Below are 57,671 nucleotides of genomic sequence, written 5' to 3'. Positions count from 1 at the left end.
TTTAAAAACTATTTTTCAATAGTACAATTACAAACCTTCGCTTACCATACAAAAGAATCTTCCGTCAATCGAAATTTTGGTAGGTGAAAGAATTTTAATTTGTGCTCCGTCAACACTTTCAACAGCTTCAAATTCGAGTATTTTATAATCATCCAACACCCATGAGTCATTATGAGAACTTGTATGGTCTCTAAAATAACTTCTTCCCACTCTTTCCTTGCTTTTAAGAATTTTAAATTCAATAATTCCATTTTCAATTTTATAAGTACCAGACAAAGAAACAATTTTGCTCAAAGTTGTATTAATCTATAATGTATGAAAATGTATTGTTTGGCCCAAATCGGTCACTAGAGAATCATGCTCCAGTACTTTAAAAATCTTAATATTTTTATTTCTATATTTTTATTCTTTCAATCACTTAAGGAATAAAACTTAGAAAAAGAATTTTAATAAAAATTTAGGCTTTTTCTTTAACAAAATCATTAACTTGTTGTTACAAACAGATTTCGTTCTAAGCAAAAAAACTCTTCATCAGGTTTTATATCCCTGATACTTTTGCATCTAGATTTACAAGGAAATCTGCTGTTGAATTCTAAAACTAAATAAAAATCTATGCGAGTATCCGTCACCCGAAAAAACATAAAATTCACACCCGATTCCAGCAGAGTTGTTGCTCGTTATTTCATGAACGGTTACGAAAGAACCCAGCAGATGGTAACCCGTATCATGATGCTCGACGACAAGCAGGTTTTGCAAACTTTGGAGCAGACTTTAAGAGAATTTGCACGCCGTCACCGAAACATTTCTGCAGTTTTTTTCAGACACTGCGAAAAAATCAGGCCTGTAATTGAAGCCATGCAGATAGATTACGACGCATTATCTCTTGATCGCAAAATGCTGATTGGATCGTATTGCACGATGGAATATGCAATCGAATCTGCTGCAATTTTTAATCCTTCAATAGTTGAAGATTTTGACCAGACTGGATTGGAAGCCGGCGAAAAGCGAGTTATTATTTCGTTTCGTGCTACGGGAGAAGGACATATTTCTTCTATCGTTTTTAGACGAGGCATTCTAGACCGCGACAACAATCTTCATATCATGAAAATCGGAAATCATGTTGACAAGGCAGAAATTGAACACAAAACCTTATTCAACAAAGAACGGTTTTTAATCAAATTATCGGAAATGCATACTACAGACAAGTATATTGTCCAAATCATGCAGAATCTGCCAAATGACTTCGAATTTGCCGTTTTAAAAAATATCTTAAAAGAAAACCTCAGCGATCCACTCATCCGCGAAGAAAAACGAGTTGCACTTCAGGAAATACTATGGCTGGCAAATTCCTTTTATGATTTGCAGTTTAAACACGATTCAGACATTACAGAACGCGTAATTTTTCCGATTTCGGATTCTGAAAGTCGTGGTATAGAAGACGCCCGTTTTGTGCGTTTTGTCGACGACGACGATTCTGCACGCGTCATGGCAACCTATACAGCTTACAATGGGCATACAATACTTCCTAAACTTATTTCGACCGAAGATTTCTATAATTTCAGAGTTATGCCCTTGCATGGAGCTGGAGCGCAAAATAAGAATCTGGCTTTGTTTCCTCGAAAGATAAAAGGCAAATATGCGATGTTGGCCCGTATAGACGGCGTAAACAACTACATTATGTATTCTGATCGCGTTACGCAATGGAACACACCAATCTTACTTCAAGAACCACGATATACTTGGGAATTTACACAAATAGGGAACTGCGGATCGCCGCTTTGGACCACAGAAGGATGGCTCGTAATTACACATGGCGTTGGAACCATGCGACGTTATTGCATTGGCGCATCGTTATTTGATCTTGACGACCCATCTAAAGAAATCGGAAGATTGACAGAACCGCTGCTTTCGCCTTTAGAAGATGAACGCGAAGGATATGTTCCAAATGTTGTGTATTCTTGTGGTGCCATTATTCACAACAACAGCCTTATTTTGCCTTATGCTGTATCTGACTATTGCTCCACTTATGGCGTTGTAGATCTTGTAGAATTATTGGATGCATTAAAGAAAAGCAAATAAACAACTATAAGAAATCTAAAAGCGGATTGGTTTTGTACCAATCCGCTTTCTTTTTTAAGTTTTCAATCGTTGAATATCTTCAAATTAAAAACAAGTTAAAATCGGCATTCTATACTAAAATTTCTTTCAGAAAAAATACTTTTGTAAAACTGAAAACCAGACTTTAGCAAAAACAGAATCAGGATTTATGGATAACGAAAAGTTTATTTTTTGCCTTGAAGGTGTCGCCGACGTAGAAAACCATACAACTACCAATGTTGTAAAATGCCTCGAAGAACTTGCAATTGATCAAGGAATTTCGAGCATTCATAAAACTTGCGATACTATCGAAGGCCTAGAAGAAAGCCTGAACATCTTACTTTACGAAGATCATAATTTTAAAGATTATGAAATCATTTATTTGGCCATGCCGGGACAGGAAAACAACATTTGTCTTCACGATTATTATTACAGCATCGAGGAAATCGCAGAACTTTTTGAAGGAAAGATGAAAGGCAAAATCATTCATTTTGCCAATCTTAAAGTTTTGGATCTAAATGAAGAAGAAGCCCAATATTTCTTAGACATAACGGGAGCAAGAGCTATTTCTGGCTACGGATCTACATATAATAAAATTGCCAGCTGCAGTACGATTGACAAAGCTTTTTTTAGCTTGTATCAGGAAAACGACAATCTTATTGAAGTGGTCGAAGACCTTTACACAAAACATTATAATCTATGTAAACTACTTGACTTTAGATTGTATTACTAATGAAAACAAGAAAGCCTGAAAAAGTAGAAACCTATAGTCCGCTAAGATTTCGAGAGAAGTTTCTGGGAGAAGACAATCCCATTCACTTGCTTTTCAAATCCAATTCTGATCATTTCTTCTGTCTTGAAATTGAAGAAATCATGCAGATGCAGCATCCAGTTCCGCCTTCTAAACATTCTTGCCATACCTTAATTTTTATTTCTTCCGGACATCATATTATGAAGTTGGGCCATCAGGAATACATTACTACTAACAACGAAATGATCATGGTGCCGGCTGAGCAGATTTTTTCGCTCGAAAATGTCAACAATATACACAAAGGATACATCTGCCAGTTTCATCCCGATATTTTAATTAGAAAATACGGAAGTCGTGAACTTTTGAATGAATTCGATTTTTTGAAAATTTCTGGAAATCCGAAAATAAGCCTCCCGCCTGAAGATGTTGGTTCTATTCTAAACATTTTGGAAAGATTGAAAAAAGAATATTCTGAAACTACATTTACAGATCTTAATATTGTACAATCTTATCTGATTACTCTTTTTTATGAAATGAATAAAAATGCAGTAAAAACAAAAAAAGGCATTTCGGCCGCTGAAGTTATTACAGCAAAATTCAAAGAGCTTATTCACGATCATGTAAAAACCCAACATCAGGTTAATTATTACTCTTCTTTACTAAACGTTACTCCCAATCATTTGAATAAATGTGTCAAAACGGTAACAGGCAAATCGGCCGTAAAATGGATTGATGAAAACATATTATTAGAAGCTAAATATTTACTGTTTCAAACTACACTTTCTGTAGGCGAAATCGCAATTCAGGTAGGTTTTGAAGACCAATCTTACTTTAGCCGATTTTTCAAAAAAGCCGAGGGAATCACGCCTATTCGATACCGAAAAATGATTGATAAGTCCTAATTATTGATTATAGAATCCTAACAAATGAGTAGACGTTTTTCAGAAATTTGCTAGCTCAAAAATGCAAATTATGATTTATGTTTTTAAAACTTCCGTTGACAGCCAGACCAAATTCGAGTCGGCTTCTGCACTTCTAAACCAATTATTACCCGAATCACAGTGGAATTTTGATCTGGAAGACTGCGATAATATTTTACGAGTAGACAGCGAACTTAACGTTACAGAACTGCTCCAAAACAATACTCTTTTCGATTGTATCGAATTAGAATAATACTTTATACATGCCTTTTTAATTATGGAAGCCAAATTATACCAAAACAGGACTTTTGAAACGATTGACTATTCAGATCAAAGTTTAGCCAATATCGAATTTGTGAACTGCGAATTCATTAATTGCAATTTCTCTAAAAGCGATTTAAGTCATAATGATTTTCTGGATTGCACATTCAAAAACTGCAATCTTTCTTTGGCGACTTTACGAAACACCGGATTGAAAAACATCAAATTTATTGGCTGTAAACTAATGGGGCTTGACTTTAGTGCCTGCAATAGTTTTTTATTCTCCATGAATTTTGAAGATTGCATCTTAGACTATTCGACTTTTATTTATAAAAAGCTCAAAAAAACCAACTTTGCAGATTGTTCTTTAAGAGAAACAGATTTTTCGAACACTGATTTATCCTTAGCGATTTTCAAAAATTGCAATCTTTCTAGTGCCACTTTCGTGGAAAGCATTTTAGAGAAAACCGATTTCAGGACTTCTAGAAATTATGCTTTTGACCCATCTGAAAACAAAATCAAAGGAACCAAAGTTTCTCATACGGCACTTGCGGGTTTATTGCAAAAATTCGATTTTAACATAGAATAGTTTTTTAGTGCTGATTGAACCTAAAAAAAAGAGGGATGCAAAATAATTTGCATCCCTCTTTCGTATTAACTAACCATGATTTTTTATTTTATCCAACGTGGATCTCCAACTTTATTATCAATTAAAGTTTGGTTTGCGATTGTAAAATCTCCAGTTGCAGCATTTGTAAACTGTGGATTTAACGCTATACCCGCAGCATCTGATTTAAGAGGAGCCGTAGGACTTGCCGCATTCAAAGTAGTCGCATTAAAATAATTATTATTTGAAAATGTAGGAGCTACGGTTGCAGCTTGATTAGCATATCTCGCTACTGTTTCTGCAAATATTGAATTACGAACAATAGTAGCGTTCGAAACAAAACGAATATATAGCAATTGATAACCACTTTGTGCAACTGTATTTGTTATTCCGTATAATGTACAGCTTTCAATTAATGTATTGCTTGTCAATCCTGTTCCAGTCAATCCTGTTGCTGCATCCAATCTGATAAAAGCTCTTCCTGCTGCACACTTATTAAATGTACTTTTTGTTAAAACAATATTATTAACATAGCTCGTTCTAAAATCGATAAACTCTCCTGTTGAAGCTGTATCAATATTTGTGAAAATAGAATTTTCTACTGTAATCGATTCTATTCTAGCAACAACACCTGTCAAAGTATTAGTAAATGAACCTAAGTAATCATGCACTTGACATCCGCTCACTAGTAATCTTCCATAATTACCATTTTGATTGTATTTTACGATATCAGTCTGCGTGTTATCACCGTTTAAATCTAAATCAATTAAAGTTAGAGATGACGCACCTGCATTTAATGTAAATCTCACACTCACTTTTGGTTTATCTCCAGCTCGTAAACCTCTTATTGTAATTGGTTTATTTAAAATGATTTCTCCAGTAAAAACGTCATACTCTCCTGGCATCAACACTAAAGTAGCATCAGCTGGAGCGGCTTGAATTTTAGCATTCAAATCGTCTTCAGGTTTAACTAAAATTCCATTCCCTATATCAATTCCAGTTTTAAAAGATCTTTCACCTCGTTTCTTTGTTCCGTTATACAAAGAAGCTGTATAATCTGTTTCTGAGGTAAGTCCTGTTACTAGTGCAACTCCTGCTGTTTTTTCTGCAGGTGTAATTGCATGTATTATATTCCCAGGATTCAAAACTAATTGCGTTACATTACTGTTTGGAGTCCATCTCAAAGTAACCTGCTTTGCCTCAATATCAGCGTCTTGAACAGGATACATAATCTGTTCAGATAAAGTAGTAGCAGTAATAACCGACCATTTAGAATCTTCAAGACCAGCTGCACTTACAGCTTTTACTCTAATAGAATAAGTTGTTTCTCCTTCTAAGGCAACCTGTATTGGTAATTCTGATGGAGCAACATTTATTGATTTGTAAATAGTCTTAAACTCTGTATCGTCTGCACTAAACTCTACAAGATAATGATCTGCATTTTCGTCTGATTTAACAGTCCAGGTTAATTCAACTGTAGTTTGATTTCTAATTGTAGCTTTAAGGCCAATTGGAGAAAATTCTCTTGTATTTCCTATACCGTCTAATAAGCCTTCGTTATAACTTTCACAGCTTGAAACTCCAATTGCAAGAAGTAATACGGCTATTAATCCTCTAAATATATATTTTGTTTTCATCCTAATAATTTCTAATTTATTATTAATTTTTTGAAAGATTTTTAATAACCGTAATCATTTTTTAATTGGCCATTACTTCCATCAAGAAACACTTGCCATATTGGCCAGAATTGTCTGTTATCAGGGTTAACTCCTGGTTTGTATAATGAGTTTATCTTGGCATCTGCAGCAGTACCTGTCCATGTCCAAGTTGTTGAGGTGTATCCTACTCCTGGATTTGTAGTTTCTCCACGATTTAATCCGTAGATATCGATAGACACATTATCTGCTTTAAATTTAGAATACAAAGTTGTAGGGACATCAGCATATTCACCAGTACGCGCTGATAAAGCTGCCATTTTTAATTTAGCCTCATCTAATTTTACTTTTAGCAAATTCCAACGAATTAGATTCTGTTTACGCTCCATTTCACCTGTAAACTCATATTTGTTTTCCTTAACAAGAGCTTCAAACATGGCTTCTTTGCCAGTCAATGCATCTACATACGCATCCACTTTGACAGCTTGTGATGTGGCAGGAAATGATCTTCTACGAACTTGTTTTAAATAAGGCGCCGCAGCCCCTGGACCTTCTAACTCGTTTGCAGTTTCAGCTGCGATAAGCAGAACCTCCGCATAACGCATGTACATTTTATTAACCCCATCATCGTTAGTAGAAGTCACATAACGTTTCATCCATTCGTAACGGTATTTACCAAAGTACCATGTATCTAAAGTACCCAACTCTTGTTTCGCAATATTATTAGTCGCCGCGCCATATTTATAAGGCACACAAGTAACATCTCTACGAGTATCAGCTTGATCATAATCATAGAAAACAAATGGCAACGGACCTGCTACTCCTCCACGGTTAGCTCCATTCGCTTGAAATTGATCTGATGCAGCAGTATGTTTAACAGCGAAAGTAAACAACATTCTACCGCGTCCATCAGCAAAAGGTAGTTCCCAAAGTGATTCTCCTCCAGCAGTAGTGTTTTCCTCATTGTATTTTCTCCATAATCCTTCAAAAGTAGATTCTAAATGAGCAGAACCACTTGCAATAACAGAACGAGATTCTGCTAATGCCAATGCATACATACTAGCTACTGAAAGTTCAGGGTCATTACTTCTTCTTACTCCATCAGGATATTGTTGGTAACCACTTGCAACCAAAGCTAAACGAGCTCTAAATGCTTTTACAAAAGCCTTATTTACATGTTCAACAGTACTTGTGTAAGCTGTTTCGTTTGGCCATGCAACCAAAGTAGATGCTTCACCTAAATCTGCAATTAATTGTTTATAAATAACATCTCTGCTTGATTTAGGCAAGTATAAGGTTTCTGTAGTAATTGGTTCAAAACGAGCTGGAACATCACCCCATGCTTTAAGCAAATCTGCATAGTAAATCGCTCTCAATGTCAAAGCTTCTCCTAACAGCTGCCCCATTTCTGATCCTGGTAACGGATTTCCATACTGACGTATACCTTTAATACAAATATTGGCACGTTCAATTCCTGAGAACATCATTGAATAAGCATTATTGGTCGTATTCATCTCTGTATTGTTTGTCTTTGCATCGTAAACACACAAATCTGCTTTATCCCCTGCCGTTTGTGAGGTATTGTACCATTCTATATCTGTATTTAATCCATAATATGGTAAAAATCTTCCTCTATATGAGTTAGTTTCAGCAAATGGTACTTTTATTCCATCAACCGCTCCTTTTGCAAGACCAGGTGTAGAAAAAATCAAAGCAACATCTAATGTTGATTCTGCAGATGTATCTAAATAGTCGTCCTCAAATTGCTGACAAGAACTAAACAAACCCGAAATAATCAATCCCGCTATTATTATTTTATGTTTCATTTTGTAATAATTTAAAATTAGAAATTAAGATTCATTCCAAAAATCATCTGTCTGCTTCTTGGATAAGGACTTGAATCAACCCCTGGTGTTAGTGGGTTTTTTCTTCTCGTTGAAACTTCCGGATCTGAACCCGAATAGTTAGTCCAAACAAAAACATTGCTTGCCGTCAAATAGAATCTTAATTTAGAAATTCCTAGTTTAGATGTAAACATTTCAGGAGTTGTATATCCTAATGTTAACGTATTTAATCTTAAAAACGATGCATCTTCTACAGCCCAATCTGTAAATATAGCATTTCTCATATATGGAGACCACATGGTTGTATTAGCATTCAAAGCCGCTAATGCATCTGGGTCTGTCACTAATTGACCTGAAGCAGGATCTAGATTCGTCCATCTTTTTCCATCAGCCATTGTAGAGTTTAAATTTTTATATCTTGCCGAAGCGTTAGCTGTAGAGAATTCAACTTTATCAGCATTGTACACATCGTTACCGATACTCCAGTTAAAAGCTGCCATTAAATCAAATCCGTAAGCATTTCCATTGATGACAAAACCACCTGAACTTTTAGGATTGTAATTACCAATAATCGTTTTATCTTTTAAATCTACCACACCATCTCCATTAACATCTTTCAATTTCATATCACCAGGTTTAAGAGCGCTTCCGTCACCCACTAAAGAAGTAGAAGTAGGAGTCACACCGCTTTTTAGAACATATTTCCCTCCAACATAATCAAAATCGGAAACTTCATATCTTCCATCATTTTTATAACCATACATAGTACCTAAAGAAGAACCAACTGCTATTAAATAATCATCTCCAATTTGAGATGAAGCCCAACCTGTAGCCTGTCCAAAATCACTCATAACACCTAATGAATTAATACGATTTTTGTTTACTGACATATTGAACGAAAAATTCAATCCGTATTTTTCTTTTTCGATAGCCACGACATTTAATGTAGCCTCGAAACCTGTATTTTGCGTTTCTCCCATGTTACGGTATTGAAAATCATATCCAGATCCAGCTACTGGGAAATTAATCAATAAATCACTTGTAATATTTTTGTAAACATCAAAATTACCACTTAAACGATTTTTGAAGAATCCGAAATCCAAACCAACATTCTGAGTTACTGTTGTTTCCCATTTCAAATCTGGGTTAGGCATTGTTTTGGAAGGTGCCCATACACTTGTAACACCATTAATCCAAGTTGTTCCTGTAGATTGAAAAATTTGAACCTGTTGCCCAACAGGTATATTGTTGTTTCCTGCTTCACCATAACTAGCTCTTACTTTTAAAAGATCTAACCAAGATTTACCTTTTAAGAAGCTTTCTTCAGAAATTTTCCATCCTGCTGCAAAAGCTGGGAAATAGCCCCAACGATTCTGTTCCAAGAATTTACTTGATCCATCAGCACGAAATGTAGCTGAAAAGATGTAACGATTTTTGTAATCATAATTGGCACGTCCAAAAAATGACAATAATCTATCATCTGGACTATAGTAATTATCTACTAATTGTGGTGTTCCTTGCGTTGTTAGCGATTTAGCTTTTTGAAAATCAAAAAACGTAGGATATCCGTGGATAGTAGTAGTCACAGTATTAGAATTGTATTCAATACTTTCTTGCCCAACAAGTGCTGTCAAATGATGATTTTCACCCATTAATTTTTTGAAATCATAATTTAATGTATTGGCATTTCTAAAACGTCTTTCTTTAGTATCCCCCATAATCATTGCTGGCATCCCTTGTAGTGGACCAACTGGAGCATTAGCTATATAATAAGTTGTAAGTCCATAGAAACGATAGTCTTGAGTGTTAAAATTATCCACACCTAAATCTACTTTCAATTTCAAATTATCTACAATCTCCCAACCAAAACTTCCCAACATATTAAAGTTTTTACGAAACTGTTGACGGTTATTGTCATATACAGATGCAAAAGGATTTATCAATTGATCTGAACCATCTCCTGCTATATCTTCTGAAGTCAAACCTGACACAGGAAGCGGTGCATACCCTACAATTGTACGCATACGTGAATCTGCAGAAGATTTCTCATTTTGCTCATTTACACCACCACCATCAATCTCTGTATCTGAATAACGCATAGTAAAACCAACATCAACCTTGTCGCTTAATTTACTTTTTAAAGACAAAGCAAGGTTGTTTCTTCTATAATTTGAACCAATCATAATTGCTTTTTCATCAAAACGCGCATAATTAAAATTATAATTAAGCTTATCCGTTCCGCCTCTAATTCCTAAATCACGGCTTTGTACTTCTCCTGTACGTCCAAAAATCTGTTTTTGCCAGTTATCCCCTTTCACTCCGTTATACATATCATGATCTTCCCAATTTCCAAAATATCTAGTATAAGAAGTTGGGTTCGTAGCTACTTTTGTTCCTGTTTGAGAAAGCAAAGCATACTCGTATTGCCATTTCGTATAATCTTCTGGTGATAAAACATCAATTTCTTTAGCCATGGTCTTCATTCCATAGAACATATTGAAATTTACTGCAATCTTACCGTCTTTTCCGCTTTTAGTTGTAATCAAAATTACCCCATTTGCACCACGTGATCCATAAATTGCAGTTGAAGCTGCATCTTTCAACACGGTCATTGTCTCAATATCAGATGAAGAAATGTCGTTCATATTATTGATTGGAAATCCATCCACAATAATTAATGGCGAAGCATCCTGAGTTAGTGATCCTCCCCCACGAACTCTAATTCTGATATCTGCATCTGGAGATCCTTCTGACGCAGTTACCTGCACACCAGCAATACGACCAGTTAAAGCTTCAGCGACATTTGCCACTGGTACTTTCTTTAAATCGTTACCAGAAATAGTTGAAACCGCTCCAGTTAAATCAGATTTCTTAGATGTTCCATATCCAATTACAACAACTTCATTTAAGCTGTTAGAATCCTCTGTCATCGTTGCGTTAACTTTTGCTTTTCCATCTGCAGGAACCTCAACGGTTTTAAATCCTATGAAAGAAAAGCTTATAACAGCTTTTGGATTGGTTAATTTCAGTTTGTAATGCCCATCAAAATCTGTAGAAGTACCGTTTTTAGTTCCTTTCTCCAGGACATTTACCCCCGGAAGAGAAAGTCCGGCAGCATCTTTAACGGTTCCCTCTATTGTAGTGCTCTGTGCATAAATCTGATTGCTCAGCAGACACAGTAAGAAAACAAGTACAGAGCAGAAATTTGCTCTTTTGTTTAATAAATCTTTAAAGTTCATGGTTGATTGTTTAAGTTACTAAATTTTTAAGTTTTTTGTGGTTAAGTGGTTTTTTGTGGTAGTTTTTTAATCATGTATAATCGTTTTTGAAAATTAATTTTAACAGTAATAAAATTACTCCGACGCAGTAATCACTTAATATGAGCGATTTTTCATTACTTACTACTTAATCGATTTCGAACATACAATTCAAAGTTGTAATCGATTACACAAACATAGATATTTTTTTTAAACGAAAAATAAAAAATCATAAAAAAATCCAAAAAAAAATTACATATCAAAAAAATAATTGCTTTTTTATATCACATATATAATTTTTAACGATATAAAATATTAAATATATTTTTATTAATTGTTAATTTGATTTGATTTTTGCAAAAAAAACAATCGATTACATGAACATTAATTACGAAATTATTAGGTGTATTTTTCACACTTAAATCCGGCAAATATTCTTCTTTATTCTTTTTTTATTTTATGAAAAGAGCGATAATTTAAAAGGTATTTTCTGACTTCGCCCACAAACAAATAGAAAAATTAAAATTTTTAATTTGTTGGCTATTCAGAGACAAAACAAAAAAGCCCTTAAACAAAAGTTAAGGGCTTCCAAAGAAAGTGTTTTATTTTTTAGGCATTTTTCAACTGCAGATTCCTGCCATGTAGTTTCATCAAAACTAAGGTAATCATCATTCCGATTACAGACATTGCAACACCAACTAAATTTGGAGAAGCATAATTAAATCCAGCCGTTAGTGGAAGTCCGCCTAAAAAAGCGCCAAGAGCATTTCCTATATTAAAACTTCCTTGAAGCGAGGCCGAAGCAATCATCTCTGCTCCTTTCGCCGTACGAATCATCAGCATTTGAATTGGGGCAATTACTGAAAACGCAATGGCACCTGTTAAGAAAGTAAGGAACAATGAAACATATTGGTTAAAGGAAAAGAAATAAACCAAAACCAAATCTACTGACATTACCAACAATAAAGCCAATGTTGTAGGTGCAGGCGAAAAACGGTCAGCCAGCTTCCCTCCTGCAAAATTCCCAACTACCATTCCGAATCCGGCTAAAATCAGAATAGTCGAAACATCTTCTGGTGCAAACCTTGAAACATTTATTAATAAAGGAGCAATATAACTGATCCAAGCAAACAATCCTCCAAAACCAATTGCCGTAATGCCAATAATCAACCAAGCTTCGGTTTTCTTAAAAAACAACAACTGTGTTTTCATGTTTACGCTTTCGCCTTTATCAAGATTAGGCATCCAAAAATAAATTGCAACTAATGTAAGAGCGCCAACAAGAGCAATAATTACAAAAGTATATCGCCAGATAAAATGATGACCAATATAAGTGCCAATCGGCACACCAATCAAATTGGCAATTGTCAATCCGGCAAACATTATTGAGATGGCCTGTGCCTCTTTTCCTTTATCGGCCAAACGGCTCGCTACTACTGCACCAACACCAAAGAAGGCTCCGTGCGGCAGTCCTGAAAGAAATCTCGAAGCAAACAGAAAATTATAATCAGGAGCAATGATAGACAGTGCATTAAAAACTGCCAGCATTAAAGCCAAGATTAGAAGCATTTTTTTTGGTGCATAATTTCTGCCGATGATTACCAGCAGTGGTGCTCCAATAACAACTCCAAGTGCATAAGCAGAAATTAAATATCCGGCAACCGGAATCGAAACTTTCATATCTGAAGCAATGTCAGGCAAAAGGCCCATCATTACAAATTCTGTAATTCCAATAGTTAACCCTCCTAAAGAGAGTGCAATAAGACTTTTTTTCATTTGATTAAATTAGAAAGGAATAAATTTTCTACGATGCAAATTTAAAACCGACACCGCTGAAATAAATTGTATATTTGCGATATAAATTTGTAAAAATAGGTTATGCCGAAGCTGAATCAATTCAAAACATTAATGCTAGATGAATTTGAAGAGGAAAAATTTCATTTGCCTCCGCATTCTCATACCTATTATGAAATCATATACATCAAAAAGGGAAGCGGCATTCATCACATCAATAACAATTTACTTCATTATAAAGCGGGCGATTTGTTTGTTATTTCACCAGATGATGAGCACTATTTTGATATAAAGAAAAGTACCCGTTTTATTTTCATAAAATTCACCGACAATTATTTCAATTCAAAACAAAATCTTACCTGCGACGAATTTCTGATTCATACCCCGGAAAATTTTATGCGCGATAAAATTTTAAAAGAAACTGTTTTAAAGTTTGATGAACCCTGCAAAACGATTCTTAGAAATACTGTTGAGAACATTACAAAATATCATCAATATATTGATGTTGCCAATTCACCGATTGTCTTTTACCAAATTCTTTCCATTTTTGGTTTGATCAAAGAAACCATTAGATGCATGAATTTGCAGATGACCTCAACACATATTGACAATGAGCAAATTGCAAATTACATTCACCAGAATATTTATCAGCCCAAATTGGTTCAGGTAAAAGTAATTGCAGCTCATTTTAATATTGCTCAAACGTATTTCAGTGCCTATTTCAAAAGGACTTTTGCCATAAGTTATCGTGATTATATTCATAATTTGAGAACAGCTTTGATTGAGAAAAGGTTTCAGAACAATCAATTGCCAATTAAACAAATTGCATATGAATTTGGTTTTACAGACGAAAGCCATCTAACGAATTATTTCAAAAAGAAAAGAAACATGAAACCAACCGATTTTAAAAGGCTTTAGTTATTGAAATCCTAAAAGAGATTTCCGCCTGAATATTTTTATCTAAATTTGCACAACAAAAAGAATTTCCTTTTGACAAAAAAAATCTACATAGCATTTTTATTACTACTAATTGGTTTCGTTTTGACTCCGGTTTCTGGTTATGCATGTGGAATTCATTCTGTAAAAAAATCTCACACAAAAGAAATTGCTACGGAAAAAAAAGAGAAAGACTGTTGCACAAAAAGTTGTTGTCAAGAAACATCAAAATCAAAAAAGAAGAAACACGACTGCGACGGAAAATGCAACCACACCAATTGTACGACTCCGTCTTTACAATTAAACATTCCGTCTTTAAACGATTTTAGTTTTCAAAACAATTTTAACTTCTCTTTAGAAAAACCTATTACCTATTACCACAAAACCAACCTTTCTGATGGTTTTACGAATATCTGGTTGCCTCCTAAAATAAAATAATTGTATTCTTGACAGCCATAAGTGGGTTTAGTTAAGAAATTTATTATACTTCTAGATTCAATAAAAACAACCTGAAAGGAAAACTTCTTCCTTTTATAAAATATATTAAAATGAAAAATTTAATAACAACTGTTTTAGCAGTTATCGCAATAGTATTTTCTGTAAACAACATTGCAGCAAACGAAATTAAATTACAAATCAATACAGAAGATGTTATCGCTTCTAGTGAATTACAATCTGTTTTCGATAATTATTTTGCTGTAAAAGATGCGTTTATTAAAAGTGATGCCAAATCTGCTTCGGCAAAAGCGGCAGATTTACTTACAGCTATTACTGCTGTAAAAATGGACAAACTTAAAAGCAACGAACATACGGTTTGGATGAAAGTTGTAAAAAAATTAACTTCTGATGCAAAGGCAATTTCATCAAATACAGACATTAAGAAACAGCGTGAATCTTTTAAGTCATTATCTAAAAACACTTACGATTTAATAAAAGTTTCAAATCCAGAACAGCCTGTTTACAAACAATACTGCCCAATGGCCGATGCTGATTGGTTAAGCAAAGAAAAAGCAGTTAAAAATCCGTATTATGGTTCTTCCATGCTGACTTGCGGAAATGTAGTTGAAACTATAAAATAAATATGAAGCTCTACATCAAAAACATGGTGTGTGCTCGATGTAAAATCGTGGTGAAGTCTGAGTTTGAAAAACTCGGACTTCCTACTATTTCTGTTGAGCTTGGCGAAGTGGAATTGGAAAACGAAATAACTGAAAATGAGAAAGAAACTTTACTTATAAATCTGCAAAATTTAGGTTTTGATTTATTAGATGATAAAAAAAGCAAAACAATCGAGAAAATCAAAAATCTGATTGTCGACTTGGTTCATCATAAAAACAACGAGTTAAAAACCAATTTATCTGATTATTTGGTAGAAAACCTAAATCAAGATTATAATTCCTTGAGCAATTTATTTTCGGAAATCGAAAACACGACAATTGAAAAATATTTCATTAGCCAAAAAATAGAAAAGGTAAAAGAATTATTGATTTACAACGAACTTTCCTTAAGCGAAATTGCTGATATGCTCAATTATAGTAATGTTGCACATTTAAGTAATCAATTCAAGAAAATTACTGGCTACACTCCTACTTCGTTTAAACAATCAAAAGATAAAAAACGCATTCAGATCGAAAATATATAATCTCTCGCAAAGGCGCTGAGACGCAAAGTTTATTTTATTCTCCCGCAGATTCTGCAGATTTAGCAGATAAATTAATTGTAAATATTAAAATTTAAATCTGCTAAATCTGCAGAATCTGCGGGAGACTATTTTTTAGTTATATTAATAAACATAAACTTTGCGCCTCTGCGACTTTGCGAGATTAATGCCAACCTTAGAAAAAATCTGCCATCCCGATAGCTATCGGGAGCGTGAAACAAAAGACTTAGTAAATCTTACAAATCATTCTCAAAATTCTACAAACCGAACTCGCCAATAGTTCAGAAATTTGCATTGTAATACTTAAAAAACACTACAATGACTCATCAATATATAATTTCAGGAATGTCTTGCAACGGATGTCGAACAAAGGTCGAAAAGACTTTGAATGAAATCGAAGGCATTCAGGCCGAAGTAAATCTAAATCCGGGAGAAGCGACTATTACAATGAACAAACATGTCGCAACCGAAAAACTTCAGGAAACCTTATCTGCTGTTGGAAACTATACTATTGAAATGAAAACCGCAGAAAATTCAGGAGAAAATGCTGTAAAATCATGCTGTTCATCTAAAAAAGAACATTCTGGTCACAATCATGCAAAAAAAGTCATACCACATAATGCAACTGGTGTTTTTTATTGTCCGATGCATTGCGAAGGCGACAAAACCTACGACAAATTTGGTGACTGCCCCGTTTGCGGAATGGATTTAGTGCCACAGGTTTCTATCAGTCAGACGCAATTTACTTGCCCGATGCATCCAGAAGTTATTTCAAATGAACCAGGAGATTGTCCGATTTGTGGCATGAATCTCGTTCCGATGCAGGCTTCCGAAGAAGAAAACAAAAGCTATACTGATTTATTGAAAAAAATGAAAATTGCGATTTTGTTTACACTTCCTATTTTCATTATCTCAATGTCAGAAATGATTCCGAACAATCCACTTTACCATATAATGTCAATTGAAAAATGGAATTGGGTTCAATTCTTATTCTCAATTCCGGTATTATTTTTTGCCGGATGGATGTTTTTTGTTCGTGCTTATAAATCAATTGTTACTTGGAATCTGAATATGTTCACCTTAATCGGAATTGGAACTTCCGTTGCCTTTTTATTCAGCATCGCTGGAATGTTTTTTCCAAATATTTTCCCATCCGAATTCAAATCACATCACGGAACCATTCATTTGTATTTTGAAGCCGCAACGGTGATCATTACTTTAGTAATATTAGGACAATTATTGGAAGCCAAAGCACACGGGCAAACTAATGGCGCCATAAAAGAACTTTTGAAACTCGCTCCTACCGAAGCAACTTTAGTAGAAAAAGGAATTGACAAAGCAATTTCAATTCACAATATCAAAAAAGACGATTTATTACGCGTAAAACCTGGAGAGAAAATTCCCGTTGATGGAAAAATATATTTTGGCGAAAGCAATATCGACGAATCTATGCTTACAGGAGAACCCATTCCTGTAGATAAAAAAGTTGGAGATTCTGTTATTTCAGGAACTATAAATGGTACAAAATCGTTTGTAATGGTTGCTGAAAAAGTGGGCTCAGAAACTATTTTTTCGCAGATTATTCAAATGGTAAATGATGCCAGCCGTTCGAGAGCACCGATTCAAAAACTAGCCGATAAAGCTGCTAAGTATTTTGTGCCGACAGTTGTCCTGATTTCAATTCTGACTTTTATTCTCTGGGCAAAATTCGGTCCCGAACCTTCTTATGTCTATGCGTTGATCAATGCTATTGCTGTTCTAATTATTGCCTGTCCTTGTGCTTTAGGACTTGCAACACCGATGTCTGTAATGGTAGGAGTTGGAAAAGGCGCCCAAAACGGAATTTTGATAAAAAACGCCGAAGCGCTTGAAAACATGAATAAAATTGATGTTCTTATTACCGATAAAACCGGAACAATTACAGAAGGAAAACCATCAGTTGAAAAAATAGTTGCTCTAAATAATGATGAAGATTTTCTGCTTCAAAATATTGCTTCGCTAAATCAGCACAGCGAACACCCTTTGGCAAAAGCCGTCGTCACTTTCGCGAAAGCAAAAAATACACAACTAAAAGAAGTTCTAGATTTTGAAACCATAACAGGAAAAGGTGTTACCGGAACCATTGAAAACAAAAAAATAGCGTTAGGAAACAAAAAACTGATGCTTCAGATAAATGCTTCAATCTCATCAACCATCGAAGACAAAGTTACTGTTGAACAAAATTTAGGCAAAACGGTTTCCTATATTGCAATCAATCAAACTGTTTTGGGGTATGTAACCATTACTGATGCCATAAAAGAAAACAGCGCACAAGCGATTAAAGAATTAATCGATCAAGGTGTAGAAGTTATCATGCTTACGGGAGACAATGCCAATACCGCAAAAGCAGTGGCCGAACAACTTCAATTAAGTTCTTTTAAAGCCGATTGCCTTCCGGAAGATAAATTAAAAGAAATCGAACGTTTGCAAGCCGAAGGCAAAATCGTTGCAATGGCGGGCGACGGAATAAACGACGCTCCTGCCTTAGCTCAGTCCAATATCGGAATTGCAATGGGAACCGGAACTGATGTTGCCATCGAAAGCGCAAAAATTACGCTGGTAAAAGGAGACTTAAACGGAATCGTAAAAGCAAAAAACCTCAGCCATGCCGTAATGTCAAATATCAAACAAAATTTATTTTTTGCCTTTATTTACAATACCTTAGGAGTGCCAATTGCTGCGGGAATTTTATATCCTGTTTTCGGAATTTTGCTTTCGCCGATGTTAGCTGCTTTGGCAATGAGTTTAAGTTCTGTATCTGTAATCGTAAATGCTTTGCGATTGAGAAGTCTAAAATTATAAATTGGAGCGTAATTATTTTAACACATAGAAACATAGTTAATAGAAGATTAAAAAAAGGCGTTTCACTAATTTAAATAAACATAGTTACTATGTGTGAAAACTTGTTTCTTCTCTTCTCTTTTTTAGGCAAAAAAATCTATGTCTCTATGTGTTTAAAATTAAATTATGTTCAATTTATTTAAAATTATAATCGATGATAAAAATCAAATATATACTTGTTCTTTTTTTAATCGCTTTTCAGCTAAAGGCGCAGAAAGTCGTGCGTTACGATTTACATGTTCGCGATACAATTGTCAATTTTTCTGGAAAAGAAAAAAGAGCGATAGCGGTTAACGGACAAATTCCGATGCCTACTTTAACTTTTACAGAAGGTGATATTGCCGAAATTTATGTTCATAATGAATTAAAAAATGAAGATACAGCCATGCACTGGCACGGATTATTTCTTCCGAACAAAGAAGATGGTGTTCCGTATCTAACCCAGATGCCTATAAAACCTGGAACTACGCATAAATATACTTTTCCAATTATTCAAAACGGAACGTACTGGTATCATAGCCATTCTGGCTTGCAGGAACAAATTGGCTTATACGGCCTTTTTATCATCAACAAAAAGAAAGACGACTCGACAATTCGAAAAGGAATTGATGATTTGCCTACAATTCCAGTTATTCTCAGCGAATGGTCGGACCTTAAACCTGAAAACATTCAGCGAATGCTGCACAATGCGAATGATTGGTTTGCCATCAAAAAAGGAACAACGCAAAGTTATGTTGAAGCCATCAAGCAAGGACATTTTTCGACCAAAGTAACCAACGAATGGAAACGAATGAATGCCATGGATGTAAGCGATGTTTATTATGAAAAGTTTCTCCTTAACGGTAAAAATGAACAACAGTTTTCAGACCTTAAATCTGGCTCAAAAGTTAGGTTGCGAATTGCCAACGGAGGTGCTTCAAGTTATTTCTGGCTGACGTATGGCGGCGGAAAAATTACCGTTGTGGCAAGCGACGGAAACGATGTCGAACCTGTAGAAGTCGACCGTTTGATTATTGCGGTTTCTGAAACTTATGATGTTGTGGTAACCATTCCTGAAGACAATAAATCTTTTGCTTTTCTGGCTACAGCCGAAGACAGAACAGGATTTACGTCATTATTTTTAGGTGAAGGCGAAAAACAGCCGATTCATCATCTTTCGAAATTAAAATATTTTGAAGGTATGAAAATGATGAACGATATGATGAAAATGAATGGAGAAATGAATGATATGGGTATGAATATGTCTTGGAACAAAATGGACATGAACGCCGTAATGTATCCTGAAATTTCTGGTGAAGATGAAAATGCAAAACCCGCAATGGACCATTCGAACCATAATATGGGTGACATGAAAATGGAACATGACAGCACAGAAACTCCAGAAATTATCACTTTAAATTACGGAATGCTGAAGTCTCCTTATAAAACCAATCTCCCGAAAGACGCCCCCATAAAAGAACTGCGTTTTGAATTATCTGGAAATATGAACCGTTATGTTTGGAGTTTAGACAATAAAGTGGTTTCTGAAACGGATAAAATCTTAATTAAAAAAGGAGAAATTGTTCGTATTACATTGTATAATGGCTCGATGATGCGCCACCCAATGCATTTGCACGGACACGATTTCAGGCTTTTGAATGACCAAGGCGATTATGCGCCGATGAAAAACGTAATTGATATTATGCCGATGGAAACCGATACCATCGAATTTGAAGCAAATGCCGATGGCGACTGGTTTTTTCATTGTCACATTTTATACCATATGATGGCTGGAATGGGACGTATTTTTAGTTATGAAAATTCAGCACCAAATCCGTTGATCCATCATCCTGAAATGGCGTATAAAATGCTTAAAATGGACGATCGTATGTTTCATTTTATGGCAGAAAATGATTTTGCAACCAACGGAAATGATGGTGAAGCAATGTACAGCAATACCAGATGGAGCATCGGAACCGAATGGAGATTGGGTTATAATGACAAACATGGTTATGAAACCGAAACACATATTGGTCGATATATTGGAAAAAATCAATGGTTGATGCCGTTTATTGGTTTCGACTGGAGATACCGAAAAATGGGAATGGACGAGCAGGAACAAAATCTGTTTGGACAAACAAACACCAAAGACAATCGTTCGGTTTTTAGTGCTGGACTTGAGTATACTTTGCCAATGCTCATAAAAGCACAAGTCGAGATGTATACAGATGGGAATGTAAGAGTGCAATTTGAGCGAAAAGATATTCCGCTTTCAAGACGCTTACGAATGAATCTCATGTGGAATACCGACAAAGAATATATGGCTGGCCTGAAATACATTGTGGCCCGAAACTTTGGCATCACCACGCATTACGACAGTGACATGGGAATTGGTTTTGGGTTGAACTTAAATTATTGATTTTTTTGAATCTTATAAGCAATGTAAATTCATATTAAAAAACATTATATAAAAAGCCCACTTAAGACGAAATAAATTATCTTAGTTTTTAGAAACTATTATAAAATATGAAGAAAATCTACATTGTTCTACTTATTGTTTGGGCATTTTTTACAAGCTGCGAAGATAAAACTGCTTCACTGCAATTTGAAAAAGACGTGATGTATGAAGTTTATCCTGCACTTATTGACACTGTTTGGGTTAATGCCTCTCGGCGTTATGTTCCGCCTCCGCCACCAGGAATTGATCCTTCGGAATATAAATTGAATAGAATAAAGGAATCTAATGAGCGATTCAATAAAGAATTGGCAGAATTTAAAGAAAAGAAGTTTCCTGTTGATCTAGTTTTCCTCGATAAAGCGGTTAGAAAAGATAATTCTAAGGAACTTCAAAAACATTTTAAAGATGCTGCGATTTTAGAAAATAGTGCAGATACGTTAGAATATAGATTCGACCGGAAGAAACTTGATTCGTACAAAGCCTTTCATCTTAGGTACGTTGCCAGAATACCAAAAGGAAATGATAGGCTTTATTACAATGAATGTTGTTATTCTATAAGAGGAATTCTAAGTTTCAGTCGAATTCAATTTGATTCAGATAAAAAATATGGAGTACTCACAACGGGAGTTTATTGTGGTGCGATGTGCGATTTCGGCTATCGAATCTTCATCAAAAAAGTAAACAATAAGTGGGTTGTTGATAAAATAGAGGAAGCATGGAGTGCATAAATGGCATTGATTTTGAAAAGAAGAAAATTCAACATTTTAATACACTTTCAAAACTTAATCTATGACCCCAAATCCTTTGTTCTTACTTGTTTCGCCTTTAATTTCTCAATTGTTTTTTGGACAAAAGTCAATTGCCGAAAGAATACGGTTGAAATTTTACCAAATAAGCCTAATCAATTTTACCCTTCAATTGCTGTGTTCTTTTTGGACTTTGAATATCGTTTCAGATCGGTTAAAAAATGCAGAAGGAATCATCAAATGCGGAATGCCATTGGTTGGAATAATCCTTTTTGAAATACTTTTAATGATTCTTTTATTGATCATAATTTCAATTCAATATTCAATAAAGAGATATTACATTCGTAAAGCAATCATTCACAAATAATTTTACCTAACCGCTAACTTCCAAAAATGAAAAAACTAAATTTTCTAATGCTATTCCTCCTAGCATTTCTATTTACAAGCTGTGATCCTGCTCAAAGCCTCTTTTTTGTAAACAAAGAAAAAGGAAATGCTAAAGTAAAATTAATTTTAAATTCGAAAGTCATAAATGAGGAATTGGATAAAATAAAAACGGGTGATTCAATTGTTTTTCATTTGAAACCTGCAGGCACAGAAGAAAGTGACGTACAAATTTATTTTGGAATGGGGACTTGGAGAGATTCTGAAATTATTGAGGTCGCAAAATCAATAAAAAGTATTGAAATTGAGAACGATGACAATTTAATTGTTTATAAATCTGAAAAAACAATAACTAAACTGCTTTTACAAAATCAAGAAGGTCTTATTTGGAAAACTACTATAAACATAAATATCGATGACAATTTATTACATTAAAACAAAAACAATACTTTTCTTTTCGGTTGCAGTGCTTTTCTGTTGCAACTTATCTGCACAGTTTGCTGTAATATCAGACCCTGATGGTTATGCAAACATTAGAAGCGAGGCAAAGAAAGGCAATAATATTTCGGATCGATTAAACAATGGGTCTCCAGTATATTGTTATGACAGTTATGACTCCGCAAATAATTGGATTGGTATTGATTACACAAAGAACAATAAAGATTTAGGTGGTTATGTCTATAAAGACAGGGTTAAATATGTATCAGAATTCAGTAAGATTCCTTCAATTAAAGAAACTACTGAAAAAGTTATTTTTCAAAAAGATAATTTGAACATTACTATAGAAAGTAAAAATTTTGATCCCAAAACAGCCAAATTAGGTTATTTAAAAAATGACAAATCTATTCTTGAAAAAATTAACGGAAAGCAAGTTTGGGGAAGAGATGGAACTATTCCGCGAAAAACCTATAAATTGATAGCAGTCACAATAGGCAGTAAAACAATAGAAATTCCTAAAAATGCTTTTGACGATTTGTTTGAACCCAGCTTTTTTAATACTGAAATAAATTATGACAAAAAGGAGGATATTCTCTATATATCCGCAATGAATGGAGACGGTGCAGGAGGTTATGTAATTCTTTGGATTATTGAAAAAGGAAAATATAAAGAAAGACAAATTACACGTGGCTTTTAATTTCAGATTCCCTTTTTGAACATCCCACTTTTACAAAAACATTAACAACGAACCTATTCTAACAAGAGTAAAATCATATTATATTTGACTCATTAATAACAACAATCTCAACCCTTAAAAAACAAAAAAATGACTAAAGTAATTACTTTCCTTACATTGGCTTTATTTACAATTGGAGTTAGCGCACAGGATATTAAAACTGCTAAAAAAGACAAAGCTCAAAAGGAAGCTGCTTGCAAAAAATCAAACAAGAAAGACAAAAAATCTTGTTGTTCTAAAAAGTAAGAATAAATCATAAACTAAAAGGCTTCGAACAATTCGAAGCCTTTTTTTATGTTTTTTCGCCACAAATTTCACTAATTTAAACTAATTACTTAGCATTTAAAATTTGTGCTAATTCGTAGAATTCGTGGCATCCAAAAGTCTATTTCACTCGAATACTCCATTCAAAATCCATTTCAGAAACCTGAATACCTTCTTCATTTGTTCCTATTGATTTCATCCAGAAAGTTTGCCCCTCGCCTGTTTCTATTGTTTTTTTGATGGCATCTGCAATTAGATGCCCATCGTTGCAGACAAAAGTAATTCGGCCCGTTGCTTTTTTAGTGAAGTTTCCTTTATTATTCGCCACCAACATTGATATTTTTCGTCCGCTCTGTTGAATTTGAGAAATCACTAAAGCACCAGTCGTCAATTCTGCCGCCATTGCCTGAACCGCAAAATACATCGAATTAAAGGGATTTTGATTAATCCATCTATGTTTTACTGTAACCTTACAACTGGTTTCGTCTATTGCCTTTACACGTACCCCGCAGATGAAGGCTGAAGGCAGTTTGAAAAAGACGAATTTATTGAATTTTGATACCGAAAGTGCCATATGATTTTATTTTTTAGTAAAAATACAAAAAAACTATGCATGCACAATAAATATTTTTTTAAGACATAAAACTCCAATAAACACTGACACTTTTAATGATTTTCAATAGTTTAAGTAGTTTTTCAACAAATGCTATTTGTTAATTTTTTGTTAATATTTGGTACTATGCAAAACAAGATACTGTCTTTTGAACATATATTTGCATAAGAAAATACTATATACTTTTAATCATGGAAAAATCAACACCACTCATCATGGAAAAAACATCAGAAAAGAACACTGCGGCGTTCACACATTTAAGTACATTAAGCCAATATTTTATTCCGTTCGGAAATTATATTTTCCCAATCATCATTTGGTCAAGCTATAAAGACAAATCTGAATTTGCTAGCCACCACGGAAAACAGGCTTTAAATTTTCAATTAAGCTTATTGCTTTACACTTTGATTCTCGCATTAATTGCAATTCCGATTTTTATTGGAATACTTTTTCAAAATATTCCTTTAGAAGCGATTATTAATGACGAAGATTTCATCATCAGGAATTTAAATTTAGAAGGCAACATTGGTCTTTTAAGTGTCGGAATTACAGCTGTCGTACTTTTCGGATTATTAAAAATTGTTGAATTCTTTTTAGTGATATATGCTTCGATAAAAGCATCAAACGGAGAATATTACAAGTACCCGCTTACGATTCCTTTTATAAAGTAATCCTTAAAAAGGTTAAAAGTTATATGTTATACGAGTTAATTCTCAAAGAATAAATTCGGAACAATCATCAATCATCAATCAAATCATCATCAATCAAAAAACGAATTGTTCAATCAAAAAAAATGAAATGAAATTATGAACATTGAAAACACAAAAGCACAGATGCGCAAAGGTGTTCTTGAGTTTTGCATCTTATCTGTATTAAAAGAAAAAGATGCCTACACATCAGAAATATTAGACACTTTAAAAAACGCGAAATTACTAGTTGTTGAGGGAACTGTATATCCGTTATTAACTAGGCTGAAAAACGACGGCTTATTAAATTATCGCTGGGAAGAATCTACTTCCGGCCCGCCGCGAAAATATTATGGATTAACCGAAATAGGACAAACATTTTTAAACGAACTTAGCGGTACTTGGACAGAATTATCTGATGCCGTAAAACTAATCACCAATCAAAATCAATAAGTCATGAACAAAACAGTAAATATTAACTTAGGCGGTATGTCTTTTCACATTGATGAAGATGCTTACTTAAAACTTACGCGATATTTTGACGCTATAAAACGCTCTCTTAACAACTCATCTGGTCAGGATGAAATTTTGAAAGATATCGAAATGCGCTTTTCTGAATTATTAACAGAAAAACAAAAAAGCGAAAAACATGTTGTGGGACTGAAAGACATTGACGAAGTGATTGCGGTTATGGGACAGCCGGAAGATTATAGAATTGATGACGAAGAAAACACTAATCAATCTTATGATTATGGAACTAGAAAGCATAAAAAATTATACCGTGACAAAGAAAAAGGTTTAATTGGTGGTGTTGCATCTGGTTTGGGACATTATTTTGGAATTGATGCTGTATGGATTAAAATCTTATTCTTAATCTTTGTTTTTGCAGGTTTCGGAACTGGAATTTTAGTTTATTTCGTTCTTTGGATTGTAACTCCTGAGGCAGTTACCACTTCTGAGAAACTAGAAATGACGGGGGAACCCGTTACCATTTCGAACATCGAAAAAAAAGTTCGCGAGGAAATAGACTCATTGTCTGAGAAATTCAAAAATGCAGATTATGACAAAATGGGAAATCAGGTAAAGTCTGGAGCTGAGAGAATCAGCAGTTCTTTTGGAGATTTTGTAATGACTATTTTTAAAATATTTGCAAAATTCCTTGGAATCATTTTAATCATGTCTGGCCTTTCAACTTTAATTCTGTTAATAATTGGCGTTTTTACCTTGGGTACTAATGTATTTATTGATTTTCCTTGGCAGAATTTTATCGAATTAGGTTATTTTACAGAATATCCAATCTGGTCATTTGGCTTGTTGATGCTTTTTGCAATCGGGATTCCTTTTTTCTTCTTAACTCTTTTAGGATTTAAATTGTTGTCTCCAAACTTAAAATCAATCGGAAATATTACAAAATACACGCTTTTGGCAGTTTGGATCATCGCCATTGCAATCATGATCAGTATCTTTATCAAACAAGCAACAGAAATTTCACACGAAAATAAAGCGGTAGAGAGAAAATCAATTGCCATTACGCCAAAAGATACGTTGTTTGTAAAATTCAGATACAGCGATTATTATGCAAAAAGCTTGAATCATCGTACAACATTTAAATTTGTTCAGGATTCGGCAGGAAACAATGTAATTTATTCAACAGATGTAAGCCTGCACGTACTTCGTACAGACGAACCAGCACCATATCTGCAGATAGAAAAAAGTGCCAACGGTAATTCGTTTACCAACGCTAAAAAAAGAGCAGAAAAAATTGATTTTAAGTATCAGATTACAGGAAATCGTTTAATTTTGGATAATTATTTTCTGACAGATGTTAAAAATAAATTCAGAGGACAAGAAGTAGACATATATCTATATTTACCAGAAGGACAACTATTTAAACCAGACGCTTCGATAAAAAAATACGATGATTCTGAAAATGATTTCTTTAACTTACACCATAGTGGTGATTATAATTATAAGCTACAAGGTTCGAAAATCAAATGTTTAAACTGCCCTTCAGATGAAAATGAGTATAACGACATTGAATACAATGAAGAATACGAGAACGAGATAAACACCACTGAGAATGATACCGTAAAAGAGCTTTCTATTAAAATAAACGGGAAAGAAGTTATAAACGGTAAAAAAACAAAAGGAAGATTAACCACAGATAAAAACGGAGTTATAATCAAAATCAACTAACAACCAAAAGCCATGATAAAAATAATCATTCAGATTACACAGTATATTATTGTTACGATTACTGCTTTATTATTTGCTTCTTGCAATTACAACTTTAATGCCATAGAAGGAAGCGGTAATGTTACGAAAGAGAAAAGAATTGTTCAAGGCGATTTCAAAAATGTCAAAGTGAGCAATGCAATTGATGTAGTTATTGAACAATCAGATTCTACAGAAATAACAGTTGAAGCAGACGATAATCTTCAAAATGAAATTATCACTAAAGTAGAAAACGGAACACTTAAAATTGAATGCAAATTCAGTTCTTTCAGAAATATTACAATGAAAAAGGTAACCGTTAAAATGCCTGTTATTGAAAAATTGGATGCTTCAAGCGCTTCGACTATTACAACTAAAAATGTGATTCAGGGAGAAAACATCAGTCTTGAAACTTCGAGTGCAGCTACAATGGACGTAAATATTGAGTCTGATAATATTTCTTTGGATTCGTCAAGCGGAAGTTCTATAAATATTGAAGGAAAAGCTTTAAGAACAAAATCATCTGCATCGAGCGGCGCCAATATTAATGCCGAAAAACTTCTTGCTAATGATGTAGATGCCGAAGTTTCTAGCGGCGGAAGTGTTAATGTGCATGCTATTGTAAGCTTAAAAGCAGAAGCTTCTAGCGGCGGAAGCGTTAACTATAGCGGTTCTCCTAAAACAATAGAAAAATCTGCAAAATCTGGCGGAAGCGTCAGCAAAGATTAAAGCAATTTATCTGTTAAATATAAACGAAATCATTCATCAAAAGTGGATGATTTTTTTATATTTGTCCAAATCAAATCTAGAATTAATGAAAAAAAGTACAGCGCTGCTCCTATTATTATTTGTTACGACATTGACATTCGCTCAAAAAAGGGAAAAAATTAAAGGTTCTAAAATTGTAACTACTTCTATTAAAGAAGTCGGAAATTTTGATGCCATTGAAGTGGATGACAACTTAGAAGTTTATTTAGAACGCGGAGAGAAAAACGAAATTAAGATTGAAGCCGATGATAATCTACACGATATTATCGGAATGGATTTGAGAGAAAAAACCCTTCGACTTTATACTAATAAGGAATCTAACATTTATAAAAAACTGGCGGTACGTGTTACTTACACTAGTTCTCTAAACAAAGTTATTACCAAAAACGAGGCTATCGTTTATGCGATTCAGGAATTGCAATTAGACAATATTACTTTTAATTGTGTTGATTATTCTAAATTGTTTCTGAACGCAAATGCAAAAAAATTCAGCTTAATAGCAGATGACAAAAGCAAAACCGAATTGAATTTAAAAACAGAAGACGGAAGTCTGCAATTGAGCAAAAATTCTTCTGTAAAAACATTGGTTTCGGCTATTAAGTTCAAATGTGATTTGTATCAAAAAGCAAATGCTGCCATTGAAGGAATTGCCGAGAAAGCTACTATTCGTTTAGATAACAATTCTACTTTTACTGGAACAAAATTTACTTTGAAAGATGCTATCGTAACTGCTGAAAATTCTTCGACAGGAACCATTTTTGCAGAACTTACGCTTTCTATTGCTGTTGGTGACAAATCGGAAATTTCAATTTTAGGAAATCCAAAAATCGAACTAACTCGTTTTTCTGAAGAGGCGAAGTTGTTTAAGAAACTTAAATAAGCTTTTTTGTTTCAGGTTTCAGGTTTCAGGTTGACAAATCAGAACTTATATAAAAGAGAAATCCCAGTTCATGCTTGAAACTGGGATTTTTTATTTGGTTTTTTAGGTTTTCCAATAACTTGAAACAAAAGAAAACCTGAAACTTGAAACTAATTATTCTTTAGATGCTAAATATCTTTCAGCATCCAAAGCTGCCATACATCCAGTACCAGCAGCTGTAATTGCCTGACGGTACACGTGGTCTGCTGCGTCTCCGGCTACAAAAACACCCGGTACATTTGTAAAAGATGTTCCTGGAGTATTAACGATATATCCCGTTTCGTCAAGAGTGATATAATCTTTGAAGATATCTGTATTTGGTTTGTGACCGATAGCCACGAAGAAACCTGTCGCTGGAATTTCGATTGTTTCTCCAGTTGTTTTATTTAATGCTTTAATGGCATGAACCACTTGATTGTCTCCTACAACTTCAACTGTATCGTGATTCATTAAAATCTCGATATTTTCAGTTTTGCGAACGCGTTCTTCCATAATTTTAGAAGCTCTAAATTTTTCGCTTCTAACCAACATCGTTACTTTTTTACACAGTTTAGATAAGTAATGTGCTTCTTCGCAAGCAGAATCACCAGCTCCAACGATTACGACATCTTGGTTTCTGTAAAAGAATCCGTCGCATACAGCGCAGGCAGAAACCCCACCACCCATATTTAAATAATGCTGTTCTGATGGCAAACCTAAATATTTTGCCGATGCTCCTGTAGAAATAATAACCGTTTCACAGTGCAATTCGATAGAATCGTTTATCCAAACTTTATGGATATCTCCCGAAAAATCAACTTTTGTAGCCCAGCCATCACGAATATCTGCTCCAAAACGTTTTGCTTGTTCTTGCAACTGAATCATCATTTCTGGCCCAGTAACTCCATCAACATAACCTGGAAAGTTTTCTACTTCATTAGTTGTAGTCAATTGCCCGCCCGGTTGCATTCCTTGATATAATACTGGATTCATATTTGCTCTGGCAGCATAAATCGCTGCAGTATAACCCGCAGGACCAGAGCCTATAATAAGACATTTAATTTTTTCAATTGTATCTGACATAATAATAGTATTTTTGAGTTGCAAATGTAAACTTTATTATAAAAAACTAGGTCTAAAATAAATCCTAAATAACTATGTCCAAATAAGTTTTATTTATTTTCATTTTTTCCTTTTACGAATCAAATTTATTTATATCTTTGCATCCGCTTTCGGGCAGTATTACAAATACATCTTCGGGGTGTAGCGTAGCCCGGTTATCGCGCCTGCTTTGGGAGCAGGAGGCCGCAGGTTCGAATCCTGCCACCCCGACTAAAGTCTTTTCATTTTTTTTGGAAAGACTTTTTTTTTGCACTAAACTCAAAATTGATTGAACGGTTATTACTACTTACAATTAAGTTTCTTTTGCAATCAAAATCAAAATGCATCTCTAATTAAGCAGGTTTTTTTATTACATTTGTTTTTGTACAAAATATCTGCTTAAATGATTTCTATATACACCATCAAACCTCAGTTTCAAAAACTTCTTTCGCCAATTCTCGCTTTTTTACATAAAAAAAATATCAGCCCTAATCAGATTACTATCGGTTCTTGTGTTTTATCTCTATTAATCGGAGTCTTGTTTTGGCATTCAGATTTCAATACTTTATTTTTTTTATTCCTTCCGATTGGTTTGTTGCTGCGTATGGCGTTGAATGCCTTAGACGGGATGATGGCTAAAAAATACAATCTCACCAGCAATACAGGAGAAATGTTAAACGAAATGGGAGATATTGTTTCTGATTTATTTATATTTTTTCCGTTGCTAAAATTTGAGCCGCAAGCTTTGTATCTAGTCGTATTGTTTATTGCATTAAGCGTTATTAATGAATTCGCTGGTGTTATGGGCAAAGCCATTAAAGGAGAAAGAAGATACGACGGTCCGATGGGAAAAAGCGATAGAGCTTTGCTGCTTGGAGTTTATGGCATTTTAAAATTTTGTTCCGTTGATTTTTCTGATTATTCAATTTGGATTTTTACTGTTGTTATTTTGTTGTTGCTTATCAGTACTTATGTTCGAATCAAAAAAACACTAAAAGCCTAAAAAAACAATGAATCAAGAAAATCTCAACACAAGCAAATACGCAGATGTTCCTATTAGAATCAGGAGCTGGGCAGTAATTATCGTAATATTCTTTGCAGCAGTACTACATCCAGTTTTGATGGCTTTATTTGTTTGCTTTTTATCCTTTTGTGGTATAAAGGAGTTTTTGTCTATGTTTAATGTTTACAGCAAAAAAACTGCTTTTCTTCTTTTTTTGTTTTTGATTCCAGAATACTTCATTCTGTTCAAAAAAAACTATTTTGATTTTATACTTTTCAATAGTCTTTTTCCAATTTTATTTGGCGCTTATCATGTTTTTATAAAAAACAAAATATCAAAAAAGAAAGGATTGCTTGTTATTGCAGGTTTGTTTTTATGCACTTTTTCAATAGGGCATTTGATATTTATCTATAATTTCAATTTTCCTTTTTCCAACCTAATCGGAATACATCTTTTACTACTTCTTGTTGTTCCAACCGAATTAAATGATGTTTTTCAATATCTGACAGGAAAAGCATTCGGAAAAAGAAAAATCTCTCCTGTCATAAGTCCAAACAAAACCTTAGAAGGCTTTTTAGGAGGCTTAATTTTAACCACACTTTTAGTCAATCTTTTGGGTTTGTTTTTATTGCCTGACGAAAACTTCGTTTTATACACTATACTCGGAATACTAATCGCTATTTTAGGATTTTTGGGAGATTTATTTATGTCTTTCGTTAAAAGAACTGCTGTCGTAAAAGATACTGGAAACCTCATTCCCGGACATGGTGGACTATTAGACAGAATAGACAGCCTCATGTTTATTACGCCAATATATTTTTGGCTAATTCTTTATTGTTTTTTGTAGTATGCCAAATAGCAATACGAAACACAAAAGAGTAATTGTTTTTTCTGGCGGAGGAACTCGTTTTGCAATGTATTGTGGCATGTTTGCCGCATTTGAAGATAAAGGTCTTGCCCCCGATTTGATTATCGGTGTTTGTGGAGGCTCTATCGCAACCACGATTATAAATGCATTTCAGACCAATATTGAAAGAAAAAACTACCTGCAATCGAGAGAGTTATTTCAATTTATTCAGAATACAAAATTAACAAAAGAGAAGAAGCTAAATCGTATTGGATGGTATTCTTTAAAGAAGATTTATTCTAAAAAACGAGCTCCTTTTATCGAAAATGTTTTTGATAAATACTTGGTCGATATGCCTCAGGATTTGAGTCTTGAGCTTCCTTCTCTTTCCTCAAAATTCGGAAAAAACATACCTTGTATCATCATTGGATCAGAAATATTATTTGAACTTTCTGAATGCGGAAAAAAGAGAAAGGATAAAAAACTTTACAAAAAAATCTTGTTTACGGATCCAGCGACGGCTCAAAAAATCGACTTAAATAAAATTGAAATTCAGTCAGATAATTACAAATCAAGTGCTATTGATTCTTCAATCGGCATTTTTACCGATGTTCCCATGCAGCAAGCTATGAGGATTTCAATTTCAGATATGTTTTATGTGCAGCCTGTTGCTTATCAAAATCATTATTATGCAGGAGGTGCTCTCGATTTAACTCCGATAGAATTGGCGGCAGAGATTGCAGATACTGTTATTTTCGAAAAGAAAAACAAATACACTAAAGTAGAAGCATCTCTTGTACGAGCCGTTTTGGGTTTTAGCGGCAATGAACGTCTTGATGAGATTGAAAAAACACATACTATCCACTATTTAATTAATACAACAGACGCAACCCAAAGTCTGAAAGGACATTATTGTCAGAAAAAAATTGACTGGAAAAAATTTGAAATAAAGATAGAATCGCCCGATTCCTACAAACAATTTGTAAAAGATATGCAAATACAATGGCAGTACGGATATGATAAAGCATTAACACAATTACAAAAATGAAAATATTTATAACGGGAGGCACAACAGGAATCGGACTGGCTATCGCTGTTCAATATTTAGAGGCGGGACATGAAGTCGGAATCTGTGGACGTAATATCCAGAAAGTTGATTTAGACAAAAACTATCCTTTGCTAAAAAAATACCAACTCGATGTTTATGACAAAAATGCTCTTAAAGAAGCTGTTTCTGATTTTGCCAATCAAAATCTAGACATTATGATTGCTTCTGCTGGTAATTATTCTGATAGCGCACTGAACCAACTTTCTTATGCCGAAAGCACAGAAATGCTGAAATGTAATATCGTTGGTGCAGTCAACACTTTAGAAGTAAGCAGAGAAATAATGCATCTTAATAACAAAGGACATATTGCTGTTATTGCATCTGTTTCGGGATTGCTGGATTATCCGAAGGCAACCATCTATAGTAAAACCAAAAGAGCCTTAATTCAGATATCCGATGCTTACAGACGAGCTTTAGAAGATTTTGGAATACACGTTACAGTTATAGCGCCCGGTTATGTTAATTCTCCAAGATTAAGAGAACTCAACAATGACGATTTATCAAAAAAACCTTTTGTTGTCGATTGCCAGTATGCCGCATCTATAATTATAAAAGGAATTGAAGAAAAGAAAAATCTCGTTGTTTTTCCTCCTAAAATGAAATACCTAATTGGATTTCTTTCTATTCTACCTGCCCGATTGTTAACTTTTATAATGCTGAAAAGAGTAAAGCATCAAAAAAATGGATAAGAAAGTTTCTATGACCAAAAGGTTTTCGCTTCTTCTGCTTAGTTATACATTATTTTTGATAATATATAACAGTAGCGCTTGGTATGCTTTGCATTTTGAAAAATCAGATTCGTTTGTATTTAGTTTTGAAAAATACATTCCGTTTATTTCCTTGATGATTATTCCATACATGACTAGCGGACTGTTTTTTACTCTGGTATTTTTCTTTTGCTCTTCTGAAAAAGATTTAATGCTTCTAACAAAGCGATTAAACTTTACCACTATAGTATCGGGATTGTTCTTTTTTCTTTTTCCGCTCAAATATTCCTTTTTCAAACCAGATTCCGATTTCGGTATTTTAAATCATTTTTATCAATTCCTTGTCACTTGGGATAGCAATTACAATCAAGCACCATCTTTACATATTGGATATGCTTGTATTTTTTGGTCCGTCATAAATAAAGAATTCAAATCTGGATGGAAAACGATAGTCAAAGTCTGGATTTTATTATTAGGCATTTCGACTCTTACGGTTTATCAGCATCATTTTATTGATATTATTACCGCACTTCTCCTTTCGTGCGTGACGTTTTTTGTTTTCCCAGAAAATAAAGAAAGAAATTACCGTATCGGAATAGTGTACTTTTTTACGAGTCTTTTATTTTTGCTTGGAGCAGCATTATCAGTAGAGTCCGAAATAATCTACGGTATTTTATCTTTATGGATTTCTATTGTTCTTTTTTTAATTGGCAATGCTTATAGCAATTCGAATTCACAATTTTTAAAAAAGAAAGACGGAAGCATAAACATTCTAAACAAAATTGTTTTTTTCCCTTATCTCATTACCTACAAAATAATATGGCTTTATTTTAGAAAAAAATCAGAACATTTTGCTTCCGAAATCCTGCCACAAGTTTATTTGGGAGCCAGATTAAAGTCTAACCAAGCAACTAATTTTATAGATGCAAAAACCTATGTGATTGATTTATGCGCAGAAACGGAAGAAAATAAATACGTTCGAGAAAACGCCAATTATTTTTCATTTCCTTTTTTAGACATTGGATCTATAAAAAGAGAAGAACAGCAAATCGTTTTAAATATATTATCATCTCTTTACGAAACCATAAAACCCGATGAAAAAATATTTATTCATTGTTTGATGGGCTATTCGCGAAGTGTATTTTTCACCACTTTGTTCGTAAAAAACCAATTGAATATCGAAATCGACGAAGCTATAACTATTGTTACCCAAAAACATTCACAATCTATATTTCCTAAATATTTATTAGACTAATTTAAACACAAACCCATGAAGACACAAACCTTTACCTCTTTTGACCAGTCTCAAATATATTACAAAGAATGGGACTTTAAGACTTCTCAAAAAACATTAATAGTTCTTCATCGCGGACATGAGCATTCTGACCGTATGACAGAATTTGCAACCGATAACAGATTTGCTACTTATAACATTTTCAGTTTTGATTTACGAGGGCATGGCTATACAAAAGAACCGGTTTCTCCTATTTTTATGGATTATGTTCGAGACATGAATGCTTTCGTCACTTTCTTGAACCAGCAATACGAAATTAAAACAGAAGATATTTTTGTAGTTGCAAACAGCATCACAGGCGTTATCGTTTCGGCTTGGGTACATGATTTTGCTCCTAAAATTGCAGGAATGGCACTTCTTGCTCCAGCTTTTGATATAAAATTATATGTGCCTTTTGCAAAAGAATTTATTGCTTTGGGAACTAAATTAAACAAAAATCTTTCTGTAAAAAGTTATGTAAAAGCAAAAGTTTTAACACATGACAAAACACAGCAAGACTTGTACAATTCTGACCCTTTGATTACAAAATCTATTCACGGAGGCATGCTGGTAAATTATCTAAATTCCTGCAAACGAATCGTAGAAGATGCTGCGGCTATAAATATCCCTGTTATTTTGTTTTCTGCAGGCACAGATTATGTTGCTCGAAATAGCAAACAAAAAGAATTCTTTATAAAATTGGAATCGACCCATAAAGAATTTATAGAACTAAAAGATTTTTATCACGGAATCTTATTTGAAAAAGACCGCACTATTGTTTACGATCACATAAAACTATTTGTAGAAGAGAGCTTCAGTTTGCCATCGCCTCAACCTTCTTTAAGTAGTGATAAATTTACCAAAGATGAATTTTATAATATTTCTCTAAAAATGATTTCATTTCCTGAACGCTTAAACTTTGCTTTTCAGAAATGGTCGATGAGTAAAATCGGATTTTTGAGCAACGGAATGAAAATTGGACAAGTTTATGGTTTTGATTCTGGCTTATCTCTTGATTACGTCTACAAAAACACTCCTGGAGGAAAATTTGGTTTTGGCAAACTAATGGATCAATCCTATTTAAATGCAATTGGATGGAGAGGAATCAGAATACGCAAGCAACATTTATTAGCACAAATCGAAGCTCAGATTGAAAAATTACAAAAAGAAAACAGACCAATCAAAATCCTTGATGTTGCAGGCGGAACTGGCAATTATCTTTTTGACATTAAAAACAAATATCCAGAGGTAGAAATCGTAATAAATGATTTTAAAAAGTCGAATATAGAAGCTGGAGAAAAAGTTATTGCTGAAAAACAGTTGGAAAAAATACGTTTTACCAATTACAACTGCTTTGACAGCGAAACATACAAACAACTCGATTTTTCGCCAAATATTACCATAATATCAGGAATTTTTGAATTATTTGAAGACAATAAGCTTGTTAGCAATGCCATCACCGGAGTCACCTCTATTTCTGAACCAAAAAGCGCTATAATTTACACTGGACAACCATGGCATCCGCAACTTAAAATGATTGCATATGTTCTGAATAGCCATCAGGAAAAAGACTGGGTTATGAGACGAAGATCACAAAAAGAGCTAGACAAGATATTTGAGTTCAATAATGTGAAGAAAGAAAACATGTTGATTGACGATTTTGGAATCTTTACAGTATCAACTGGTTCTATTATTAAATAATAATTGACTTACATAATATGAATCAGAATTTAAAAACCAAAAAAATGAGCCCTTTTCTGCCTTACATTCAACAAATCACTTTTAATTTAAAAAAACATTTTGGCCTTTTTAGCTTTGGCTTATTTTTCATTTTTAGTTGCACTAACAAAACATCGTCGATAAGTAAAACAAAAGCTGATCACGAAACACTTTTAGTAGCGACCGAAGGAACCATATTAAATTATAATATAGAAAAGAATAAGATTGCCTGGCAATATAAAAGCGTAAGAGATACCATACAAAATAGAAATTATTTCGTACTAGACAAGCAACAGATTTATATGCCATTTGAAAGTGGTAACCTTATAAATTTTGATGTAAATACGGGAAAGATAATTTGGAATGATCAAACTTATGGCAGTGATGGTGAAATCCAATTTGGAGGTGAAGAGACTCTTCTGCCTTCTCTAATGCCTTTGTATATAACCAAACCATTTGTAGACGAAGAAAATGTAGTTATTCCAACTATGGGACATCCTGAAAAATTGAATGCTTTTCTATATTGCTTTAATAAAAAAACAGGCAAGAAAAATTGGTATCACCAATTACCTACCAATTTTAACCATTTTGCCCCAGTAAAATGCCGTAACTACTATTTCGTTAATTCTGCTGTATATTTATCCATGCATAGTACAGACGTTGGAGTAGATACTTCTTATGGCATGTATGATCATAATGACGATAAAAATCGTTTTGAACGACCTATCTATAACCAAATGCAATCAGATGACAAAAATCTTTATATAGGAGATGAAAAAGGCAAATTTTATTGTCTTGAACTTGATGAAAACGCATCGGTACCGAATTCAGACATTAAGAATCCAAATAATACATTTATTAAAAACCCAAAAGTTTTTAAGTGGACATTTAGCGATCCTGCTTTTAGTTTTCAAAAAAGTCATATTACATTTCTAGAGGACCATATTTTATACACAGAAATGAGTAGTGATAGTGAAGAAACATCGTGCTTTTTTGCATTAAATACAACTGATGGAAAAGTAAAATGGAAAAAAATTATAAAAAACACCGTTCTAAATTGGACACTATGCAACGATAGAATTGTTGGATATACAGAAAAAACAATTTTTTATATGGACAAATCAGGAGAGAATTATATAGAAATACCCGTTGAAGACAAACCTATATCTAACATAGAAATAATGAGCCCTAATCAATTTATATATGCTACCAAAAAAGGAATTGAAGTCTTTGATTTGAAAACAAAAAAAGAGAAAATCATTTTTTCTAAATCTCTTATAAAAGACCCATATAGTAATGTTCAGATAAAATACATTCCAAAAAATTAGAAAATTTCTGAAAGAAGAAATTCGGAATCTTGAAAGTTGACTGAAAATAGAAAAAAGCTGTCTCAACGTAAAAAAACATTTTGTGTTGAGACAGTTCAAATAATCCTAAAATTTTATTTTTCTGCTATTTTATAATAAAAAAGATTTTTTTTGGAGCAAAATCTAGTTGGTAAACTTTCATTTAGCTAAATTTAAAATCCTTGCAACACGCACCAAACAACGAATAACCGACATTTAGTAAATGTTAACAAAATAGATTTTCAAAAACCATAAATAATTGTATTTTTACGGTTCAAAATTCAGAAAATAAATGGGCAAAATCATTGCTATTGCTAATCAAAAAGGAGGCGTTGGAAAGACTACTACATCAGTAAATCTTGCAGCCGCATTAGGTGTTTTAGAAAAAAAAGTATTATTGATCGATGCTGATCCTCAAGCCAATGCCACATCTGGTCTTGGAATTGATGTAGAAACAGTTGAAACTGGGACTTATCAAATTCTTGAGCATACTGTAACGCCAAAAGAAGCCATTTTAAAATGTACAGCTCCAAATGTAGATGTGATACCTGCTCACATTGACCTTGTTGCTATCGAAATTGAATTGGTTGACAAGGAAAACCGCGAGTATATGCTTAAAGCAGCATTAGAAGAAGCAAAAAAAGAATATGATTACATCATTATTGACTGTGCTCCATCTCTAGGTTTGTTAACCTTGAACGCTCTTACAGCTTCAGATTCAGTAGTTATTCCTATTCAATGTGAATATTTCGCACTTGAGGGATTAGGAAAATTATTGAACACGATTAAGAGTATTCAAAAAATACACAACCCAGATCTTGATATCGAAGGTTTATTATTAACTATGTACGATTCAAGATTACGTTTATCTAATCAAGTAGTTGAAGAGGTTCAAAAACACTTTAACGACATGGTTTTTGATACTGTTATTCAGCGAAATGTAAAATTAAGCGAGGCACCTAGTTTTGGCGAAAGTATCATTAATTACGATGCTACAAGCAAAGGCGCAGTTAATTACATTCATTTAGCACAGGAAATTATAAAGAAAAACAGCTAGTTTTTATGACAAAAGCAATTAAAAAACAAGCCTTAGGTAGAGGATTATCAGCATTATTAAAAGATCCAGAAAATGATATTACATCAGTAGAAGATAAAAATGCTGACAAGGTCGTTGGAAATATTATTGAGCTTGAAATAAGTGCTATCGAAATAAATCCGTTTCAGCCAAGGAGCAATTTTAATGAAGAATCATTACGCGAATTAGCCACTTCTATCAAAGAACTTGGTGTAATTCAACCTATTACTGTTCGTAAATTAGATTTCAATAAATATCAGTTAATCTCTGGAGAGCGTCGTCTTCGTGCTTCGACCTTAGTCGGATTGACAACTGTTCCTGCCTACATCCGTATTGCAAATGACAATGAGTCATTAGTAATGGCTTTGGTAGAGAACATTCAGCGTCATGACTTAGACCCTATTGAAATCGCTCTTTCATACCAGCGTTTAATTGATGAAATTCAGTTGACACAAGAACAGATGAGTGAGCGCGTTGGTAAAAAACGTTCTACTATTGCCAACTATTTACGTCTTTTAAAACTAGATCCGATTATCCAGACTGGTATCCGAGACGGTTTTATCAGTATGGGACATGGTCGTGCAATTATCAATATTGAAGATTTAGACGTTCAAACAGATATTTATCAAAAAATTGTCAGCCAAAATCTTTCTGTTCGTGAAACTGAGGCTTTGGTGAAAAATTATCATGAAGGCGTGCCAGCAAAAGCAGAAGGAAAACCAAAAGCAGATGCAGCATTTGTGGTAAGAGAAACACAAAAACACACTTTTAATGATTATTTCGGCTCGAAAGTAGATATAAAAGTCGCAGGCAACGGAAAAGGAAAAATCACAATTCCTTTCAATTCAGAAGCCGACTTTAACCGAATTATAAAATTAATAAACGGATAGTGAATAAAATTGTCCCCATCGGTCTATTGTTCTTTTTAGCAGGAACCGTTTCTCTTTTTGCCCAGGTAAAAAAAGACACGGTTTTGGTCGTAAAAGACACTAGTGCATTAGAAGAAATAGACCCGCTTACACCTGCAAAAGCAGCTTTTTATTCGGCTATTTTACCAGGTTTAGGTCAGGCGTACAATAAAAAGTATTGGAAAATACCTTTAGTGTACGGGGCAATTGGAACCAGTTTGTATTTTTATATCGACAACAACAAAAAATATCACGAATATCGAGATGCATACAAACGCAGATTAGAAGGCTATAACAACGACGACTACCAGTTTCTGGACGACAGTCGCCTTATTGCTGGACAAAAATTCTACCAGAGAAACAGAGATTTATCGGCTTTATTTGTAGTCGGATTCTATGTTTTAAACATCATCGACGCCAATGTAGACGCAGCCTTGATTCAGTTTAATGTAAACGAAAGGTTGTCTATGCGTCCCGAAATTTATCCCAACGATGTAACATTTAGACCAAACGTTGGACTAACCTTTAATTATAAGTTTTAATAGAAATTTATTCTATTTAAAAAAATCAAATAAAAATCATAATGAAAATTGCGCTTTTAGGATACGGAAAAATGGGTAAAGTAATTGAAAGAATTGCTTTAGAAAGAGGTCACGAAATTGTTTTGAAAAAAGACGAATTTAACACCTACGACGGTTTATCAACTGCCGATGTCGCTATTGACTTTAGCGTTCCTACCGCAGCTGTATCCAATATTTCTGCTTGTTTTAACTCTGGTGTTCCTGTGGTTTCTGGAACAACAGGCTGGCTGGAACATTACGACGAAATGCTGGCTTTATGCAGTGAAAAGAAAGGCGGTTTTATTTCTAGCTCAAATTTCAGCTTAGGGGTAAATATCTTTTTTGGTTTAAACGAATATCTAGCTAAAATCATGAACCAGTTTGATTCGTACAAAGTTTCTATGGAAGAAATTCACCACATCCATAAACTTGATGCACCAAGCGGAACTGCAATTTCATTAGCTCAAGGAGTTATACAAAACAGCAATTACACAAATTGGACTTTAGACGAAGCACAGACAAATCAAATTCATATTGAAGCGAAAAGAATCGGAGAAGTTCCAGGCACACATACCGTTAATTACGACTCCCCTATTGACAGCATCGAAATAAAACATACTGCTCATAATCGCGAAGGCTTCGCTCTTGGCGCAGTTGTTGCTGCTGAGTGGCTTGCAGGAAAACAGGGCGTTTTCACTATGAAAGATGTTTTAAACTTACAATAAAAGATTAAATTTTAAGATTGTCAAAAGTCTTAATTCAATTAAAAAAACACAATTATGACACTTTACTCTTGGTTCGTATTTTTCTTAGCAATACAAATTATTCACTTTCTGGGAACTTGGAAAATGTATCAGGCTACAGGAAGAAAAAGCTGGGAAGCCGCAATTCCGGTTTATAACTCTATTATTTTGATGAAAATCATCAAAAGACCAACTTGGTGGACATTATTGCTTTTCATTCCAATTATCAACCTTATTATGTTTCCGGTTGTATGGGTCGAGACATTAAGATCTTTTGGCAAAAAATCAACATTAGACACCATTCTAGTTCTTTTTACTCTTGGTTTTTATATTTATTATGTTAATTACACTCAAAAATTACAACATAATCCTGATCGTAAATTAACCGCAGAAAACAAAACCGGAGATACTATAAGCTCACTTTTATTTGCAGTTATCGTAGCAACTCTGGTACACACTTATGTAATCCAGCCTTATACGATTCCGACTTCATCATTAGAGAAATCATTATTAATTGGTGACTTTCTGTTTGTAAGCAAAATAAACTATGGTCCGAGAGTGCCAATGACAACCGTTGCGTTGCCAATGGTACACGATTCGATTCCGCTTACAAAAAGCAAATCTTATTTAAGCTGGCCGCAACTGCCTTATTTCAGACTTCCAGCAATTCAAAAAATCAACCGTTGTGACATTGTCGTTTTCAACTGGCCTGTCGATACCGTTCATTACTTCTTTGAACCAAAAGGAAGACCAGGCGTTATAAAACCTATAGACAAAAAGTCGAATTACGTAAAAAGATGTGTTGGTATTCCTGGAGATAGCTTATCTATAAAAGACGGCTTTGTATTCATTAACGGCAAAAAATTGATTCTACCAGAAAGAGCAAAACCTCAATTTTCATATTCAGTAGCTTTAGACGGAAAAACTTCAATTGACTTTGAGACAATCTTTAAAGAATTAGATATTACAGATGGTTTTTTAACCAACGAAAAGAGAGATACAATCTATTTTAGAGCCTTAACAGAAGCAGGTGCAGACCGTTTAAAAAACACTCCCGGCGTAACTGGCATTAAAAGAATAATCGACAAAGGAAATGACAATGCTATTTTTCCGCATATCAACAAATGGAGCCAAGATAACATGGGGCCAATCTATATTCCTGAAGCAGGAAAAACTGTAGCACTAAACAACGAATCGCTTCCTTTCTACAAAGAAATTATCACGAATTACGAAGGAAACGAGTTAAAATTAGAAGGTTCTAAGTTCTTAATCAACGGAAAACCTGCTACAACTTATACCTTCAAACAGAATTACTACTGGATGATGGGAGACAATCGCCACAATTCTGAAGACAGCCGTTATTGGGGATATGTTCCAGAAGACCACATAGTTGGAAAACCTGTTTTTATCTGGCTTAGCTGGGATACAAACGGAAAAGGCATTAATAAAATCCGTTGGGACAGAGTATTTACAACTGTTGACGGAGAAGGTCAGCCACAATCATACTTCAAGTATTTCCTAATGATTCTTGCAGCCTATTTTATAGGAGAGTTTTTCTGGAAAAAAAGAAAAGCAAATAAAGAATAATTAAAAAAAAGTTATTTTTGTGTCAGGTTTCAAATTTCAAGTTCGCAAAAAACTTGAAATTTGAAACCTGAAACATTTAAGCAAGAACTAAATCATGAATTCCCTACTACTTCCAACATATTTCCCTTCTATTAGTCATTTTGCCGTAATGGCTCAATCTGAAACTATTACTTTCGAAATGGAAGATAATTTTCAGAAGCAGACCAATAGAAATCGTACTTACATCTATAGTCCGAACGGAATTCAGTTGCTAAATATCCCTGTTAAACATTCAAAAAACGCTCATCAAAAAACAAAAGACATTTTGATTGAAAACGAATTTGATTGGCAGAAACAGCATTTTAAATCATTGGAAGCTGCCTATAGAAGCTCTCCTTTCTTTGAGTACTTTGAGGATGACATTGTTCCTGTTTTCGAGAAAAAACATGCTTTTTTAATGGATTTAAATTTCGAGGTTTTCGATATCGTAATCAAATGCCTTCGAATGAAGATCGAATTCGGAAAAACAGTAGAATATTTCCATGAAACTCCCGATTTTGCCGATTTCAGATATTTAGCAAATGGAAAAAAAGACGCAAATTCATTCGAAAAATACACTCAGGTTTTTGATGACAAACACGGCTTCATCAACAACTTAAGCGTTTTGGATTTACTTTTTAACGAAGGGAAATTTGCAATGGATTACTTGAAGACTCAGAAAATAGTATGAGTTAATAGTTATTGGTTAGGCGTTGTGAGTTTTATTTGCACTTTCAACACACCTAACTTTTAACTTTTTTACCAAATCACATCAATCAATTGAAAGTCTTGTCATGATTGGATAATGGTCCGAATTTTCGAAATCCGGGAAACTTTCAAACTGTTTTACTTTCATTTTGCTATCAGTGAAAATGTAGTCAATTCGGGCAGGATAATATTTAAACTTATAAGTTGCCCCAAAACCTTCACCTGCCTCTTCAAAAGCATCTTTCAGTTTTCCTTTAATATTTCTATATATATAAGAAAACGGACTGTTATTCATGTCTCCACAAATAATAATTGGGTATTTGCTTTTTTTTATGTGCTCTTTAAAGATTTCTGCCTGCTCTTGTTGCTGCTTGAAACTTTTACTGATTCGAGCATAAATACGTTGTGATTTTTTCTGGTTTACATTATCAATATCATCTGAAATTTCACTTACATCAGGAGATATCTTAATCGACTGCAAATGCATGTTGTAAACACGAATAATATCTTTTCCACGCTTAATATCAGCATAAACCACATTATTATCTGATTTCGGAAACACAATATTTCCTTCATTAATAATTGGAAATTTAGAAAAAATAGCCTGACCGGTCTTAACCTTATTTCCATCAATAAAAATATATCGATGCGGATAGACCTTTAAATCTAAATGAGCAGAATTGGAATATTCCTGAATACACAAAATATCAGGATCTTTTTCGTCTATAAAAGCTTTGATGTTAGACGGGATATCGTCGCGGTCCAGCCATTTAAAAACATTAAAAAGGCGAACATTATAACTCATTACAGAGAAATCTTTTTCGTCTCGAATATATTCTTTAGCAGAAAATTTATAGAATTTATTGATAAAGGTAATTCCGATAAGCAATACCAAACCAGATAAAATAAGGCGTTTTTTGAACTGAATTGCCCAGTAGATAAAGAAAAGCCCGTTTGCTACAAAAAAAGCTGGCATAAACAGCGTAAGCACCGATAAAAGCGGAAAGCTTTTGGGTGCTAAAAACGGCAGAACATAAATACTGAATGTAACAACTGTCAATACTATATTCAAAAAGAACATGATTTTATTAAACCAAGAAAGGTTTTTCATAATTTTCCCTACAAGATTATTTTCCAGCTTTAATCAAAAACTCTTTTTCTTCTTTTGTCAGGCAATCGTAACCCGACTGGCTGATTTTATCCAAAATTTCATCAATCTGTTGCTGCGTTTTGTCTTTCGTAACAATTCTTGATGTTGTTCTTTCTGTAGGTTTGTTGTAATTTCTATAAACTTTTTTAAATGGGGTCTTAGGGGATTTTCTAAAAAGATTTGAAAAGAAATCTAATATGCGAGTAATTATAAGACTTAAATCGGTTCCGTTTTGGAGCAGTTTGATATAAACAAATCCAAAAAAAGCTCCAGCCAGATGCGAAATATGTCCTCCCATATTTCCTGAACGAAACTGCACTAAATCTAAAACTAAAATTACTGCTGTTATGTGCCAGAGTTTTACATTTCCGAATAGAAACAAACGAACATTCATTAATGGAGAATAAGTTGTTGTCGCTACCAAAATAGCCATTATTGCCGCAGAAGCTCCTACAATTGAACCATAAATATTCGAAAAATAAAAGCTTAATGCAAATATGATTCCCGCAAAAAGAGCGCTTAAAATGTATAATCCTAAATATTGTTTTTGAGTAAAATACGTCATAAACAAGTTACTCGCAAAATTTAAGACCATCATATTAAACAGCAAATGCCAAAAATCAAAATGAAAAAAAGCATAAGTCAAAAACGTCCAAGGCTTAAACATAAAAACCTGAGGATCGGAAGACAAAGCTAACCAACTCGGATAATCAAATGCTCCTGTAAATTTCGGCCAGAAAAAAATTAAAGCGATAATAAAAAAGGCTATATTCCAATAAATAATGCGCATTGCTATACCGCCAAATTTATATTGCAGTTTTAAATCGTCAAGAATATTCATAAAGCCTCAGTTGGTTTTTACAATTAATTATTAAAGTTAAAAATTAATTCCATCGATTGTTATTGAATTGATTTTTTTTCCAGTACCACATCATAAAATACCCTACTACAGCTCCACCGACATGGGCAAAATGCGCGATTCCGGTTCCGCCATCACCAAACAGCGAGTTGCCTTTAAATCCTAAAAACAAGTCAATCGCTAAAAGTCCAGGCACAAAGTATTTTGCTTTAATAGGAATCGGAATAAACATCAAGGCCAACTCTGCATTTGGAAACATAAAAGCAAATGCCACCAAAAGCCCATAAATCGCACCAGAAGCACCAACCATAGGCACTTGTGCAATTACAGAGGCATTAAAAAGCCCTTTAAATCCTGCTTCATCAAGATTTGTTTTTCCTGCTTTTTCTAATATTGGCTTTATCTGATCAAAAAATAAATCTGACCTAAAGCTCACTCCATCACTAAAATTCACATTTACAATCTGATGAAGCGTAGCATCTGAAAGTCCTAAATGTTTGATTGGTTCTAATGCTTCTTGAAACTGAAGATAATTTACGCCGATTTGCAGTAAAGCCGCTCCTATTCCACAAGAAATATAAAAGAAAATAAACTTCTTTCCTCCCCAGAAATGTTCAAGCGCAGATCCAAAAGAAACCATGGCAAACATATTGAAAGCAATATGCAGAATACTCCCATGCATAAACATATGGGTCAATGGTTGCCATAATTTAAAGAAATCACTTTCTGGAAAATAAAGAGCAAAAAACTGCTCTGAAACAGGCACGAACTGTGCACAAATAAAAAATATAATATTAATTATTAGCAGTTGTTTTACAACCGGAGTCATATTCATCATAAGGCAAACTTTTTATCTATATCTTCAACACGCATGGTAATGAAGGTAGGTTTGTGAAAAGGTGAAATATTTGGATCTTTACAGGCAAATAATCCATTTACGAGATTATCCTGTTCTTTTTCGGTTAAATAAGATCCTGTTTTAACCGCTAAACTTTTTGCCATTGATTTCGCAATGGTATCATTTTGGCTGTAACTGTTGGCCGGAATTCCATCTTGCAAATCACTCAATAACTGTTCGATTACTAAAGAAACTTCGCTTTCTGTAATATTTACCGGAATTCCTGATATTACTAAATGATCTGTTTTAGAATCATCAAAAACAAATCCGGTCGTTTCCAGAGATGGTTTTAATTCCTCGATCTGCTTCATCTCTAAAGCAGAATAAAACAAATCTAACGGAAAAAGCAATTGCTGGCTTGCGGCTTGATTTACAGTCATATTCAGCAAAAACTGTTCGTACAAAATACGCTGGTGCGCACGTTGTTGATCAACAATTATCATTCCTGATTTAATTGGCGAAACAATATATTTTTTATGAATTTGATACGTTTTCTGGGTTGTCTGTTCTACATCATCATCATTAAACAAAGAAGACGTTACTTCTTCATTTTCGAATGTAAACGGTGAACTTTCTATGCTTTCTGGATTTTCTGTATCCAAACCGACATACAAACTTTCCCAGCTTGCGGTTGGTTCTACTCGTTTAGAATAACCTGAATAAGAAGAACCTGAACCCGAACCAGAATAGGAAGACGACGAAGCTCCTGAACCACTGTAACCCGAAGATCCAGAAGTGGCTTTGCTATAATGCTGATTAGTCTTATCATCTGTAAATGGATTGAACGTGCCGTCAACCTGAATTGTTGGTACTTCTGCCTCTACATCTTTATAATGATACGGCGTATCTAAATTAGAATCACGATCAAAATCTAAAACCGGAGCAACATTAAACTGTCCTAAACTATGTTTGATTGAAGCTCTCAAAATTGCATACAAAGCCGATTCATCATCAAACTTAATTTCTGTTTTAGTTGGATGAATATTGATATCAATCGTATTTGGTGGCACTTGCAGATACAAGAAATAACTTGGTTGCGAACCATCTTTCAACAAGCCTTCGTAAGCAGCCATAACAGCATGATGCAAATAACCGCTTTTAATAAAACGATCATTTACAAAAAAGAACTGCTCGCCTCTGTTTTTTTTAGCAAACTCCGGCTTACAGACAAATCCTTGAATATTGATAATTTCGGTATCTTCGTTTACCGGAACCAGCTTTTCGTTGGTTTTCCCCGACATTATTCCCACAATCCTCTGGCGATAACCAGCAGCGGGAAGATTATACATTTCGCTTCCGTTATGATAAAAAGTAAAATGAATATTCGGATGAGCCAGGGCAACACGCTGAAATTCATCCATAACATGACGAAATTCTACAGTATCTGATTTTAAGAAATTTCGACGTGCCGGAATATTATAGAATAAATTTTTAACTGCAAACGAAGTTCCTTTGGGAAGAACAGCAGCTTCCTGCGAAACAAATTTACTTCCTTCGATTATAATATGCGTACCTAATTCCTCTTGGTCCTGCTTGGTTTTCATTTCCATATGAGCAATCGCTGCAATTGAAGCCAAAGCTTCTCCACGAAAACCTTTTGTATTAAGCGAAAACAAATCTTCTGCCTGACGAATTTTAGAAGTTGCATGACGTGCAAAACACAAACGCGCATCGGTTACATTCATACCGACTCCATTATCAATTACCTGAACCAGCGATTTACCTGCATCCTTTATGATCAATTTAATATCAGTCGATTTGGCATCAACAGCATTTTCCAACAACTCTTTAACGACCGATGCGGGTCTCTGCACCACCTCGCCGGCGGCAATCTGATTAGCAACGTGATCGGGAAGTAATTGAATAACACTTGACATTAAGTAAAAATATTTTTTAAGATTAGGTTAAGTTTTTTGCACCAAGAAGCACAAATTTAGTAAATTTTGCTTTGGTTTTAGAACAACAGCAGTCATAAAAAAAACAAAAAACCTATACCATTTTTACACAGTATAGGTTTTATTATTCTTAAAACGATTGTGTTTATTCTTTCTCTATTTTGATTGGAGTTTCTTCAATCTGAATTGCACCTGATGTCAACAATGGCTGATTGAAAACATGTGAGATTGAAGCCTGCTGACGAATATAAGCCATCTTGATTGCTGCAATTGCTGCTTCAGTTCCTTTGTTTCCGTGAGCGCCACCACTTCTGTCAATAGATTGTTGCATATTGTTATCGGTCAAAACACAGAAAATAACAGGAATATCCGTTTGAACATTCAAGTCTTTGATTCCCTGCGTAACGCCTTCGCAAACAAAATCAAAGTGTTTTGTTTCTCCTTGAATTACACATCCGATTACAATAACGGCATCTACATTTTGAGTCTGCAGCATTTTTTTTGCTCCGTAAATAAGCTCAAAACTTCCCGGAACATTCCATCGAATAATTTGCTGTGCAGGAACATCACAATCAGTTAAGGCTTCAAATGCGCCATTGTAAAGTCCTTCTGTTATTGTATCATTCCATTCAGAAACAACAATCCCAAACCGAAAATCTTTCGCATTTGGGATTGTGTTTTTATCGTATTCTGATAAATTTTTATTTTCAGTAGCCATCTGTTATATTTTAGATTTTGATTTTAGACTATAAACTTATAACTACAAATCTACAATCTTAAATCTAAAGTCTAAAATTTTTATTGCGCTAATCCGATTAATACGTCTACAGATGCCGCTTCAGGAGTTGTATCGTAATTATCTTTAATATCGTTAAGGTACTTTAATGCATCTTCTTTCTGTCCTAAAGCCAAAGCTGTTTTAGCCGCTTTTAAAAGAAAACGAGGTGTAGTAAAATCGTTTTTATTAGACTCAGCAGCTTTTATGTAATGATCTAATGCTTCTTTTTGTTGGTTTTTCTGAGAATAAGCATCTCCGATAGCTCCTTTTGCAAGAGCACTTAGAATTACATCATCAGATTTAAATTCACCTAAATATTTAATAGCCTCATCAAATTTACCTATATTCAAGTAAGCAGTTCCTGCATAGTAATTAGCTTGATTTCCTGCATCTGTACCAGAATATTCTTCAGCGATTTTAACAAAACCGAATTTCCCTTCAGAACCATTCAATGATAATTTATATAATGAATCGCTTGAAACACCATTAAGCGCTTTTTCGAAGTTTTGCTGTGCAACAAACATTTCACTTGCAGCTTCTTCTTGTTTTGGGTTTTCAATAAATTTCTGGTAAGCTAGATAACCGATAGTTGCAACAGCAATACCAGCAACCAAACCAATAATGATTTTTTGATTTTTAGCCACCCAATCCTCAGTTTTTGAAGCAGTCTCGTCTAATTTTGAGAAAACACCAGCTGTAGTGCTGTCTTTTTCGTCAATAACTACCTGTTGTTCTTCATTTACTTCTTTAACTTCCTTCTCCTTTGGTGTCTTATATCCTCTTTTATTGTAAGTTGCCATTTAAAATTAATTTAGTGAACGGCAAAAATAAAATTTTTCTTGAAACTGAGGTAAAAAATTTCAATTTTATCACTATTTTAAAAAGAAAAATTTTCATTCTTCATTTGTTCTTTCGCGAAAGCGTTAAAATAAATTAGCCGAGTATTGCCCTAAAGCCAATTATATCGATAATTTTCGGTAATTTGCACCCACTAATTCAAATCAATTTTCTGAAAGCTAAAGAATTTATTTTTTAGCCACAGATTTCACAGATTAACACAGATTATTTTTTCAAAAAAAAATCCTTTTTAATCCTTTTAATCTGTGGCTTAGCAAAAAATAATTGACACAAAATTTCAAACTTTATCTATATAGAGTCTTTTAAAAAATGCATTTAAACAAAATCTCCTTATTCAATTATAAAAATTTTTCTGAAGCCAGTTTTGATTTTGACAGCAAGATTAATTGTTTTGTCGGGCGAAACGGAATCGGGAAAACCAATGTTCTGGATGCCATCTATCACTTGGCTTACGGAAAAAGCTATTTTAACCCAATGGCACTGCAGAATATTAAACACGGAGAAGAGTTTTTTGTGATTGATGCCGAAATTGAAAAAAACGAAAGAATCGAACAGATTGTCTGTAGTTTAAAAAAAGGGCAAAAAAAGGTTTTGAAACGAAACGGAAAAACCTACGACAAATTTTCAGATCATATCGGATTTATTCCGTTGGTAATTATTTCGCCTGCTGATCGGGATTTAATTGTTGAAGGAAGCGAAACCCGCCGTAAATTTATGGACAGTGTGATTTCGCAGTTAGATTCGGCTTATCTTCATCAACTTATTCAATATCAAAAAGTCATTACACAGCGAAATGCATTACTGAAATATTTTGCACTCAATCATACTTTTGACAACGACACCTTATCTATATATAATGAACAGCTCAACGAATATGGAAAATCTATTTTTGAAAAAAGAAAAGATTTCATCGAGCAGTTTATACCTATATTTAATGTACACCATCAGGCAATAACGGGATCGGCAGAAAGTGTGCGGTTGATTTACGAAAGTCATTTGTTTGAAAAAGATTTACTGAAACTTTTACAGGAAAACATCAACAAAGATCGTGCGCTTCATTATACCAGTGTCGGAATACATAAAGATGATTTATCATTTGAAATCGATTCGCATCCTATTAAAAAATTTGGGTCGCAAGGTCAGCAAAAATCCTTTTTGATTGCATTGAAACTGGCTCAATTTGAATTTCTGAAAAAACAAAGCGGCGTAAAACCGATTCTTTTGTTTGATGATATTTTTGATAAATTAGACGAAACCCGTGTCGCTAAAATTGTAGAAATGGTAAACAGCGAAACCTTTGGTCAGCTTTTTATTTCTGATACTCACCCAGAACGAACAGAAGCGATTGTAAAATCGACACATCAGAGTTATAAAATATTCAATCTGTGATTTCATTTAACCACAAATTACACAAATTTTCACAAATTTTCAAATTATTTGTCTGCCAGTTTTGACAAATTTTTAAACTTTGCCAAAGTAATAGACACATTTAAATTTGCGAAAATTTGCGTAATTTGTGGTAAATTCCTTTTTAAGAAATCAGTAAACTAGCACAAACATCAACTGCAATAAAAAACACAAAATAAATATGCTAACGAAAGAATCATTGCAATTTTTAGACGATATAAAAAAGAACAATAACAGAGAATGGTTTCAGGACAACAAAAAAAGATATGAAGTTTTCAAAAAAGATTACCATCAATTGGTAAGTGATTTTCTTGATATTATGAAACCGCTTGATCCTTCATTAGAATTGCTTGAAGTCAAAAACTGTACTTTTAGAATAAATCGTGACATTCGCTTTTCTAAAGACAAATCTCCATACAAAGCACATTTAGGCGTTTGGATGTCCGCGGGAGCAAAAGGCGCAAATCGTGCAGGATATTATGTGCATATTGAAAAAGGCGCGAGTTTTATTGCCGGCGGATTTTATTCGCCCGAAGCAGAAGACTTAAAAAAAGTGCGTAAAGAAATTGCCTTTTTCTACGATGATTTACAAGAAATTCTAAATGATAAAGACTTCAAAAAAGAATTTGGAAATTTAGACATAAACGAAAACAATTCGCTTAAAAGCATGCCTCGTGGTTACGAAAAAGACCATCCGGCAATTGAGTTTTTAAAATTGAAAAGTTTTACTGCAACTCAAACTTATGATATTTCTGAAGTAACCCAAAAAGACTTCGTAAAAAAAATGAGCCAGAAACTGATCGCTTTAAAACCATTAAACGAATTTATAAACAGAGCATTAGAAACTGAAGAATTTTAGTTTTATTTGCCACAGATTTCACAGATTCTCACAGATTAATTTTTCGCAATTGCAAAATCCTTTTAATCTTTTTAATCTGTTGCGAAAAACAAATAATTGAATGAATAGGAAAATACTTTTTCTTGGAGAATCTTATCGCGCCGACGCCATAACTTGGATGAAAGGTTTAAAAGAATTCGGCGATTTTGAAATTATTACTTGGGAACTTCAAACATCAAACAGCCAAAGATTCAAACGTATTTTAGAGTATCTCTTTTCTCCTATTTCGATTCGAAAAATCATTAAAAAAGAAAAACCAGACATGGTGATCGCAGAAAGAACAACCAGTTATGGTTTTCTTGCAGCCTTATCCGGATCTAAAACTATTGCCATAGCACAACAAGGCCGAACCGATTTATGGCCTGAGAGTTCTGCTTTATATCCGTTTAAAAAATTCATTCAGAAATATGCTTTTAAAAAAGCGCATTTAATTCACGCTTGGGGACCAGTAATGGCGATCCACATGAAAGCAACTGGCGTTGACATGAATAAAGTTTTGGTTCTTCCAAAAGGAATTGATTTATCAATTTTTACGCCTTCAACTAATAATTCAAACAAAATTGAAGCGATTGTAACGCGTTCGCTCCAACCGGAATATCGCCATGATTCTATTCTAAAGGCTTTCGGAATTTTAAATCAAAAAGGAATTGATTTTTCGCTAACAATTGTTGGAGACGGAACAAGACTGCAGTTTCTAAAAGATTTGGCTACAGCACTTCAAATCGAAAATAAAGTGATTTTTACAGGAAGAATTCCGAATACAGAACTACCAAAATTATTACAGCAATCTAATATCTACATCAGTATGCCGATTACCGAAGGCGTTTCTGCTTCATTATTTGAAGCTATGGCTTCTAATTGCTACCCGATAGTTTCTGACATTCCAGGAAATCAAAGTTGGATTACGCACCGAGAAAATGGACAATTAATCGAGATTGACAATATCGAAATGCTTGCCGAAGAATTAATCTGGTCCTTTGAAAATCCTGAATTGCGAAATGAGACTATTGTTCGAAATAGAAAGTTTGTAGAGGAAAATGCGAATTATGATAGTAACATGAAAGTTATTTCAGAGAAATATCATGAGTTGCTAAACTCTTCTAGATAAACATTATCAAAAAGCAGTTTAGTTTTAACATCCAACAGATGTAAAAATACCTACAGGTTTAATAATTTTATGTTTATCAGCTGATTTTGACAGATAAAGCGTTAGACTTGAAGTATTATAATGACTAGATGTATCGATAATTAAATCTAATTTACCATCACCGTCAATATCTCCTGCGAAGATTATTCTAATCATTCTATCTTCAAAACTTTCCTTTGCCGCTAAAAGTTCGACAACTTCTTTTCCATTTATAATAGTTTTCAAATACAATTTATAATCCGTAACCACCCACCAATCCGAATCAGGATTCTCTTTTTTCTTCTCTCCAGTCGCATACAATTTATATTGACTCCCTAAAAACTGGAACTCTAAATTTTCTTTAGGATAAATATATTCAGGTATTTTTACAAACTCAACGGTATGATCTGCAAAACCAGGAAGTTTCTCTACCAAAACAACACAGGTATCTTTGGCAGTTGTACTAACTTCCCACCCTGTCTTCTCACCTTCTTCTTCATCTATAATCGGATCATAAGCTTGATTAATGGAAACACTAATTTTTGAAAACGAATAATTATCTCCATTTTTAAAAAGCCCAAACCAGATTTTCTTTTGCAAATTCGGATCAACTTCATCACCATGAAAAACTTCTGTCAAAAGAAGATTAACTTTTAAAAGACTATCTACAGGAAATGAATAATCATCTATTTCGGTAGTTGTATTCTCCGTTATTACTTCTTTAGTTGCCGCCCCTTTTGGATTTTTAATACTTTTTACTTCAGCTTTAGTTTTATCACAGCCAAACTGAAAACTTACCATTAAAAGAAGAAGTATTCTACAAATTATTTTCATCTTATCTTACATTTCAAAATCAAACTTACAAAACTTGGAGTCAATTTTACTCAACATATTAGCAATATAAATTTATTACGATCTCAAAATCCAGTAGAGGCTCACTGCAGTGCGTCTTTTTTTAACAATTTCGGCTCATCGAAAAATCTCAGCAAATCTAGCTTTAGCCAAGTTTGAGCAAACTTTGTTTATTTGCAGTTAAACCAAAAGTTATAATTCATACTTTTGACACAGATTAAAAAGCCTTTTATTTATGGAAATCCAATCCAATTTTTCTTTAAAAAAATACAACACTTTTGGCATTGAAGCCAACGCTAAACAATTTGTCGCCGTGCATTCGGTTACTGAATTGAAAACTATTTTGTCTGCAAACCAAAACGAGAAAAAATTTATTCTGGGTGGCGGAAGCAACATGCTTTTAACCAAAGACATTGATGCATTAGTTATTCACATTGATTTAAAAGGCAAAAGAATAATTAAGGAAGATGACGATTTTGTCTGGGTCGAAAGTCAGGCCGGCGAAGTATGGCACGATTTTGTTCTTTGGACAATCGACAACAATTTTGGAGGTTTAGAAAATATGTCTTTAATTCCTGGAAATGTTGGTACAACGCCTGTTCAAAATATTGGCGCTTACGGAACCGAAATCAAAGATACTTTTGTTTCTTGCGAAGCGATGAATATTGCCACTCAAGAAATGAAAACTTTCGACAACACAGAATGTAATTTTGGCTATCGCGAAAGTATTTTCAAAAATGAAGTAAAAGACCAATACATTATAACTTCTGTTATTTTTAAATTGACTAAACGCAATCATAAAATCAATACGTCTTATGGAGATATTTTAGCTGAATTGGCTAAAAACAACATTAGCGAACCAACATTAAAAGATGTAAGTAATGCTGTCATTGCGATAAGACAAAGCAAACTTCCTGACCCGAAAGAACTAGGAAATAGTGGCAGTTTTTTTAAAAATCCAGTTATATCAAAATCTGAATTCGAGAAAATCCATCAAAAATTCCCTGAAATGAAATTTTATGAAGTTTCTGAAACCGAAGTTAAAGTTCCGGCTGGCTGGTTGATTGAACAATCAGGCTTTAAAGGAAAACGTTTTGGCGATGCTGGCGTTCACAAAAATCAGGCTTTGGTTTTGGTAAATTATGGAAATGCGACTGGACAAGAAATTTTAACAGTCTCTAAAGAGGTCCAAAAGGCGGTTTTTGCAATTTTTGGCATTCAAATTGAGGCTGAAGTGAATGTGATTTAAACTTAAACACAGCTAACTTACCTAACCACAATTTTAATGAAAAAACTGGATATTCGCGTTGTTCTACTGCAATTCTTCGGAATCATTTTACTGACAAATGGAATACTGCAGCTACGATATTTCTCAGTTGCGGAAAAATTCATCTGCGCCATTAACCATTTCAACAACCAATCATCTGAATGTTGGAAAAAATTTTTCCCGTCAAAAGAAGATTTTTTCGATTTTTTCCCCGGAATTTACGTCTGGATATTCATCGGACTAATGATCGGAATTTTAATTGTTTCTTTTTTAAACTGGAAAAACAAACTTTCTGCCTTAAATACTATTTTGGTTGCGATAGTTATGTACATCATTCTAAAACTGAAATTGTTTAGAAGAGGAATCATATCCCGTCCCTTTCATCCTGTAAGAGCTTTATTTTCTGATGATTTCGGCACACAATGTTTAATTGAAGGAATAACTTTTACCATTTGCGGACTACTGGTTTTATATTTCAGCGTAATTTTTAAAAACAATTCGATTGAAAATTAAAATTACCAATCCCGATAACGAAAAAGCAGTTCCGATAATTGAAGAATTGTCTGTAAATCTTTATCTTCGTTTTGGGAGCGACGGAAAAAATTCATTTATCGATTGGGACAACAACAATCCTAATTTTGTTTTTATCACTGCAGAATTAAATGACGAAATAGTCGGTTGCGGAGCTGTAAGACCTATTAACGAAAAAACTGGCGAAATTAAAAGAATGTATTCTAAATATCCTGGAAAGAAAATTGGACAGTCAATTTTGAATTTTCTAGAAGAAAAAGCAAAAGAAAATGGCTTTACCGATTTAGTCTTAGAAACAAGAGCAAAGAATATTGAGGCCATTTGTTTTTATGAAAAACAGGGGTATAAAATAATTTCTAATTACGGAAAATACATAGATCGTCCTGAAGCGGTCTGTTTTGGAAAATCACTAATATAATCTTTAAACCATGTATATACCAGACTTGTACAAAGACGAAAATCCAGAATCTATTCGAGCATTCTTAAATCAGAACAGTTTCGGGATTTTGATCAACCAAACAAACGGAAAACTTTGGGCAACTCACATACCAATGGAGCTCGATGTAAATAGTGAAGGAAAAGAAATTCTGCACGGACATATTTCAAAACTAAATCCTCAAGCCGAAGGTTTCAGACAAGATGACAAAATTCTGGCTGTTTTCTCTGGTCCGCATAGCTATATTTCATCTTCTTGGTACGATCACGAAAATGTTCCAACATGGAACTACACAGCTGTACATGTTTACGGAAAAATAAAAATTGTAGACGAAGCAGCCGCAATAGAACAATTGAAAAAATTGGTTGACAAGTACGAAGCCAATTCTGAAAATCCTGTAAGAGTCGAAAATTTATCTACAAAAACAATGCGTGAAGCCCGTGGAATATTTGGTTTTGAAATCGAAATCGAAGAAATCCAAGCGGTTAAAAAGTTATCTCAAAACCGTGACAATCACAACTATACAAATATAATTTCGGAGTTACAAAAAACCGAAAATGCTCAGTCTATTGCTGTTGCAGAAGAAATGTCAAAATGCAGAAAGTAAATCACTTTTGGGTGTTGATTTTAACGAATTCATAAGTACATTTGCAGTCTCAGAAATAGAATTAATAGTCACTAAATAAAACAGATGCTTATATACATATTTTACTCTTTTATTATTATTGTTTTCATTCAGATTTGTTATTATCTGGGAATTTTTGGAAAATTTGCTTTTAGCAGACCACAAGAAATCAAACCCAAAAACATTCCGGTTTCTGTTATTGTATGCGCCAAAAATGAAGAAGAAAATGTAAAAAAATATGTGCCGTTACTGGCAGAACAAGATTATCCTGATTTTGAGATCGTCTTAATTGACGATGCTTCGCGAGATGAAACTCTTGAAATTTTTGAAGAATTCGAAAGTAAATATTCTAACATCCGTTTAGTTAAGGTTGAAAACAACGAGGCTTTCTGGGGGAATAAAAAATACGCTTTGACACTCGGAATTAAAGCCGCAAAAAAAGATTTTCTTCTTTTTACAGATGCAGACTGTTATCCAGCATCAAAAGACTGGATTACTTCCATGGCTTCTCAGTTTACAGAAGAAAAAACGATTATACTCGG

56 protein-coding genes and 1 tRNA gene (1 of these 57 only partly in view) are annotated in these 57,671 nt (G+C 33.9%); 43 read left to right on the top strand and 14 right to left on the bottom strand.

Going from position 1 to position 57,671, the window contains the following annotated elements:
* Window positions 1-27: 27 nt before the first annotated feature.
* Window positions 28-294, bottom strand: a complete 267-nt coding sequence (locus ACFFLS_RS02930) for a hypothetical protein (RefSeq protein WP_379683293.1) — start codon at window positions 292-294, stop codon at window positions 28-30.
* A 318-nt stretch (window positions 295-612) separates the two neighbouring features.
* Between ACFFLS_RS02930 and ACFFLS_RS02925 the strand changes: the two genes are divergently transcribed.
* From ACFFLS_RS02925 to ACFFLS_RS02905, 5 genes are all read left to right on the top strand, one after another.
* Window positions 613-2,079 (top strand): glycoside hydrolase family 130 protein, encoded by a 1,467-nt coding sequence (locus tag ACFFLS_RS02925; protein WP_379683294.1) that lies wholly within the window; start codon window positions 613-615, stop codon window positions 2,077-2,079.
* Between the two features lie 187 nt (window positions 2,080-2,266).
* Window positions 2,267-2,830: a DUF6642 family protein gene (locus ACFFLS_RS02920; protein WP_379683295.1), complete on the top strand. Its 564-nt coding sequence runs from the start codon at window positions 2,267-2,269 to the stop codon at window positions 2,828-2,830.
* A complete protein-coding gene (locus ACFFLS_RS02915) occupies window positions 2,830-3,750 on the top strand; it encodes an AraC family transcriptional regulator (protein ID WP_379683296.1) in 921 nt (306 codons plus the stop codon). The genes ACFFLS_RS02920 and ACFFLS_RS02915 overlap by 1 nt, the downstream gene beginning before the upstream one ends.
* Before the next feature lie 70 nt (window positions 3,751-3,820).
* Complete coding sequence (locus ACFFLS_RS02910) at window positions 3,821-4,021, top strand: hypothetical protein (protein ID WP_379683297.1); 201 nt, start codon at window positions 3,821-3,823, stop codon at window positions 4,019-4,021.
* A 24-nt stretch (window positions 4,022-4,045) separates the two neighbouring features.
* Window positions 4,046-4,618: a pentapeptide repeat-containing protein gene (locus tag ACFFLS_RS02905; RefSeq protein ID WP_379683298.1), complete on the top strand. Its 573-nt coding sequence runs from the start codon at window positions 4,046-4,048 to the stop codon at window positions 4,616-4,618.
* A gap of 83 nt (window positions 4,619-4,701) precedes the next feature.
* Here ACFFLS_RS02905 and ACFFLS_RS02900 read toward each other — a convergent pair whose 3' ends face one another.
* The 4 genes from ACFFLS_RS02900 to ACFFLS_RS02885 all read right to left on the bottom strand — a co-directional run bounded on the left by ACFFLS_RS02900 (window position 4,702) and on the right by ACFFLS_RS02885 (window position 13,168).
* On the bottom strand, window positions 4,702-6,273 hold the full coding sequence (locus ACFFLS_RS02900) for a DUF5123 domain-containing protein (protein ID WP_379683299.1): 1,572 nt from the start codon (window positions 6,271-6,273) through the stop codon (window positions 4,702-4,704).
* 41 nt (window positions 6,274-6,314) lie between these two features.
* Entirely contained in the window at window positions 6,315-8,117 is a 1,803-nt protein-coding gene (locus ACFFLS_RS02895) for a RagB/SusD family nutrient uptake outer membrane protein (protein WP_379683300.1), read from the bottom strand.
* 17 nt (window positions 8,118-8,134) lie between these two features.
* A complete protein-coding gene (locus tag ACFFLS_RS02890; RefSeq protein ID WP_379683301.1) occupies window positions 8,135-11,374 on the bottom strand; it encodes a SusC/RagA family TonB-linked outer membrane protein in 3,240 nt (1,079 codons plus the stop codon).
* A gap of 627 nt (window positions 11,375-12,001) precedes the next feature.
* Window positions 12,002-13,168, bottom strand: coding sequence for an MFS transporter (locus tag ACFFLS_RS02885; RefSeq protein ID WP_379683302.1), 1,167 nt, complete (start codon window positions 13,166-13,168; stop codon window positions 12,002-12,004).
* 102 nt (window positions 13,169-13,270) lie between these two features.
* On the opposite strand from ACFFLS_RS02885, the gene ACFFLS_RS02880 reads away from it, so the two are divergent.
* The 11 genes from ACFFLS_RS02880 to ACFFLS_RS02830 all read left to right on the top strand — a co-directional run bounded on the left by ACFFLS_RS02880 (window position 13,271) and on the right by ACFFLS_RS02830 (window position 23,649).
* Entirely contained in the window at window positions 13,271-14,104 is an 834-nt protein-coding gene (locus tag ACFFLS_RS02880) for an AraC family transcriptional regulator (protein WP_379683303.1), read from the top strand.
* A 72-nt stretch (window positions 14,105-14,176) separates the two neighbouring features.
* Entirely contained in the window at window positions 14,177-14,560 is a 384-nt protein-coding gene (locus tag ACFFLS_RS02875) for a hypothetical protein (protein ID WP_379683304.1), read from the top strand.
* Window positions 14,561-14,670: 110 nt separating this feature from the next.
* A complete protein-coding gene (locus ACFFLS_RS02870) occupies window positions 14,671-15,201 on the top strand; it encodes a DUF3347 domain-containing protein (RefSeq protein WP_379683305.1) in 531 nt (176 codons plus the stop codon).
* 2 nt (window positions 15,202-15,203) lie between these two features.
* A complete protein-coding gene (locus ACFFLS_RS02865) occupies window positions 15,204-15,764 on the top strand; it encodes a helix-turn-helix domain-containing protein (RefSeq protein ID WP_379683306.1) in 561 nt (186 codons plus the stop codon).
* 336 nt (window positions 15,765-16,100) lie between these two features.
* Complete coding sequence (locus tag ACFFLS_RS02860; RefSeq protein ID WP_379683307.1) at window positions 16,101-18,623, top strand: heavy metal translocating P-type ATPase; 2,523 nt, start codon at window positions 16,101-16,103, stop codon at window positions 18,621-18,623.
* A gap of 193 nt (window positions 18,624-18,816) precedes the next feature.
* The gene (locus ACFFLS_RS02855; protein WP_379683308.1) at window positions 18,817-21,060 is read left to right on the top strand and encodes a multicopper oxidase family protein; all 2,244 of its coding nucleotides are present in this window, start codon (window positions 18,817-18,819) and stop codon (window positions 21,058-21,060) included.
* A 107-nt stretch (window positions 21,061-21,167) separates the two neighbouring features.
* Window positions 21,168-21,827, top strand: a complete 660-nt coding sequence (locus ACFFLS_RS02850; RefSeq protein WP_379683309.1) for a hypothetical protein — start codon at window positions 21,168-21,170, stop codon at window positions 21,825-21,827.
* Window positions 21,828-21,888: 61 nt separating this feature from the next.
* Window positions 21,889-22,212: a hypothetical protein gene (locus ACFFLS_RS02845; protein ID WP_379683310.1), complete on the top strand. Its 324-nt coding sequence runs from the start codon at window positions 21,889-21,891 to the stop codon at window positions 22,210-22,212.
* A gap of 26 nt (window positions 22,213-22,238) precedes the next feature.
* Window positions 22,239-22,664, top strand: coding sequence for a hypothetical protein (locus tag ACFFLS_RS02840; RefSeq protein WP_379683311.1), 426 nt, complete (start codon window positions 22,239-22,241; stop codon window positions 22,662-22,664).
* Complete coding sequence (locus ACFFLS_RS02835) at window positions 22,645-23,364, top strand: hypothetical protein (protein WP_379683312.1); 720 nt, start codon at window positions 22,645-22,647, stop codon at window positions 23,362-23,364. Before ACFFLS_RS02840 ends, ACFFLS_RS02835 begins: the two co-directional genes overlap by 20 nt.
* A gap of 129 nt (window positions 23,365-23,493) precedes the next feature.
* Window positions 23,494-23,649: a hypothetical protein gene (locus ACFFLS_RS02830; protein ID WP_379683313.1), complete on the top strand. Its 156-nt coding sequence runs from the start codon at window positions 23,494-23,496 to the stop codon at window positions 23,647-23,649.
* Window positions 23,650-23,788: 139 nt separating this feature from the next.
* Here ACFFLS_RS02830 and ACFFLS_RS02825 read toward each other — a convergent pair whose 3' ends face one another.
* The gene (locus ACFFLS_RS02825) at window positions 23,789-24,241 is read right to left on the bottom strand and encodes a DUF4442 domain-containing protein (protein WP_379683314.1); all 453 of its coding nucleotides are present in this window, start codon (window positions 24,239-24,241) and stop codon (window positions 23,789-23,791) included.
* Window positions 24,242-24,495: 254 nt separating this feature from the next.
* On the opposite strand from ACFFLS_RS02825, the gene ACFFLS_RS02820 reads away from it, so the two are divergent.
* The 5 genes from ACFFLS_RS02820 to ACFFLS_RS02800 all read left to right on the top strand — a co-directional run bounded on the left by ACFFLS_RS02820 (window position 24,496) and on the right by ACFFLS_RS02800 (window position 28,828).
* The gene (locus ACFFLS_RS02820) at window positions 24,496-24,951 is read left to right on the top strand and encodes a DUF4870 domain-containing protein (RefSeq protein ID WP_379683315.1); all 456 of its coding nucleotides are present in this window, start codon (window positions 24,496-24,498) and stop codon (window positions 24,949-24,951) included.
* Window positions 24,952-25,086: 135 nt separating this feature from the next.
* The gene (locus ACFFLS_RS02815; RefSeq protein WP_017498072.1) at window positions 25,087-25,419 is read left to right on the top strand and encodes a PadR family transcriptional regulator; all 333 of its coding nucleotides are present in this window, start codon (window positions 25,087-25,089) and stop codon (window positions 25,417-25,419) included.
* A gap of 3 nt (window positions 25,420-25,422) precedes the next feature.
* The gene (locus ACFFLS_RS02810) at window positions 25,423-27,162 is read left to right on the top strand and encodes a PspC domain-containing protein (protein WP_379683316.1); all 1,740 of its coding nucleotides are present in this window, start codon (window positions 25,423-25,425) and stop codon (window positions 27,160-27,162) included.
* A gap of 12 nt (window positions 27,163-27,174) precedes the next feature.
* Window positions 27,175-27,909: a head GIN domain-containing protein gene (locus ACFFLS_RS02805; protein WP_379683317.1), complete on the top strand. Its 735-nt coding sequence runs from the start codon at window positions 27,175-27,177 to the stop codon at window positions 27,907-27,909.
* An 85-nt stretch (window positions 27,910-27,994) separates the two neighbouring features.
* On the top strand, window positions 27,995-28,828 hold the full coding sequence (locus tag ACFFLS_RS02800) for a GIN domain-containing protein (RefSeq protein WP_379683318.1): 834 nt from the start codon (window positions 27,995-27,997) through the stop codon (window positions 28,826-28,828).
* Window positions 28,829-28,981: 153 nt separating this feature from the next.
* On the opposite strand, the gene trxB is transcribed toward ACFFLS_RS02800, so the two are convergent.
* Window positions 28,982-29,929, bottom strand: coding sequence for a thioredoxin-disulfide reductase (gene trxB / locus ACFFLS_RS02795; RefSeq protein WP_379683319.1), 948 nt, complete (start codon window positions 29,927-29,929; stop codon window positions 28,982-28,984).
* Between the two features lie 174 nt (window positions 29,930-30,103).
* Here trxB and ACFFLS_RS02790 point away from each other — a divergent pair.
* The 14 genes from ACFFLS_RS02790 (at window position 30,104) to ACFFLS_RS02725 (ending at window position 43,532) form a co-directional block, all read left to right on the top strand.
* A tRNA-Pro gene (locus ACFFLS_RS02790) sits at window positions 30,104-30,178 on the top strand.
* Window positions 30,179-30,350: 172 nt separating this feature from the next.
* Window positions 30,351-30,950: a CDP-alcohol phosphatidyltransferase family protein gene (locus tag ACFFLS_RS02785; RefSeq protein WP_379683320.1), complete on the top strand. Its 600-nt coding sequence runs from the start codon at window positions 30,351-30,353 to the stop codon at window positions 30,948-30,950.
* Window positions 30,951-30,957: 7 nt separating this feature from the next.
* A complete protein-coding gene (locus tag ACFFLS_RS02780) occupies window positions 30,958-31,797 on the top strand; it encodes a phosphatidate cytidylyltransferase (protein WP_379683321.1) in 840 nt (279 codons plus the stop codon).
* A 1-nt stretch (window position 31,798) separates the two neighbouring features.
* Window positions 31,799-32,845 carry a patatin-like phospholipase family protein gene (locus ACFFLS_RS02775; RefSeq protein ID WP_379683322.1) on the top strand — a complete coding sequence of 349 codons (1,047 nt, stop codon included), beginning with the start codon at window positions 31,799-31,801 and terminating at the stop codon, window positions 32,843-32,845.
* Window positions 32,842-33,594, top strand: coding sequence for an SDR family NAD(P)-dependent oxidoreductase (locus ACFFLS_RS02770; RefSeq protein WP_379683323.1), 753 nt, complete (start codon window positions 32,842-32,844; stop codon window positions 33,592-33,594). The genes ACFFLS_RS02775 and ACFFLS_RS02770 overlap by 4 nt, the downstream gene beginning before the upstream one ends.
* Window positions 33,587-34,867, top strand: coding sequence for a dual specificity protein phosphatase family protein (locus ACFFLS_RS02765; protein ID WP_379683324.1), 1,281 nt, complete (start codon window positions 33,587-33,589; stop codon window positions 34,865-34,867). The genes ACFFLS_RS02770 and ACFFLS_RS02765 overlap by 8 nt, the downstream gene beginning before the upstream one ends.
* A gap of 15 nt (window positions 34,868-34,882) precedes the next feature.
* The gene (locus ACFFLS_RS02760; RefSeq protein ID WP_379683325.1) at window positions 34,883-36,586 is read left to right on the top strand and encodes an alpha/beta fold hydrolase; all 1,704 of its coding nucleotides are present in this window, start codon (window positions 34,883-34,885) and stop codon (window positions 36,584-36,586) included.
* Between the two features lie 44 nt (window positions 36,587-36,630).
* A complete protein-coding gene (locus ACFFLS_RS02755; RefSeq protein ID WP_379683326.1) occupies window positions 36,631-37,932 on the top strand; it encodes an outer membrane protein assembly factor BamB family protein in 1,302 nt (433 codons plus the stop codon).
* 310 nt (window positions 37,933-38,242) lie between these two features.
* On the top strand, window positions 38,243-39,007 hold the full coding sequence (locus ACFFLS_RS02750; RefSeq protein ID WP_379683327.1) for a ParA family protein: 765 nt from the start codon (window positions 38,243-38,245) through the stop codon (window positions 39,005-39,007).
* 5 nt (window positions 39,008-39,012) lie between these two features.
* On the top strand, window positions 39,013-39,915 hold the full coding sequence (locus ACFFLS_RS02745) for a ParB/RepB/Spo0J family partition protein (RefSeq protein WP_379683328.1): 903 nt from the start codon (window positions 39,013-39,015) through the stop codon (window positions 39,913-39,915).
* On the top strand, window positions 39,915-40,475 hold the full coding sequence (locus tag ACFFLS_RS02740) for a DUF5683 domain-containing protein (RefSeq protein WP_379683329.1): 561 nt from the start codon (window positions 39,915-39,917) through the stop codon (window positions 40,473-40,475). Before ACFFLS_RS02745 ends, ACFFLS_RS02740 begins: the two co-directional genes overlap by 1 nt.
* Before the next feature lie 41 nt (window positions 40,476-40,516).
* Window positions 40,517-41,218: a 4-hydroxy-tetrahydrodipicolinate reductase gene (gene dapB, locus ACFFLS_RS02735; protein ID WP_379683330.1), complete on the top strand. Its 702-nt coding sequence runs from the start codon at window positions 40,517-40,519 to the stop codon at window positions 41,216-41,218.
* A gap of 54 nt (window positions 41,219-41,272) precedes the next feature.
* Window positions 41,273-42,823 (top strand): signal peptidase I, encoded by a 1,551-nt coding sequence (gene lepB, locus ACFFLS_RS02730; protein WP_379683331.1) that lies wholly within the window; start codon window positions 41,273-41,275, stop codon window positions 42,821-42,823.
* A gap of 94 nt (window positions 42,824-42,917) precedes the next feature.
* On the top strand, window positions 42,918-43,532 hold the full coding sequence (locus ACFFLS_RS02725) for a WbqC family protein (RefSeq protein ID WP_379683332.1): 615 nt from the start codon (window positions 42,918-42,920) through the stop codon (window positions 43,530-43,532).
* A gap of 81 nt (window positions 43,533-43,613) precedes the next feature.
* On the opposite strand, the gene ACFFLS_RS02720 is transcribed toward ACFFLS_RS02725, so the two are convergent.
* The 6 genes from ACFFLS_RS02720 to ACFFLS_RS02695 form a co-directional block, all read right to left on the bottom strand.
* Window positions 43,614-44,660: an endonuclease/exonuclease/phosphatase family protein gene (locus tag ACFFLS_RS02720; protein ID WP_379683333.1), complete on the bottom strand. Its 1,047-nt coding sequence runs from the start codon at window positions 44,658-44,660 to the stop codon at window positions 43,614-43,616.
* A 16-nt stretch (window positions 44,661-44,676) separates the two neighbouring features.
* A complete protein-coding gene (locus tag ACFFLS_RS02715; RefSeq protein ID WP_379683334.1) occupies window positions 44,677-45,540 on the bottom strand; it encodes a rhomboid family intramembrane serine protease in 864 nt (287 codons plus the stop codon).
* A 43-nt stretch (window positions 45,541-45,583) separates the two neighbouring features.
* The gene (locus ACFFLS_RS02710) at window positions 45,584-46,396 is read right to left on the bottom strand and encodes a rhomboid family intramembrane serine protease (RefSeq protein WP_379683335.1); all 813 of its coding nucleotides are present in this window, start codon (window positions 46,394-46,396) and stop codon (window positions 45,584-45,586) included.
* The gene (gene mutL, locus ACFFLS_RS02705) at window positions 46,393-48,333 is read right to left on the bottom strand and encodes a DNA mismatch repair endonuclease MutL (RefSeq protein WP_379683336.1); all 1,941 of its coding nucleotides are present in this window, start codon (window positions 48,331-48,333) and stop codon (window positions 46,393-46,395) included. The genes ACFFLS_RS02710 and mutL overlap by 4 nt, the downstream gene beginning before the upstream one ends.
* Before the next feature lie 163 nt (window positions 48,334-48,496).
* Window positions 48,497-49,069 carry a 6,7-dimethyl-8-ribityllumazine synthase gene (ribH, locus tag ACFFLS_RS02700; RefSeq protein ID WP_379683337.1) on the bottom strand — a complete coding sequence of 191 codons (573 nt, stop codon included), beginning with the start codon at window positions 49,067-49,069 and terminating at the stop codon, window positions 48,497-48,499.
* 80 nt (window positions 49,070-49,149) lie between these two features.
* Window positions 49,150-49,929 carry a tetratricopeptide repeat protein gene (locus ACFFLS_RS02695; protein WP_379683338.1) on the bottom strand — a complete coding sequence of 260 codons (780 nt, stop codon included), beginning with the start codon at window positions 49,927-49,929 and terminating at the stop codon, window positions 49,150-49,152.
* A gap of 367 nt (window positions 49,930-50,296) precedes the next feature.
* Between ACFFLS_RS02695 and recF the strand changes: the two genes are divergently transcribed.
* From recF to ACFFLS_RS02680, 3 genes are all read left to right on the top strand, one after another.
* Window positions 50,297-51,376 (top strand): DNA replication/repair protein RecF, encoded by a 1,080-nt coding sequence (gene recF, locus ACFFLS_RS02690; protein ID WP_379683339.1) that lies wholly within the window; start codon window positions 50,297-50,299, stop codon window positions 51,374-51,376.
* Between the two features lie 199 nt (window positions 51,377-51,575).
* Window positions 51,576-52,253: a DUF2461 domain-containing protein gene (locus ACFFLS_RS02685; protein ID WP_379683340.1), complete on the top strand. Its 678-nt coding sequence runs from the start codon at window positions 51,576-51,578 to the stop codon at window positions 52,251-52,253.
* A 100-nt stretch (window positions 52,254-52,353) separates the two neighbouring features.
* Window positions 52,354-53,400, top strand: a complete 1,047-nt coding sequence (locus tag ACFFLS_RS02680) for a glycosyltransferase (protein WP_379683341.1) — start codon at window positions 52,354-52,356, stop codon at window positions 53,398-53,400.
* Window positions 53,401-53,424: 24 nt separating this feature from the next.
* On the opposite strand, the gene ACFFLS_RS02675 is transcribed toward ACFFLS_RS02680, so the two are convergent.
* Complete coding sequence (locus ACFFLS_RS02675) at window positions 53,425-54,252, bottom strand: hypothetical protein (RefSeq protein WP_379683342.1); 828 nt, start codon at window positions 54,250-54,252, stop codon at window positions 53,425-53,427.
* Window positions 54,253-54,505: 253 nt separating this feature from the next.
* Here ACFFLS_RS02675 and murB point away from each other — a divergent pair, with 253 nt between their 5' ends.
* The 5 genes from murB to ACFFLS_RS02650 all read left to right on the top strand — a co-directional run.
* Window positions 54,506-55,519, top strand: coding sequence for a UDP-N-acetylmuramate dehydrogenase (gene murB / locus ACFFLS_RS02670; RefSeq protein ID WP_379683343.1), 1,014 nt, complete (start codon window positions 54,506-54,508; stop codon window positions 55,517-55,519).
* A gap of 36 nt (window positions 55,520-55,555) precedes the next feature.
* Complete coding sequence (locus ACFFLS_RS02665; RefSeq protein ID WP_379683344.1) at window positions 55,556-56,050, top strand: hypothetical protein; 495 nt, start codon at window positions 55,556-55,558, stop codon at window positions 56,048-56,050.
* On the top strand, window positions 56,040-56,486 hold the full coding sequence (locus tag ACFFLS_RS02660) for a GNAT family N-acetyltransferase (protein WP_379683345.1): 447 nt from the start codon (window positions 56,040-56,042) through the stop codon (window positions 56,484-56,486). Before ACFFLS_RS02665 ends, ACFFLS_RS02660 begins: the two co-directional genes overlap by 11 nt.
* Window positions 56,487-56,496: 10 nt before the next feature.
* Window positions 56,497-57,111, top strand: coding sequence for an FMN-binding negative transcriptional regulator (locus ACFFLS_RS02655; RefSeq protein WP_379683346.1), 615 nt, complete (start codon window positions 56,497-56,499; stop codon window positions 57,109-57,111).
* Between the two features lie 84 nt (window positions 57,112-57,195).
* Window positions 57,196-57,671, top strand: partial view of a glycosyltransferase gene (locus ACFFLS_RS02650; protein WP_379683347.1) — the 5' portion only. Its footprint extends 631 nt past the window's final position; 476 of the gene's 1,107 nt are visible here — the first part of the coding sequence; its start codon is at window positions 57,196-57,198; the stop codon falls past the right edge of the window.

Origin of the sequence: Flavobacterium procerum (assembly GCF_042431625.1) — a bacterium.
GTDB lineage: Bacteria > Bacteroidota > Bacteroidia > Flavobacteriales > Flavobacteriaceae > Flavobacterium > Flavobacterium procerum.
The sequence above is the reverse complement of the archived record's forward strand: the minus strand, read 5'-3'. Positions and strand labels throughout refer to the sequence as shown.

Coding starts and splice junctions, on each gene's coding strand:
- ACFFLS_RS02925 (WP_379683294.1), top strand. CDS start 613: ATGCGAGTATCCGTCACCCGAAAAAACATAAAATTCACACCCGATTCC.
- ACFFLS_RS02920 (WP_379683295.1), top strand. CDS start 2,267: ATGGATAACGAAAAGTTTATTTTTTGCCTTGAAGGTGTCGCCGACGTA.
- ACFFLS_RS02915 (WP_379683296.1), top strand. CDS start 2,830: ATGAAAACAAGAAAGCCTGAAAAAGTAGAAACCTATAGTCCGCTAAGA.
- ACFFLS_RS02910 (WP_379683297.1), top strand. CDS start 3,821: ATGATTTATGTTTTTAAAACTTCCGTTGACAGCCAGACCAAATTCGAG.
- ACFFLS_RS02905 (WP_379683298.1), top strand. CDS start 4,046: ATGGAAGCCAAATTATACCAAAACAGGACTTTTGAAACGATTGACTAT.
- ACFFLS_RS02900 (WP_379683299.1), bottom strand. CDS start 6,273: ATGAAAACAAAATATATATTTAGAGGATTAATAGCCGTATTACTTCTT.
- ACFFLS_RS02895 (WP_379683300.1), bottom strand. CDS start 8,117: ATGAAACATAAAATAATAATAGCGGGATTGATTATTTCGGGTTTGTTT.
- ACFFLS_RS02890 (WP_379683301.1), bottom strand. CDS start 11,374: ATGAACTTTAAAGATTTATTAAACAAAAGAGCAAATTTCTGCTCTGTA.
- ACFFLS_RS02885 (WP_379683302.1), bottom strand. CDS start 13,168: ATGAAAAAAAGTCTTATTGCACTCTCTTTAGGAGGGTTAACTATTGGA.
- ACFFLS_RS02880 (WP_379683303.1), top strand. CDS start 13,271: ATGCCGAAGCTGAATCAATTCAAAACATTAATGCTAGATGAATTTGAA.
- ACFFLS_RS02870 (WP_379683305.1), top strand. CDS start 14,671: ATGAAAAATTTAATAACAACTGTTTTAGCAGTTATCGCAATAGTATTT.
- ACFFLS_RS02865 (WP_379683306.1), top strand. CDS start 15,204: ATGAAGCTCTACATCAAAAACATGGTGTGTGCTCGATGTAAAATCGTG.
- ACFFLS_RS02860 (WP_379683307.1), top strand. CDS start 16,101: ATGACTCATCAATATATAATTTCAGGAATGTCTTGCAACGGATGTCGA.
- ACFFLS_RS02855 (WP_379683308.1), top strand. CDS start 18,817: ATGATAAAAATCAAATATATACTTGTTCTTTTTTTAATCGCTTTTCAG.
- ACFFLS_RS02850 (WP_379683309.1), top strand. CDS start 21,168: ATGAAGAAAATCTACATTGTTCTACTTATTGTTTGGGCATTTTTTACA.
- ACFFLS_RS02845 (WP_379683310.1), top strand. CDS start 21,889: ATGACCCCAAATCCTTTGTTCTTACTTGTTTCGCCTTTAATTTCTCAA.
- ACFFLS_RS02840 (WP_379683311.1), top strand. CDS start 22,239: ATGAAAAAACTAAATTTTCTAATGCTATTCCTCCTAGCATTTCTATTT.
- ACFFLS_RS02835 (WP_379683312.1), top strand. CDS start 22,645: ATGACAATTTATTACATTAAAACAAAAACAATACTTTTCTTTTCGGTT.
- ACFFLS_RS02830 (WP_379683313.1), top strand. CDS start 23,494: ATGACTAAAGTAATTACTTTCCTTACATTGGCTTTATTTACAATTGGA.
- ACFFLS_RS02825 (WP_379683314.1), bottom strand. CDS start 24,241: ATGGCACTTTCGGTATCAAAATTCAATAAATTCGTCTTTTTCAAACTG.
- ACFFLS_RS02820 (WP_379683315.1), top strand. CDS start 24,496: ATGGAAAAAACATCAGAAAAGAACACTGCGGCGTTCACACATTTAAGT.
- ACFFLS_RS02815 (WP_017498072.1), top strand. CDS start 25,087: ATGAACATTGAAAACACAAAAGCACAGATGCGCAAAGGTGTTCTTGAG.
- ACFFLS_RS02810 (WP_379683316.1), top strand. CDS start 25,423: ATGAACAAAACAGTAAATATTAACTTAGGCGGTATGTCTTTTCACATT.
- ACFFLS_RS02805 (WP_379683317.1), top strand. CDS start 27,175: ATGATAAAAATAATCATTCAGATTACACAGTATATTATTGTTACGATT.
- ACFFLS_RS02800 (WP_379683318.1), top strand. CDS start 27,995: ATGAAAAAAAGTACAGCGCTGCTCCTATTATTATTTGTTACGACATTG.
- trxB (WP_379683319.1), bottom strand. CDS start 29,929: ATGTCAGATACAATTGAAAAAATTAAATGTCTTATTATAGGCTCTGGT.
- ACFFLS_RS02785 (WP_379683320.1), top strand. CDS start 30,351: ATGATTTCTATATACACCATCAAACCTCAGTTTCAAAAACTTCTTTCG.
- ACFFLS_RS02780 (WP_379683321.1), top strand. CDS start 30,958: ATGAATCAAGAAAATCTCAACACAAGCAAATACGCAGATGTTCCTATT.
- ACFFLS_RS02775 (WP_379683322.1), top strand. CDS start 31,799: ATGCCAAATAGCAATACGAAACACAAAAGAGTAATTGTTTTTTCTGGC.
- ACFFLS_RS02770 (WP_379683323.1), top strand. CDS start 32,842: ATGAAAATATTTATAACGGGAGGCACAACAGGAATCGGACTGGCTATC.
- ACFFLS_RS02765 (WP_379683324.1), top strand. CDS start 33,587: ATGGATAAGAAAGTTTCTATGACCAAAAGGTTTTCGCTTCTTCTGCTT.
- ACFFLS_RS02760 (WP_379683325.1), top strand. CDS start 34,883: ATGAAGACACAAACCTTTACCTCTTTTGACCAGTCTCAAATATATTAC.
- ACFFLS_RS02755 (WP_379683326.1), top strand. CDS start 36,631: ATGAGCCCTTTTCTGCCTTACATTCAACAAATCACTTTTAATTTAAAA.
- ACFFLS_RS02750 (WP_379683327.1), top strand. CDS start 38,243: ATGGGCAAAATCATTGCTATTGCTAATCAAAAAGGAGGCGTTGGAAAG.
- ACFFLS_RS02745 (WP_379683328.1), top strand. CDS start 39,013: ATGACAAAAGCAATTAAAAAACAAGCCTTAGGTAGAGGATTATCAGCA.
- dapB (WP_379683330.1), top strand. CDS start 40,517: ATGAAAATTGCGCTTTTAGGATACGGAAAAATGGGTAAAGTAATTGAA.
- lepB (WP_379683331.1), top strand. CDS start 41,273: ATGACACTTTACTCTTGGTTCGTATTTTTCTTAGCAATACAAATTATT.
- ACFFLS_RS02725 (WP_379683332.1), top strand. CDS start 42,918: ATGAATTCCCTACTACTTCCAACATATTTCCCTTCTATTAGTCATTTT.
- ACFFLS_RS02720 (WP_379683333.1), bottom strand. CDS start 44,660: ATGAAAAACCTTTCTTGGTTTAATAAAATCATGTTCTTTTTGAATATA.
- ACFFLS_RS02715 (WP_379683334.1), bottom strand. CDS start 45,540: ATGAATATTCTTGACGATTTAAAACTGCAATATAAATTTGGCGGTATA.
- ACFFLS_RS02710 (WP_379683335.1), bottom strand. CDS start 46,396: ATGATGAATATGACTCCGGTTGTAAAACAACTGCTAATAATTAATATT.
- mutL (WP_379683336.1), bottom strand. CDS start 48,333: ATGTCAAGTGTTATTCAATTACTTCCCGATCACGTTGCTAATCAGATT.
- ribH (WP_379683337.1), bottom strand. CDS start 49,069: ATGGCTACTGAAAATAAAAATTTATCAGAATACGATAAAAACACAATC.
- ACFFLS_RS02695 (WP_379683338.1), bottom strand. CDS start 49,929: ATGGCAACTTACAATAAAAGAGGATATAAGACACCAAAGGAGAAGGAA.
- recF (WP_379683339.1), top strand. CDS start 50,297: ATGCATTTAAACAAAATCTCCTTATTCAATTATAAAAATTTTTCTGAA.
- ACFFLS_RS02685 (WP_379683340.1), top strand. CDS start 51,576: ATGCTAACGAAAGAATCATTGCAATTTTTAGACGATATAAAAAAGAAC.
- ACFFLS_RS02680 (WP_379683341.1), top strand. CDS start 52,354: ATGAATAGGAAAATACTTTTTCTTGGAGAATCTTATCGCGCCGACGCC.
- ACFFLS_RS02675 (WP_379683342.1), bottom strand. CDS start 54,252: ATGAAAATAATTTGTAGAATACTTCTTCTTTTAATGGTAAGTTTTCAG.
- murB (WP_379683343.1), top strand. CDS start 54,506: ATGGAAATCCAATCCAATTTTTCTTTAAAAAAATACAACACTTTTGGC.
- ACFFLS_RS02665 (WP_379683344.1), top strand. CDS start 55,556: ATGAAAAAACTGGATATTCGCGTTGTTCTACTGCAATTCTTCGGAATC.
- ACFFLS_RS02655 (WP_379683346.1), top strand. CDS start 56,497: ATGTATATACCAGACTTGTACAAAGACGAAAATCCAGAATCTATTCGA.